Here is a 53,088-nt window from a genome sequence, read left to right on the forward strand (position 1 = left end):
CCCTTCCGGACCACCACCGCCACCCCACCAGCAACAAGAGCCTGACATTGAACATCCCATTCCTTCAGCGCGGGCGGAACCATCATCCCCACAGCATAAAGAAAAACCGCCCCCCACAGGAGGCGGCAAAGCACACGAACGACAGACTCAGGGCATACTGGCAGGCAACCCCGCCGTCGACGCGAGCACCATCTTGCTCCCGTTGAACTGATACGAAACGCCATTGGCAGACGTGACATACCCGTACGTGCCGTTCGCCGTCTGATACACCTGACAGGCCGTCACGCTGGTCGGGAAGGGCGCCGTCGAACCGTTCGTCTTTGCGGTATTGCAATCGGTACTCGTGCTGTCGGCAATCGGTGTTCCATTCACACGACTGGACTCCGCGCCTGTGATGGCGACCTGCAGATAACTCTGCGCCGCCTGACTGTTGGCCGCCTTCCTGGCATTCAGGAGATTCGGGATGAGTGTCGCCGCCAGAATCCCGATGATGGCGATGACAATGAGAAGCTCAATGAGCGTGAAACCCTGTGTGTTCTGCATGCTAGACGACCTCTTTTGGTCTTGATAATTTGGTTCTGTTCGCTAAAACGATGCCAGCCAGGATAAAATATAGTGGTGTGACTGTAGGTACATAGAACCAAGCGAGGAGGTAAATGGCATATGGAAGTAGGCAGGCAGTTATAAGCCAGAAATCACCGCTGGTGCGATAGATTTTCCATGACAAGGAAAAAATAATAACCAAGAATAGCGATAATCCTGTGAAACCATGGCTGTAAAGCTCATCCATAATAATATTATGGGCACGGTGATACAGGATCGAGCCTGTTGAATGGATGTTCTTCTCATCGTCATCAACATAGTATGTGAATCCACCATATGAAACTTGAGCATCTGGAGAAAGATTCAATTCATAACGGAACAGATTTCGTGCATCATCTGGACTAAGATGTTCAAAAACCTGATACGCGAACGTTTCGTCACCCCATCCGAAGAACGGACGTTCAAGGGCAGCGTTCCATGCAGATTTCCACAGAAGCTTGCGCGCCTTTAATGTGTAGGCGGAGCCGTAATCCTTGAAAACGGGTGGTGTGAGTCCGATCATCTGACTGGTCAACGTCACGACGCGTGGCACAGCAAAAATTCCAACCGTGAAAGCTGCGAACACTATCAGCGGGAGCTGCCAACGACCGCGCTTCCCATCAGTTGCCAGCCACAATAGTAAGCCAACCCCTACGCCTAAAGTCGCAGCAGACGTCGTCGCCAGACTGAGACCGAGCAGGGAAGACGTCAGCCAGAGCCAGAACCATCTGTCCTTCACACGATTTCTATAAAAATATACGGGCGCCAGAGACATGATGGCGAACCATCCGCCCAGGTGCTGTCTGTGTCCGACAGTTGCTGCCGGGAAAATCATGTGATCCGAATGGATCCAAGTCCAGAGAGGCCTGAAACCTATCGCCTCTAAGAGAGCTATTATTGCCATAGCGCCGGTAGTAAAAGCTAGAGATCGAATAAGCCAATTCATCTCGATTGCAGAAAGATAGAGGATCGCCGTAATGTAACAAAGAATGAGAAACAGGCTACCGACCTGTAAGTCGTTGCTGCCTAACCATGCATATCCTGGCATAAACGATTGCGCTGAAGAGACGACTATCCATAGAAAATAAGAAATAACTAGCCAGACAATCCTGGATAATCTAAGGATCTTAAAATAACTCACTAGCGGCACACCTTGACTGTTTAAGCTAATTTTCCACAGGCTAACTAACAAGACAAAGCCGAGCAAAAGATAAAATTTTGGCGAATAAACATTATTTTGAATTCTTCCCTGGGAAAACGGCAGGAAGAAAAAACTTAAGACAGGGATGAAACTGGCGAGCAAGAACTGAAAGGCCTTCATGACGTCCTTTTATAGCAGCTAAACAAAAACGCCCCGCGAAAACGGGGCGTCTGCTGACGTAGTGAGATCAGGGAAGGCTGGGGAGCTGAGCGTCAGCGCCGGAAACCACGGTGCTGCCGTTGAACTTGTAGAAGTTGCCGTTGCTGCTCTTGACGACGCCCACAGTGCCGTTGGCGCTCTGGTTGATGAGGCAGGTGGTGTCAACGCTGGAGGGCAGAGATCCACCGAGGATTTTCGCGTCGGTGCAGGCGGTCCCGCTTGCGGTGTTCACCAGGCTCGTGTCGCCGTTGGCACGGGTGCTTTCGGCGGCGGTCACGGCGTTGCGGAGGTAGCTCTGCGCGGCGGTGTTGTTGGCGGCCTTGCGGGCGTTCAGCAGGTTGGGGATGAGCACCGCGGCGAGGATGCCGATGATGGCGATGACGATGAGGAGCTCGATGAGGGTGAAGCCCTGGGTGCGCTTGTTGTTCTTCATGTGTTCTCCTGGGTGGCGTTCCGGATAGGGATTGGATGACCGGATTGCCGTTTTATGGCGTGCAGCTCGGCCTTCTGGCCTTGCCTGCTGAGATCAGGGTACATGGGGTGTTCTTACACGCTTCTTACGTTTTCTCAGAATGTGCGTGGGTTGGGTTTGGAGTGTGGCGTACGGTTTTTGGCGTGTGGGTGGCGTTTTGCCGGGTGCGTGGGGTGTCGAAAGACTTGCGTGTGGGGGTTGCGTTGCCCCCGGGCGGGGGGAGTGCTACACTGCGCTCCGCATTGCTGGCGTAACGCAGCGGCGACTCTCGAACCTGGTCAGGGCCGGAAGGCAGCAGCCATAAGGGATGATCGTCGGGTGCCGTTGCTCACCGGCAATGCTTTTTCATGTCGGTGCGGTGCGGGTAGGCGTGGCGTGCGGCGTGCCGCTATATTCGGGCGCAGATGGCGAGACGTTCTTCCCGTGCCGGCAAGCGACCTGATCCTGAGCCGATCCGGGCGACGAGCATGTGGCGTGTCGATCAGGTGTTCCTGGCGCGCAGCGGGATGCGGACGGAAGTGATTTCGAGTCTCGTGAACGATCATGGGGGGCTGCGGAACCTGTCGGTGGTCGCGCCGACGGAGGACCCGCGTGAGGCGGTGCGGCATGCGGCGCGTTTCGTGGCGGGGAAGGGGAACGTGTCGAGCGCGCGGAATGCGCGGGTGCGCTGGGCGCGGGAGCAGGCGGCGACGGAGCAGGACAGTCTGGTGCGGGATCTGGCGCTGGAGGACGAGTTCCTGGATGCGTTCGAGGAGACGTTGCAGGAGATCCGCGACCGACTGCGCTGACGGGTTTTCCTGGGCCTTTCCGGTGTCAGTCGCCTGCGAGGGCGGCGCGTGACGGGCGGGGTGCGAGGGCGGCGCTGAGGAGCGGCAGGAGGGCGCAGGCGGCGCAGAAGGCGCTGAGCGGCGCGAAGCCGTACCGGGCGATGACGGCCCCGCCGATGAGGGTGCCGGCGCCCGCGGCGAGGTATCCGAGGGCGTCCACTTGGCCCTGCACGCCCGCGTAGGCGGTGAGGGCCTTGCTGCCGGCGACGTAGCAGAGGTTCCAGCCGAGGCCGAGCACGAACATGCTGACGGGCAGCCACGCGCCGGTCAGGAGGGCGGTGAGGGACGCGGCCGCGAGAAGTGCGGCGCCCGTCACGTACCCGAAGCGGCTGCCGAGCCGGTCGAGGAGCGGGCCGGTGAGCCAGCCGAAGCCGAACATTCCGGCGACGTGCAGCGTGATGAGGCCCGCGACGTGCGTGTGGTCCATGCCCATGTGGTGGGCGCGCAGCGGCGTGAGGCTCATCAGGGTGACCATCAGGCCCTGTGCGGTCGCGACGGCCAGGGCGGGCCAGCGGACGGCGTCGTCGGACAGGCGGGCGGGGCGCACGGCGGGGCGGGTGGGTGTGGTGCCGGTCGTGGTTCCGCCGGTGGGGGCGAGGGGTCGCCAGAAGAGGGTGAGGGCCGCGCCGAGCAGCAGGAACGCGCCCGCGAGGAGCCAGCCGACGAGGTCGCTGCTGCTGCCGAGCCGCGCGGCGAGGACCGCGAGCGGGCCGGACAGCGCGCCGCTCGCGGCGGACCCGAGCACGGACGCGAGCATCATGACGCCCATCACGCCCGCCTGCAGGCCCTCGGGGACGCTCTCGGCGACCGCGTAGCGCGCCTGCTGGTACCCGCCCTGCGCCGCGCCGATCAGGGCCGCGCCGAGCAGGAAGACCGGCACGTTCCCGGCCCGTCCGCCCAGGAAGCCGACGACCGCGCCGAGCGTGCCGAGCAGGTACGCGCTCACGAGGCCTGCCCGGCGTCCCACGCGGAGCATCATCAGGCCGAACAGGCCCGCTGACGCGGCGGCCGCGAGCGTGACGAGCGTGCTGGGCAGGCCCGCGAGCGCCTCGTGACCCAGGCCCGCGATCACGAGCGACGCGAGGACGGTGCTGGCCGTGGTGGCCCCGGTGGCGAGCGCCTGCGCCAGGAACAGCAGGACGAGGCCCCTGGATGGCCGGAAGGAAGTCATGCGGGCATTATGGAGCGTCGCCCGCACCCGCAGCACGCGACTGCTCTACGCTGGCGGGCATGACGGACGCGTGGCTGCGGCAGGCGGGGGCGAGGGTGCGCTTCGGGTGGGGCGAGGCGGGCCTGCGCGCCCTCGGGCCGGGCTGCGCGGCGGTCGTGATCGTGGACGTGCTGTCCTTCAGTACCGCGGTGGACGTGGCGCTCGGGCGCGGCGCGGTCGTCCTCCCGTACCGCTGGCGGGACGAGCGCGCCGCGCGGTTCGCGCGGGAGCAGGGGGCGCTCCTCGCGAGTCACGTCCGCCGGTTCACGGACGGCCTCTCGCTGTCGCCCGCGTCGCTCGCCGCGCTGCCTGCGGGCACGCGGCTGGTGCTGCCCTCCCCGAACGGCGGGACGCTCTCCGCCGCCGCGCAGGACGTGACGGGAGCGCAGGTGTTCACGGCCTGCCTGCGCAACGCGGGGGCCGTCGCGGCGCACGTGGCGCGCCTGCCGGGGCCGCTGCTGGTGCTGGCGGCCGGTGAGCGCTGGCCGGACGGCATGCTGCGTCCCGCGCTGGAGGACGAGTGGGGTGCGGGCGCCGTGATCGCCGCGCTGCCCGGCCCGCACTCGCCGGAAGCGGAGGCGGCCGCGCACGCCTACCGGCACGTGCAGGACCGCCTGCCGGACGCGCTGGGCCGCTGCACGTCCGGCCTGGAGCTCGCGCAGCGCGGCTTCGCGGCCGACCTCGCACTCGCCGCCCGGCCGGGCGTGAGTCGCGCCGTGCCGCGCCTGGACGGCCCCGCGTACCGCGACGCGTCCACGCCCGGCCCCTGACCCCGACCCGCGGTGGAGCGTGGCGGGGGCGGTCGGCGCTAGAATCCCCGGCATGACCCGCGTTTTCTCAGGCATCCAACCGACCGGCGAGCCGCACATCGGCAACTACTTCGGAGCGATGCGCAACTACGTCCGGCTCGGCGAGCAGTACGGTCAGGACGCCATCTACTGCATCGTGGACCTGCACGCGCCCACCAACCCCCTCGCGTACGATCCCGCCACCCTCGCGCGCCTCACCTTCGACATGGCGCTCGCCAACATGAGTGTCGGCCTCGACCCGGAAAAGGTCGTGTTCTTCGTGCAGTCGCAGGTGCGCGAGCACAGCGAGCTCGGCTGGATCTTCACGCTGCAGACGCCCGTCGGCGAGCTGGAACGCATGACGCAGTACAAGGACAAGGCCGGGAAGCTGGAGAGCATCCCCGCCGGACTCCTGATGTACCCGGTGCTGCAGGCGGCCGACATCCTGCTGTACAAGGCCGACACCGTCCCCGTCGGCGAGGACCAGGTGCAGCACATCGAGCTGACGCGCGAGATCGCCCGGCGCTTCAACCACACGCACGGCCAGACCTTCCCCGAACCGAAGGCCGTGCTGGAGAAGGACGCGCTGCGCGTGCCCGGCATGGACGGCCAGGGCAAGATGAGCAAGAGCAAGGGCGATACCAGCACCATGGGCGTGCTGGAGAGCATGGACAGCATCTGGGGCAAGCTGCGGACCTCGCCGACCGATCCGGCCCGCGTGCGCCGCACCGACCCTGGCAACCCGGACGTGTGCCTCGTCTTCGATTACCACAAGCTGTTCTCGGACGATACGACGCTGCTGGAGGTCGCGGACGGCTGCCGCACCGCCGGGATCGGCTGCATCGACTGCAAGAAGCGCCTCATGACCGGCATCGAGCGGGAACTGACGCCCATTCAGGCGCGTGCCAGCGAACTGCGGGCGCGTCCCGACGACGTGCTGGGCGGGCTCGCGCACGGTGCGGAACGCGCGCGAGCCATCGCGGCGCCCGTGATGGACGAGGTGCGCAGCAAGATGGGGTTCCTGGGCGCGTCCCCGTCGCAGGAGCACTGAGGCCGTGACGGCCGTGCCGGAAGCGGCCGCCCCCCCGGCACCGGCCGTGCCCGCCCACGCCGGAGGCCCACTGCCGGACGGGTGGGCCTTCACGGTTCGCCTGGACGGGTACGCGGGCGACCTCGCGGGCCTCGCGTCACGCCTGCGCGCCGGGACGCTCCCACCTGCCGCGGTGCCGCTCCTGCAGCTCACGCGCGACCTGCTCGCGTGGGTGGAGCGGTTCACGGCAGACGCGCCCGGCACCTCGGCGGACGTGCACGTCGAACTGCTGCCCGCCCTGGCGGGCGTGATCGCCCTCAAGGCCCGGCTGCTGCTCCCGCAGCCGGAAGCGCCGGACGACCCGGACCCCGGCGACGACTGGACGCACGACGATCCCGTGCTGGAAGGCGTGCAGGCCCTCCAGCACCTCGACGAGCTGGTGCAGCTGCTCGCCGGGCGGCGACAGGCGCGGCAGGGCCTCATTCCCGCCGCGCGCCTCGACCTGAACCTCCCGCGCCGCGCCGCACGCGCGAGCGGACCTCAGGGCCTCGCGCGACTCGTGAAAGCCGCCAGGAACGCCGTGCGCGACGTGCAGGTCCCGCTGCTGTCCGTGGAGCGCCTGACGCTGCAGGACGCGCTCGGCGCGCTGCGCGCCTTCGTGGGTCGCCTGCGCGTCTTCCGGTTCGGCGCGGTGCCCGCCCAGGACTGGGCGGAACGCAGCACGTACTTCGCGGCGCTGCTGGAAGGCGTCAAGGCCGGGGACTTCGTGGTGGAGCAGCTGGAAACGTACGGAGACATCGTGGTCGCGCGGACCGACGTGGCCGCCGCGCACCTCGCCGCGCACCCGCCCGGCCTCCCGGACGCCTGACCGGGAAGGTCAGCAGGGGCCATCTGTCCGGGGATCATCCGGCTGGGGATCATCCGGTTCTGAGCTGAACTTTTGGAGTTCGGCCGAGCGATCAACAACCTATCAGCTGTCCAGCACCTCGATGCCCGCGTCGCGCACCCGCTGCGCCGCGCCCTGCTGACCCTCACCCACCACGCGGATCACGAACCGGCGGCGACCGTCCTCACCGCCCGCCGTGGCGACACTGATGATGTTGCTCGGCAGGAGCGCCTGCACGGCCCGCGCGAGACTGCCCGGCACGTCCGGCATCTCCAGCGTGAGCCGCACACCGCCCTCCCGCAGGCCCAGGATCTCCGTGAAGGCGCGCAGCACGTCACTGACGGTCACCATGCCCGTCAGGCGCCCCGCGTCGTTCAGGACCGGCAGGCCGCCCACCCGGTGCTCCTGCATCCGCAGGGCCGCGTCCTCCATGTCCTCGTTCTCGCTGGCCGTCACGACGGGACGCGCCATCATCTCCGCCACTGTCAGTTTCGACAGCAGGTAATTCAGTTCCCACACGCTGAGGGTGGTGGCCTTGCTGGGCATGGCGTCCTTCAGGTCCTTGCTGGTCGTGATGCCGATCAGGCGCCCGCCCTCCACCACCGGCAGGCGACGGAACCCGTGATCGTTCAGGAGCTTCAGCGCGTCCAGCACCGGCGTGTCCGGCGACACCGAGATCGGGTCGCGCGTCATCCACTCTCCGACCCTCACGCCGCGCCCCGCATGCCCGCAGGGCACCCGCCGCATCCCGGCCCCGTCACTCCCGGCTCACTCGCTCTGGACATGCCGTCAGTGTACCGGAACGCTGACGGACCGCTGACGCGGCCTTTCACGAAGCTCAACATGACGCGTGCTAGCGTGCCTCTCATGAACGTCAAGATGCTCGCTCCCGTTGCCATCGTCGCGGCCCTGGGTTTCGGTACCCTCGCCCCCCACGCCCAGACCCCCGCGCAGAAGATCGGCTTCGTGGACGTCTCCAAAGTCCTGCAGGCTCACCCCAAGAACGCCGACGTGATCGCCCTCAAGAACAAGGCCAACACTGAACTCGGCGCACTCGACAAGCAGATCAAGGACATCCAGGCCAAGGGCGCGAACGCCACCGCCGCCGAGAAGGACCAGGCGACGCAGCTCGTCACGACCATCAACGCCAAGGCGAAGGACTACAACGACCAGCTCGCCAAGGTCGTCGCGCCCATCGAGACGGCCGTGGACGCCGCCGTGTCCAGCACCGCCAAGGCACAGGGCTTCGCCGTCGTGATGGACAAGGCCCAGGCGGCCAGCAACGGCCTCGTCATCTACGCCGACAACAGCACCGACCTGACCGACTCGGTCCTCAAGAACCTCAAGCCCTGAACGGCCTGCAGGCCCGGCACGGTGGCGGCCCCGACTCCAGGGGCCGCCACCGCCTTGAAGGCCAGCGCCGCATGAAAGGAGTGCAGATGCTCAACCCCTCCACCCGCCGAATCGCGCTGCTCGCGCCGCTGGCCCTGCTCACCCTGCAGCCGCACGCGCAGCAGTCCAAGACCAAGGTCGGCATCGTGAACGTGCAGACCGTCGTGTCCGCCATCCCCAGCGGCAGCGGCTTCGTGACGCTCAGCCGCAAGGCCGACGCGGACCTGCAGGCGCAGGCCAGGAACGTTCAGGCGCTCCAGGCCAAAGCCAGCGCGCGCGGCGCGACCACCGCCAGCAAGAACGCGTACACGGCCGCCGTCAAGAAGTACCAGACGGCCACGCAGACGTACCAGAAGCAGCTCGCCGCCGCCTTCGCACCGCTCGCCACGCGCGTCAACACCGCCGTCGCGTCCGTCGCCAGGGCGAACGGCTACAGCGTGGTCCTCGACCAGCGTGCCGCGCACGGCCTCGTCATCTACGCCGACCCCAGGAGCACAGACCTGACCGCCGCCGTCACCGCCAGGGTCAAGGCCGGGAAGTAACCCTACCGGGAAGCGCAGAGGGGGGCCAGCCGTTCGTCGGCTGGCCCCTTCCTGCTGCCGTGGCTGTCTGGTCAGTCGTGGGCGACGCTGCCGTCCACGCCGTGACCGGTGTACGCGCGGAACTGCATCGCTTCGAACGCCGCTTCCTCGTCCGGGCGGCGGTTGCGTGCGCCGACCATGCTGCCCAGGAACGCGAACAGGAATCCGGCGGGAATGCTGACGATGCCGGGATTCTCGAGCGGGAACAGGGCGTTCGCCTGCACGAGGTGCCGCGCGGCGGGCTTCACGTCCGGTGCGTCGACCTTCATGATGTTGGGGCTCACGGCGATCAGCAGCAGGCACGTGAGGATGCCGCCCACGATGCCCCAGATGGCGCCCGTGGCGTTGAAGCGCCGCCAGAACAGCGTGAGCAGGATGACCGGCAGGTTCGCGCTCGCCGCGACCGCGAAGGCCAGCGCGACCAGGAACGCGACGTTGAAGCTCTGCGCGAGGTACCCGAGGAAGCACGCGACGACGCCGATGGTGACGGTGGCGATGCGCGCCACGCGGACCTGCTCGTCGCTGCTGGCCTCCCCGCGGCGCATCACGCCGTTGTAGATGTCATGCGCGAAACTGGTGCTGGCCGTGATCGTGAGGCCTGCCACGACTGCCAGGATGGTCGCGAAGGCGACGGCGCTGATGAATGCCAGGAACAGCTGTCCGCCCAGGAACTCCGCGAGGAGCGGCGCGGCCATGTTGCCGGCCTTGTTGGCCGCCTCGATGGCGGTCTTGCCGACGAGGACGTTCGCGGCGTTGCCGAGCAGACTCGTCATGACGTAGAACGCCCCGATGATGCCCATGGCCCACACGACGCTCTTGCGGGCGTCCTGGGCGGTCGGCACGGTGTAGAAGCGCACGAGGATGTGCGGGAGGCCCGCCGTGCCGAGCACGAGCGCCATTCCCAGGCTGATCAGGTCGATGGGGTTCTTGTACTTCACGCCCGCCCCGAGGAATTCCGCGCCGTTCCTCGCCTCGACCTGTCCGAGCAGGTCCGAGAAGCTCCACCCGAAGCGGTTCAGGATCAGGACGCTCATGATGACGGTGCCGATCATCAGCAGGACGGCCTTCACGATCTGCACCCAGGTGGTGGCGAGCATCCCGCCGAACACCACGTACGTGATCATGAGGACGCCCACCAGCGGGATGCTCAGTTCGGGCTTCAGGACGCCGCCGGACAGCAGCGTGATGAGGCTGCCCGCGCCGACCACCTGCGCGATCATGTAGAAGGCGCTGATGACGAGGGTGGACACGGCGGCGTACGTGCGGACGCGCGGGTCCCTGAGACGGTACACGAGCATGTCGGCGAGCGTGTACTTGCCGAGGTTCCGGAGCGGTTCGGCCACCACGAACAGCACCGTCAGGTACGCGACGAACCACCCGACGCTGTACATGAAGCCGTCGTAGCCGTTCAGGGCGATGAGGCCCGTGATGCCGAGGAAGGACGCGGCGCTCATGTAGTCCCCGGCGATGGCGACGCCGTTCTGCCATGCGGTGATGCGGCCGCCCGCGACGTAGAAGTCGCTGGCGCTGCGGGTGCTGCTGCTCGCCCAGTACGTGATGCCGAGCGTGATGAGCACGATGACGGCTGCGATGAGCAGCGTCACGCGCGCGCCCCGGCGTTGGCGCTAGCCTGCGCGGCGAGACGGTCGAAGCCGCGGACACGCACCATGTACACGGCGGCCATCACCCAGCCCATGACGAACTCCATGAAGGCCATCACGTACCCGAACGTCACGTTCCCGAACACCTTGCTGGCCATGAGGGGCTTGTTGTACCCGGCCAGGACGGGCAGCAGGAAGTACAGCACCAGGAAGAGGACGGTCATGCTGACCGTGAAGCGGTTGCGTTCCGCGACCAGACGCCGGAACGCGTCGTCCTGCCGACCGTAGGGTTGAGCCTGCTGCATGGGACCTCCTGAACGTCGCCCGGAGGCAGTCGGGGGACCCCGGTGGTCCGTGCCGCTGCGCGTTCTGGTTGTGGGTTCAGAATCAGTGTAGGATCACGCCTGCCCCTGAGCAAGCGTTCATCTGGACGCAGTTCAGGATTCCTGTCACACGCTTCGGAACACACCGGCCAGCCTTTCGAATGCAAGGCGGCCCGGGCGGGCACGTACCCCGTGCCATGCTGAAGGCATGAACGACGATCTCCCCGCCCGCGAGGCCATCTTCGGCGCGCAGCACGACCGCATCTTCGACCGCCTGACGGGCCTCGACCCGGATCTCGCCACGTACATCCGCGACTTCGCGTACGACACCGTGTACGAACGCCCCGGGCTCGACCTGAAGACCAAGGAACTCCTCGCTTGCACGCTGCTGCTGTCGCTCGGCAGTCCCGACGAGCTCCGCACGCACCTGCGCGGCGCGATGCGCGCGGGCGCGACCGAACAGGAGGTCCGCGAGACCCTGCTGTTCGCCGCGCCCTTCGTCGGCTTTCCGCGCGTGGTGGCGGCCTTCGCGCAGCTGCGCGCCCTGCTGCACCCCCGCCCCGGGTCCTGAAGACAGGTGGGTGCAGCACAGGAGCGGCGCACCCGGCAGATGGGTGCGCCGCTCCTCAGGTCAGGGCCCCGGTTACTTTTCGAGATCCGTGCGGTCCGGCGTGGCGGGCACGTCCTTCTGCGAATCCAGCGCCGCCTGACCGTGCTCGTCCGGCTTCACGGCGAGCGGGTCGATGACGGGCGTCTCGGTGCTCACGCTGCCGAGCAGGATGCCCAGCACGCCCGACGCGCGCGCCTGCTCCACCGCGCGGTGCGTGATGATCTCCCCGATGTTCAGGATCACCTGATCCTGCGGGTCCAGCACCACGCGGTTCACGGGCCGACCCACCGCGTCCTCGATGCGGCGCTCCTCGACCTCGTCCGTGGCGCGGTCACGCGTCTCCGCGATCCACGACCGCGCGCGCTCCAGCAGGCCCGCCGCGCCCTCCTTCACGTTCTGCGCGCCGCTCGCGAGCCGTTCGGACGCCACCGCCACGCCGCTCTCGGCAGGCGCGCCGCCGTTCACGGCCGCGGCGAGGTCCGCCTCGCGTCCCAGCGACCGGGCGCGTTCCAGCAGTGTCAGCGTCACGATCTGGCCCTGCGCGGCCACGAAGGTCCGGTTCGGGCCGTACACGTCGCGCTGCACGCGCCGACCCAGCAGCGCTTCGGGCGCGTCCGCCGTGCCCGACGGCAGGCGCGACGTGACGGCCTCACGCACGCCCTGCAGGCCCTCCTGCACGCTGCCGCCCGTCGCGGCGGCCACCAGTGCGCCCAGCACGCCCTTGTCCTCGGCGATGCCCGCGTGCACCGCGCTGATCGTCTCGCCTCTGGGCACGATCACGAGTCCGTCGGGGGACTGCACGTCGCTGCCCGCCGTGCGGCCCACCACGTACTCCTTCTGGCGCTCGCGCGTCGCGGTTCCGATGTTCTCCAGGCCGCCCTGCACGTTCTCGCGGGCGCTGCCGTACAGCTCCTGCATGGCCCCGCCGCCCGCCGCGGCCGTCAGCGAGCCGAGCAGGCCCAGGCGTTCCGCCTCGTCTGCCTGCGCGGCCGTGATGACGTCGCCCGCGCGCACCACCGTCACGGCGGGCGTGTCGCCTTCCGCGTCCGTCGTCACGTCACTGGCGGCCGTCTTGCCGACCACGAAGGTCTTCTGCCGTTCGCGGGTGGCCTGCGCCACGTTCCCGGCGGCCTCCTTCACGTTGTCGGCCACCGTTCCGGCCGCGGCCTTGACGCTGTCGGCGGCGCTGCCGAAGGCACCCTGCAGGCCGCCCGCCTCCTGCTCCTCCATCGCGTGCGCCACCTCGGGCGGCACGATGGCGGCCTCCGCGCCGATCGTGACGCTTTCCGGGGCGGGCACGAAGGTCCGGCCGGAACTCAGGTCACTGAACAGGCCGCCCGTCGCCTCGTAGCCCACCACGCGGCCGCTGATCTCGTCGAAGAACACGTCCGCGATCCGGCCGAGCGCCTTGCCGTCCGTGGTGAGCAGGTTCAGGCCCGCGAGGCCCGTCTTGCTGTTCATCGCTTCCGTCAGGACGGGGTCGTCCTTGGCACTCACCACGTCGGCGGCACTGCCGACCATGATGGCGTCCTCACCGACGCTGCGGACGTTCCCGAAGGGAATCACGCGCGCCGAGTGGAACCAGCCGCCCTCGTCGATCAGGAGGGCCAGCACGTGGTTGCCCTGCTCGTCGAAGATCAGGTCGCGTACACTGTCGAGCCGTTCGCCGCCGTCCAGCGTGACGATGCGGCGGCCGATCACTTCCTTGCCTTTCAACATAACCTGCTCCTTGGTCGTTGTGTCGGACCTGCGCGGTCCGCGTGGGGTCCTGCGTGGGGTACGTGCGGCTCAGCCCGCGCGGCTCAGAAGCCGAGGTTGAGCATGCCGTTCGGTTTCAGGTACAGGAAGTACGCCAGCAGTGCCAGCACGATCAGCACCACGACGACGATCAGGATGCCTGCGCCGCCACCTCCGCCCTTGCCATTCAGTCGGGTCATCTTGCCTCCTCCCGCAGTGTAGTGAGGGGGCATGGGCGCGCCGCTGAGAAATCCCGGGGGGGACTTGGGGCAGCCTTGCCTCAATCTTGATCTGACGCTCGTGAACCGGGGGGACGCCTTCGCCCTCCCGTCCAGACGAGTGCAGGGAGGGCGTGGGCGCGCCCGCTAGACTGCGCGCGTGAATGCCCGCGTGAACGACGACGGCACCGGCGGCAGCGGCCTGCCCGGCCTCTCCAGGGACGCCCTGCCGGGACGCCCGCCCCTCCGTGACCTGCCGCTCACGGTGCTGGTCGGCGTGACCGGCGTCGGCAAGAGCACCGCGCTCGCCGCGCTGGGCGACGTGCGCGTCCTGCCGGACCGGCGCGAGGTGACGGACGCCGTCATGATCGCGGCCCTCGCCGGTCGGCCCGTCACGGACCGCGAGGAACGCTTCGCGCTCACCGCCCGCTACCGCGAGACGCACCCCGGCGGGATGGCGCAGGCGCTCGGGTCGCTGCACGCCGACCCGGCCGTATGGCCGCTCCCGCTGGTGTTCGACGGGCTGCGCGGGCAGGACGAGGTGCAGTACGCCGCCGCGCACTTCCCGGCGTGGCGTTTCGTGTCGCTGCACGCGCCGGACCCGCTGCGCGTGCGCCGCCTGCTGGGCCGCGCCGACCGCTTCGACCGGGTGAGCGCCACCGGCCCGGACGGCACGCCGGACCTCCGCTCGGCCCTCGCCCTGCTGAACGGCGTGCGGGACGTGTTCACGCCCGCCGAACTGGACGCGCTGGCCGCCCTGACGGACGAGGGGCACGCCCCGGACGACGTGCTCGCCAAGACGCGCATCGTGGTCAGCGAGCGCCGCAACTACGACCCGCAGGCGGCCCGCGCCGTGCTGGCCGCCCTGCCCGCCGACCGGCAGATCGACCTGGACACCTCCGTGCTCGGCCCGGACGAGGTCGCGGCCCGCGTGCGCGCGTGGACGGCGCAGCGGTGAGCGCCCACGTCACGCGCCTGGAAGGCGTTCCGTACCGGTTGCCGCTGCACGGCACGCTCGCCTGGGGCAAGGGTTCCAGCCTCAGCGTGGCCGAGCACGTCATCGTGCGCGTGCACCTCAGCGACGGCACGGTGGGGGAGGCCGAAGCGCCGCCGCGCCCCACCATCTACGGCGAGACGACCGCCAGCGTCCTCGGGATCCTGCAGCACCTGCAGCCCGCTCTGACCGGCGTGGACATCACCGACACCGCCCGCCTGGACGCCGCGCGCGGCAGCGTCGTCAACAACCACACGGCGCGCGGCGCGCTCGACATGGCCCTGCACGACGCCCGCGCCCGCAGCGCCGGACGTTCCCTGTTCAGCGACCTGCTCGGCCCGCAGAAGCGCGTGCGGCCCAGCTTCATCCTGGGCATCGCCACGCGCGCCGAGATGCTGGACGAGGCGCGCCGCGTGGTGCAGGCCGGAGTGCGCGTCCTGAAGGTCAAGGTGGGCCGCGACCACGCCCAGGACCTCCTGCTGATCCGCGAACTGCGCGCCGAGTACGGCGACAGCGTGCAGCTGTACGCCGACAGCAACGAGACGCTCACCCCGCAGCTCGCGCCGGACGCGCTGAGCGCCATGCGGGACGCCGGACTCACGTACGTGGAGGAACCGCTCCCCGTGCGCCTGCTGCGCGAACGGGCCGAGCTGCGCGCCCGCCGTATCCTGCCGGTGGTGGGGGACGACAGCTGCTTCACGCCCGCCGACCTGGAGCGCGAACTGGCCTTCGGGACCATCGATATCCTGAACATCAAGACGGCCCGCAACGGCTTCACGGACAGCCTCGCCATGCTGGCGCGCGCGCGCGAGGCGGGGCTGGGCGTCATGATCGGCTCGCAGGCCAGCACCGGCCTGGGCACCGTGCACGCGGCCCTGATGGCGTCTCAGGCAGGCGTGACGGAACCGTCCGAGCTGAGCTTCGTGCTGAAGGTGCAGGACGACCTGCTGACCGGCCCCATCACCTTCCGGGACGGGTGGCTGGACGTGGCCGCGCTGAGCGGGCTGCGGGTGGACGACGCGAAACTCCGCCGGTACCGGCTCGACTGAACCCGGAGGCCTGTCACCCGGCGCGGGCCGGAGCAGGGGAGGGAGCCATTCACACGCGGTCCGTTCACTTCCCGGACCGCCTGTGGTGCCTTTTCGTTCCACCCGGACCGAACCCGCATGTACCGCGGGATTCCACCGGAACCCGGATCAGGCGGTGCGGTTGTGGCCGTGCAGGAGGGTGTGCAGCAGCATCGCGAAGATGCCGGTGGCGAGCAGGAACAGCAGGATCAGCAGTTCCGGACGGGGCTCCTGGCGGTAGCCGTACGCGCCGAGCAGGTGGAACAGGATCAGGGTGAGGAGCAGCGCGGGGCGGCGCTCGGGGCGGTTCAGGTAGGCCCAGCTGCCGCCGAGGAAGGCGAAGAGCAGCGGGAGACTCAGGGCGCTCAGCATGTCCACGTCCCGAGTCTGACGCACCTTCATGAAGATTCCTTCATGGGGTAGGGCGCGACTGAATCGTTCCAGTCGCGGCCAGAACGGGATACAGTGGCCCCGAACCTCACCTGCCGGAGACGCCCATGCCCACCCCCGACCCACCCGAACCCGCACACCCCGCCGCCCCCCCAGCCGACCCGGGACCGCCGGGCCACCTGCTGCCCGAACCCGCCGCGCGCCGCACCATGCGACTCTCCATCCTCGAAGGCAGCTTCGCCACGGTCTTCATCAACTGGACGTCCGGCAGCGTCCTCACCGGCTACGCCCTGCACCTCGGCGCGACCCCCACCGCCCTCGGCCTGATCGCCAGCGTCCCCCTGCTCGGACAGGCCGTCAGCCCGCTTGCCGCGTGGCTCGTCGGCCGCCGCGGCCGCCGCAAGGGCGTCGCCGTCGCCACCGCCCTCATCGGCCGCGGCCTGTGGCTCCTCGCCGCCGCCCTCCCGCTGCTCCCCGTTCCCGACGAGGCCCGAAGTGCCCTGCTCGTCGCGATCGTCGCGCTGAGCAGCCTCTTCATCGCCGCGAACGGCGCCCTCTGGACCGCCTGGATGGGCGACGTCGTCCCCTGGAAGGAACGCGGCCGGTACTTCGGCCTGCGGACCGGCGTGCTCGGCATCGTCGGCACCGCCGCCAACCTCGCCGCAGGCGCTTGGCTCGACCGCGTGCAGGCCCCCCTCAGCTTCCAGGCGGTCCTGCTGACGGCCGTCACGTCCGGCCTCGTCGCGGCCGCCATCCTCACCCGCCACGACGAACCGCCGCTCGGCAGCGCCCGGCTCGCCATGCGCTCCACCTTCTCGCTCCCCATGAGCGACCCCACCTTCCGGCGACTCCTGCTGTTCGCCGTGTACTGGTCCTTCGCGGTCATGGTGTCCTCGCCGTTCGTGCTCCCGTACTTCCTGAACCACCTGCACATGACGTACGTGCAGGTCGCCGTATGGAGCGCCATCAGCGCCGTCAGCGCCCTGGTGCTCGCCCCCACCTGGGGACGGCTCGCGGACCGCGTCGGCAACCGGCCCGTGCTGGCCGTCAGCACCTTCCTCGCCGGGACGCTCCTGCCGCTCACGTGGATGCTCGCCGCGCCGGGCCACCTGTGGCCCATCTGGCTGAGCGGCGTGGTGGACGCCCTCGTGTGGAGCGCCATCAACCCCGGCATCTTCAACCTCAGCCTCGCCACCACGCCCCGCGAGAACCGCGCGGCCTTCATCGCCGTGTTCAGCGCCCTGACCGGCGTGGCCGGATTTCTGGGCGGCCTCGTGTCCGGCCCGCTCCTCGACCTGTACCGCGCCCTGAGCCCCGCCGCGACCGGCTGGACGGCGTACCACACGCTCTTCACGACCAGCGCCGTGCTGCGGATGCTCGCGTGGACACTGCTGCGCCGCGTGCCCGAGGACGGCGCGTGGCGCACCCGCGAGCTGCTCAGCCGCCACCTGCGCCGCCTGACGCTCCCGCGCCCCCCGCTGCGCTGGCCCGCCAGACGACGCTGACCCCCGCCCCGGAGGTGCGTGGCGGTCAGGGTTTGCGCGTCACGGATGCGTACGCCTGCGTCGGCACGCCCGCCGCGTCCACCGTGAAGGCCCGCAGCGTCAACGCGTCCCGCGTGAACGACATCCAGAAGAAGCCCGGCGTGTTCATCGCCTGAAACTCGCTCGGCGTGCGGCCCGGTCCCGGCCCCGTCACCTCGCCCGCCGCGCCCGACACGATCAGGCGCGTGCCCGGACACGCCGCGTTGTCCGCCGGGAACACCTGCAGCGTGTGATCGTGCCCCGCCGCGATCACGTCCGCCCGCCCGCACGCCGCGTCACGGTACAGCGCCCGCACCGGCTCGCCGCCCGCCCACGGCAGCAGCCGCCCGTACGTGTACGACCCGGCACTCCCGTGCAGACCGTTGTTCAGCAGCGGGTGATGCCCCACCACCACGTTCCAGCGCGCCGCGCTGCCCGCCAGCGCCCCCCGCAGCCAGTCGCGCTGGGCGCGCTCGAACGGCCCGCCCGGCCGGAACACCGGATCGCGGTTCGGGAGGTACGACGCGAGCGGCGACGTGTCCACCACGAACACCTGCAGCAGGTCCGCCCACGCCGCCCGGTAGAAGTGCGCAGGCATCACCCACTGCGGGTCCAGCCGCGCGTACCCCAGTTCGCTCTCCAGCCCCGCCGGGTCCGCCCCGTCCCCGCCCTGCACCCACGACTCGTCGTGATTCCCGGCCGCCATCAGGAACGGCACGCCGATCTCGCCGTACAGCGCCGCGAACCGATCCCGGAACAGCGGCGACCGCGCGTCCGGCGGGGCCTTCGGGTAGAAGTTGTCCCCCATCCCGAGCCCCAGGTCGCAGCCCAGGTCCCGGCACATGGCCCGCATGGCGCGCGCCACCGCGTCCTGCACCGCCCCGCCCTTCCCCTGATCCCCCATCACGATCACCCGCACCGTGTCCGCCCCCGCCGGGGCAGGCAACGTGAGCGCCACGTCCGGAAAGACGCGCGTGGTCGTCGAGGCAGGCGCGCACGCCGCGAGCAGCAGAGGCAGAAGCAGCAGGGAACGCATACCCCGATCATACGGATTCGGGGGACGCCCGTTCACGGCCCGGCCATCCCCCGAATGAAACGCAGCGCAGCAGGCCCCGGATCAGACGCCCGTGGCAGCCACCGCGCCCAGCAGTGCCAGCGGGGCCGTCTCGGCCCGCAGGATGCGCGGCCCGAGCGTCACGGACACGAAACCCGACGCGGTCAGCGCCGCCACCTCCGCATCCGAGAACCCGCCCTCCGGGCCGCTCACGAACGTCACGGGCGCACTCCAGTCGAGCGAGTCCGTAACGCGCGCCGCGCTCCCCGGGTGCGCCAGGAACCCCTGCCCGTCCAGCACGAGTTTCGACACCGGGATGGGGGCCAGCACGTCCGGCGTCACGGCCCGCCGCGACTGCTTGCTCGCCTCGGCCGCCACGCGCCGCAGCCGCACCAGCTTCGCGTCCCCGATCTCCGGCACGTCCGCGTACCGCGTCTGCAGCAGCTGCACGCGCGCCACCCCGAGTTCCGTCGCGGCGCGCACCACGTCACTCAGCTTGTCTCCCTTCAGCAGCGCGACGGCCAGCGTGACCGGCTGCGGCGTCTCGCGGTCGTTCTCGACGCGTTCGCCCAGCTCCAGCATCGCGCCGCCCTCGTCCAGCCGGATCACGGTCGCGCGCGCCTCGCCGCCCTCCCCGTCGAACACCTGCACCTGAGCGCCCACCCGCAGCCGCAGCACCCGCAGGTGCTGACTTTCCTGCGGGTCGAGCGGCATCACGCGCGCCAGCGCCGGGACCTTCACGCGGTGCACGGCTCAGCGCCCGGCGTTGCGGGCCGTCACGAGCGCCCACTCGCCGTCCAGCCGCTCCACCACGTCCGTGAAGCCCTCACGGTCCAGCGCGTCCCGCACGAGCGGCAGCTTCGACTCCAGAATGCCCGTCAGCACGAGCGGCCCACCCGGCACGAGCGCCTCACGGTAATCACCGGCCAGCAGGTCGTGCAGTTCGGCGTACAGGTTCGCGACCAGCACCCCGTACCGGTCCTCGTCCTCGAAGGCCTCCCCGTCCAGCGTCCCCTCACGGAAGTCCAGCTGGCCACCCTGAGGTCCCGTCAGGCCGTCCTCGCCGCGCGTGAAGCCGTTCAGCTCCGCGTTCTCGAACGCGACCGGGATGGTGAGCGGATCGATATCCACGCCAAGCGCGCTCTCCGCGCCCAGCAGGCTCGCCGCCATCGCCAGCACGCCCGAACCCGTCCCCACGTCCAGCACGCGCTCGCCGCGCAACTCCAGCACGCTGAGCGCCTCGATCGCCATGCGCGTCGTCGCGTGATGCCCCGTCCCGAACGCCATGCCCGGCTCGATGATCAGCGTCAGCTGCCCCTGCGGCACGTCCTGCACCAGCCACGACGGCACGACCGTCACGCGGCCCGCCTGCACCGGCTTCAGGCCCAGCTTCCAGTCCGCCTGCCAGTCCCGGTCCGGCTCGTCCACCCACTCGCCGCCCGCGAGGCCCGGCACGTCGTCCAGCGGGACGCGCCCGTCGAAGTACGCGCGCAGGAACCCCTGACGTTCCTCCAGGCCGCCCGCGCCCGCGTCCCACAGCGCGGCGGTGAGTTCTTCGTTGTCCAGCGATCCAGGCACACGGTAAACCAGCATGAGCGCAGTGTACCGGGCGAGGGCCCGACCGGATGCCCCGGCCCGCACGCTGAATAGCCCACCCGTCCCGGCCACGCGGAACGGGACGCTACACTGCACCCCATGAAACTCGCCATCGTAGGCGTCGGCAAGCTGGGCCTGTCACTGCTGGAAGGCATCCTGAAACGCGGCGTGCTCCCCCCGTCCGAGATCGGCCTGATGGACGCCAACACCACCCGCGCCGCGCAGCTCGCCGAGAAGTACGGCACGCAGCACCTCAAAGGCAACCAGCTGAACGGCGCGGGCCGCGTCCTCGTGAGCGTCCAGCCGCGCGTGTTCCCCGAGATCGCCGAGTGGCTCGCGCAGCCCTCCACCGGGTACATCAGCACCATGGCGGGCGTCAGCACCGCGACCCTCACGCGCCGCCTCGGCACGAAACGCGTCGTGCGCGTCATGCCGAACCTCGCCGCCACCATCGGCCGCGCCCAGACGGCCATCACCGCGCCCAGGGAAGCGCAGGACGCGGGCGACCTCGACTTCGCGCGCAGCCTGTTCGGCGCGGTCGGCGAGGTATACGAACTGCCCGAACATCTCTTCAACGCCTTCACCGGCATGAGCGCCTCCGGACCCGCCTACCTCGCGGTGGTCGCCGAAGCGCTCGCGGACGGCGGCGTCCGCATGGGCCTCCCGCGCGCCCTCGCGCAGGAACTCGCCGCGCGCCTCCTGAGCGCCAGCGGCGAACTGCTGCTGCAGCGCGCCCACCCCGGCATGCTGAAAGACGAGGTCGCCAGCCCCGGCGGCACCACCATCGCGGGCCTCGAAGCGCTGGAACAGGCGGGCGTCCGTGGTGGCCTCATCGCCGCCGTGGTCGCCGCCACCCGCAGAGGCACCGAACTCGGCCACGACCAGGAATGACCCGGACCCCACCCGGAACGCCGGACGCGCCCGTCGATTTCGGGCGCGTCCGGCGTTCCCCGGGTGTGAGTTCTTCGTGCGGCGTCAGGTGAGGCGGGCGTCTATGATGGCGTGATGCGCCGTTCTCCTGCCGCCCTGCTGCCGCTCCTGTGTTTCCTCGCCGTGCCTGCGGGGGCCGACAGTTACTTCCCGAACACGACGGGACTGTCGTGGCGGTACTCGAACGGCGAGGTGCAGTCCGCCGGGAAGCCCCGCGTGCTGCGCGGCGTGAGCGTGATCCCGGTCGGGCACAGCGTGTACGGGAAGCTGGTGTCGGAAGACTACCTGGAGTACACGGCGGCGGGCGTGTTCCTGCGGGGCGTGCAGTCGGGCGGGCGGCTGAACTGGTACTCGCCGCCGCTGCAGGTGTACCCGGCCGCGCCGCTCGTGCCGGGCCAGGTGTGGACGTCCGTCACGTCCGGCGGCCTGAAACTTAGTGGCCGCGTGGTGGGCACGCAGGCCCTGCGGACGCAGTCGGGGAGCTACAACGCGTTCGTGGTGCGCAGCGAGGTGACGGCCGGCGGGACAGGGCCGGGCGTGCAGGCGTCCAGCACGCAGTACGCGTACTTCGTGCCGGGCCTGGGCGTCGTGCGTTACCAGACGGCGGACGGCAGCACGGTCGACCTGCTGAAGTGACACGCCCGGACAGGTTCCCGCTTCAGGAGGGGAACCGTCCGGGCGGTGCAGGCGGTCAGAAGCTGCTGCTGCCGCCGACGCGCACGCCCTGGTAGTACGCGTAGGACGCCGCGTAGCACGCGGGGCGCTTCAGGAAGCTCTTGGCGGCGCAGATGCCGTCCATGTTGGCGTGGAAGACCTCGTCGGTGGTCTTGCGGTTGGCGTCCGTGCGCTCGTAGACCTTCAGGTTGCGGTACCCGAAGTCGTGGACGTTGCAGGCGGGCCGGAAGTCCTCCCGGTAGCCCAGGCCGAGCCCGTCGGGCGCGCTGCAGCCGTCACGGGTCCAGTCGAGGCCGGGGTAGGGGAGGGCCGTGACGCTGTACCGGGCGTACTGCGCGTCGTAGTTGGGGACGCTGCCCCACCCGACGCTCTTGACGTACGCGAGGCGGTCGCCGTCCAGGCTCAGGCCGGTCAGGGTGGGCACGGCGACGGTGGGGGCCTGTGCGGCGCGCTCGCCGTACGCGACCTGCAGGGCCGCGAGGAGGCCCGGGTCGTCGCCGTAGCGGGCGAGGATGGCCTGGCTGCCCGCGTCCTGCAGTTCGGGGCGGGCGGCGTACCCGGCGGCGTCCTGCGCGGCGGGCGTGGCCTGCTGACCGCACGCGGCGAGAAGGGTGGCGAGAATCAGGGCGCTGAGGGTCTTCTGCATGTCGTCCTCCGGGGTCCGGTGCGGTGTGGGCGGCGTTCCGTCCGCGTCCGGGCGTGACCGGGAGCGGCGGGCATGGGCAGGGCTGCAGGTCCCGTGACGGTCACGGGATCCGCGTGAATTGTCAGACGCTTCACTCTACTGCCCCCGGCAGTGTCGCGGGAGACCGTCAATGCCGGGTCAGGTGCGGATATTCCGCCCCCGCCTGCCCGCCGGGAACTCGGGTCAGTCCTTGAGGTTCTTCTTCTTGCGTCGCCCGTAGCTGAGGAGGTCCACGTACATGCGGGACCGGTACCCGACGCCCTTCCAGAAGCCGCGCTTCTCTTCCTTCATGACCTGTGCGAGGTTCGGGAGTTCCACGTAATCCCAGCGGACGCCGCCCGCCTTGAGCGCGTCGGTGATGGCGGGTTCCGGCCAGCGTTCCTGCCCGAGGCGCGGCACGTGCAGCAGCCACGCGCGCCTGCACGCGCGCTGCCCGGACAGGTGCGGCGTGAGCTTGTTGCCGAGGTCCGTCATGAGGCCGCCCCCCTCGAAGATGCCGATGCTCATGTCGAGCCGCCCCGCGAGGACCGGGGCGAGCAGGATGTTCAGGTGCTCGAGTGTCAGGCCGATCAGGTCCGCGTCCAGCATCACGACGTACTCGGCGTCCGTGGCGTTCAGGGCGGCATGCAGCGCGGCACCCTTGCCGCCGTTGGGGTTCAGTTCCACGACGTGCGCGCCCGCGTCCCGAGCGACCTGCGCCGTCCGGTCGCTGCTGCCGTCCGACGCGACGACCACGTCCGGCGTGAGCTGCAGGGCCGCCCGCACCACCTGTGCGACGGTCTGTTCTTCGTTGTAGGCGGGGATGACGACCGCGATCTTGGCTGGGGTCATGGCTGGTGGGTCAGAACCGGGGGTCCGGCGGGAGATGTGAGGCCCGGCGGGCCCGTCCGTGCGAACTATAGCGGCTGACAGGCCCCCGCCGCACGGGTCCCGCCCCCATCACCGTCAGTGCGCCACCGTCAGAAGAAGCGGCTCAGGTCGCGTACCACCACGAACAGGGACAGCAGCATCACCAGGCCGAACCCGGCGGTCGTCACGGCACTCTCCTGCCGGAACGTGAGGGGCCGCCCGCGCAGCACGCCGACCAGCACGAGCAGGATGCGCCCGCCGTCCAGGCCCGGGATGGGCAGCAGGTTGAAGAACCCCAGCGACAGGTTGATGGTCGCGCCGATCAGCACGAGCGCCCACCCGCCGAGCTTCGCGGCCTCCGACACCACCTGCCCTGTCCCGACCGGCCCGACCACGCCCTGATCCTGACTGAGGTTCAGGGTGAAGAACCGCGCGAACAGGTTCCCGAAGGCCTTCAGCACGGACGGGACCGCCTGCACGATGGTGCGGCCCGACTCGGCCAGCGCGCCCGGCAGCCCGACGCGCTGCACCTTCACGTCCGCGCCGTACGCGATGCCGAGCCGCGCCCGCTGACCGTTCACGGTGGGCGTCCAGTCGAACCGGATGTCCTGCACCTTCCCGGCGCGCTCCACCGTGAAGGTGTGCGGCCCGGCCACCGTCAGGGCACGCTGCACGCGCGTCCAGCCGCCCACCTGTTCGCCCTTCACCGTCTCCTGCACCGGCAGCGCCTGCCCGTCGATGGCGGTCACCACGTCCCCCGACCGGAACCCGAGGCTCTGCGCGCGCGAGTCCGGCACCACGCTGCTGATCACGGCCCGGTTCGCGCGGAGCGACTGCACGCCGTTCGCCCAGAAGTTCCCGCCCAGCAGCAGGAACGCCAGCAGCAGGTTCATGACGGGACCGGCCAGCAGGATCGCCACCTTGCCCCAGGCGGGCAGCAGCGCGTACCCGTGCTTCGCGCTGTCCATGCGGCCGTCCTCCAGGGTGTCGGGCGCCATGCCGTCGATCTCCACGTACCCGCCGATGGGCAGCAGCGACACCCGCCACTCCGTGCCGCGCCACTGCCTGCGCGCCAGCACCGGACCCATCCCCACGCTGAAGCTGTTGACCTTCACGCCCTGCAGTTTCGCGCCCCAGTAGTGCGCGAGTTCGTGCATGAACGTCGCCAGCGCGATGATCACGAGCGTCCACACGATGCCCTGCGGCGTCAGCGCCTGCGCGATCGCCTGGAAGAAATTCACGCGCGCACCCCCGCCGCGATCAGCTCATGCGTCCGGGCGCGCGCCCACGCGTCCGCGTCCCGGATGGCGTCCCAGCCGAGCGCCTGCTGCGGCACCTCGTCCAGCACGCCCTCGATCACGCGCGCGATGCCGGGGAAATCCAGGCGGCCCGCCAGGAACGCGTCCACCGCCACCTCGTCCGCCGCGTTCAGGGCGGTGGGAGCCACGCCGCCCAACTCGCCCGCACGGTACGCCTGCGCCAGCGCCGGGAAGCGCTGCAGGTCCGGCTCGCGGAACTCCAGCGTGCCCAGCAGCGGCCAGCCCAGGTGCCCCGCCACTTCCGGCCCGCGCCGCACCGTGCCCGGCTGCCCCGGCGCCTGCATCCCGGTGGGCGCGGCGTCCAGCGCGTACGCGATCGCGAGCCGCATGTCCGTCGGCCCGAGGTTCGCCTTCAGCGACCCGTCCCGGAAGCGGATGAGGGCGTGCACGATGCTCTGCGGATGCACCGTCACCCGCACCCGCGACAGCGGCACGCCGTACAGGCTGGCGCACTCCAGCACCTCCAGCCCCTTGTTCAGCAGGGTGGCGCTGTCGATGCTGATCTTGCGGCCCATGTCCCAGTTCGGGTGCTTCAGGGCCTGCGCGGGCGTCACGCCGCCCAGGTCGGCCGGACCGTCCCGGAACGGCCCGCCGGACGCCGTCAGGATCAGTTCCGCCACGTCCTCCACACGCTCACCCACCAGGCACTGATAGATGCCCGTGTGCTCCGAATCGACCGGCACGACGCGCCCCCCGCCCACCTGCGCCGCCTCCCAGATCAGCAGGCCCGCCGTCACCATCGCCTCCTTCGTGGCGAGCGCCACGCTGCGCCCCGCCTGCAGCGCCGCACGCGTCGGCTCCAGCCCGATCAGGCCACTCATGGCGTTCACGGTCACGTCGGCCGGCAGGACCGCGATCTCGGACGTGTCCGAAACGACGCGCACGCCACTCAGGCGCGCCCGCGCGTCCGCCAGCACCTCCGGCGCGACACTCACCACCTCCGGACGGAACTCCCGCACCTGCGCGTCCAGCAGGTCGAGATTCCGTCCGGCGGCGAGGGCCGCCACCGTATAGCCGCGCTCGCGGGCCACGTCGAGGGTCTGCGTGCCGATGGAACCGGTCGAACCGAGCAGGGTGAGGCGCATCTGACCTCCAGTCTGCCGCACGTTGATGAGCCGCGCTGGAAGAGAACCCACGGTGACGCCCCCCGGTGTGCTTCCATGAAGGCATGAACGAGCACCCCCTGCAGGGCACCATCACGGACGTCGTGCCGCTCGGCCACCGCCTCCTGCTCAGCGTGCGCGGTCTGGGCGGCCGGCCCGCCCTGCCCACCGACGCGCAGGTCATCCAGACCGGCGAGCGCCTGCGCCTCCTCGACCAGCCGCACAGCCCCACCCTGTGGCTGCACGGCGAAGTGACGCTCCTGGCCGAACCGCACGGCGAAACGAACTGGCGCACCTGGACGGGCAAGACCCTCGCCGTGGCCGAGGTCGAGGAACCCTAGGCGGTCAGTCCGAGCGCCTGACCCGCATACACTGGGCCTCTTCGCGTCCAGCACTGGCCGGGGAACTGGTGGTCGTCAGCCCCTTCAGCGTGGGCAGCGCGTAACGGGTGGTCGTCACCGTCCGGCGCTTCTGCTGTCCCTGCATGTCGAAGAGTTGATCCTGCGCGGCCACGCACAGGTTGCCGCGGTCCAGCCACAGCCGCGTGATGACAGACACAGACTGCGTCACGCCGGGCTCGATCAGGGGGGGCGCAGGGGTGGCGACCCGTACGCCGCCCGACAGGTTCCACCGCCGCACCGTGTTCGTGCCCGCGCCGATCAGGGAGCGGCCATCGGCAGACCACAGCAGACGCAGGACGCTGCTGTTCTTCAGGGTGATGGTCGGCAACCCGGGGCGTGCCAGATGCACCTCGCAGAACCTGAAGCCGGGGGGTTCGTAACAGAAGCGCACGGCGGCCGCGTCGCCCCGGGGTGAGACCAGGGTGTCCTGCACGAGCCACGGGAAGTCCGGATGGCCCGCACTGTCGGCGGGTCCGGTGACGGTGACGCGTTCTCCACTCTTGAAGACGATCACGGCTGCCGGGGGTGGCGGGAGCGTGACGGCGGCCAGCAGCAGGGCGAGCATGCCACATGCTGGACGTTCCGTCTGACCCCGGGATGACCGCAGGCCGGGGAACCTTCATTCAGGCTCCCCGGCTCGCGGCTATGGATGGGTGGGCGTGTGGCCCGTGTTCAGTCGTGGGCACCGGCGAACTGCTGCGCTTCGGTGCTGCCCTTGAGGGCGGTGGTGCTGCTCTGTCCGCCGCCGGCGGCGGTGGCGACGAGGTCGAAGTACCCGGTGCCGACCTCGCGCTGGTGCTTGACGGCGGTGAAGCCGCGTTCCTGGGCGGCGAACTCGCGTTCCTGCAGTTCCACGAAGGCCGTCATCTGGTTGCGGGCGTAGCCGTACGCGAGGTCGAACATGCTCATGTTCAGGCTGTGGAATCCGGCGAGCGTGATGAACTGGAACTTGTAGCCCATCTTGCCGAGTTCCACCTGGTACCTGGCGATGGTGTCGTCGTCGAGGTTCTTCTTCCAGTTGAAGCTGGGGCTGCAGTTGTACGCGAGGAGCTTGCCGGGGAACCTGGCGTGCACGGCTTCCGCGAATCTGCGGGCGTCTTCGAGGTTCGGGACGCTGGTCTCGCACCAGATGACGTCGGCGTAGGGGGCGTAGGCGAGGGCGCGGCTGATGGCCTGTTCGATGCCGGGCCTGACGTAGTAGAAGCCTTCGGGGGTGCGTTCGCCGGTGGTGAAGGGGCGGTCGTTGTCGTCGATGTCGCTGGTGAGGAGGTTGGCGGCGTCGGCGTCGGTGCGGGCGATCAGGACGGTGGGGACGCCGCTGACGTCGGCGGCGAGGCGCGCGGCGTTCAGGGTGCGGATGAACTGGCTGGTGGGCACGAGGACCTTCCCGCCGAGGTGACCGCACTTCTTCTCGCTGGCGAGCTGATCCTCGAAGTGCACGCCTGCCGCTCCGGCCTCGATCATGGCTTTCATCAGTTCGAAGGCGTTGAGGGGGCCGCCGAAGCCCGCCTCGGCGTCCGCGACGATCGGCGCGAAGTAGTCGATGCTGACGTCGCCTTCGCTGGTGGCGATCTGGTCGGCGCGGCGCAGGGTGTTGTTGATGCGTTTGACGACGTCGGGGACGGACGAGGCGGGGTAGAGGCTCTGGTCGGGGTACATCTGCCCGGCGTTGTTGGCGTCGCCGGCGACCTGCCAGCCGGACAGGTAGATGGCTTTCAGTCCGGCCTTGACCTGCTGCATCGCCTGGTTGCCGGTGAGGGCGCCGAGGGCGTTCACGAAGGGTTCTTCCTTCATGAGGCGCCAGAGTTTCTGCGAGCCGTGCTTGGCGAGGGTGTGTTCGATCATGAGGCTGCCGCGCAGCTGGATGACGTCGTCGGCGCTGTAGTTGCGGCGGATGCCCTGCCAGCGTTCCTCGGTCTTCCAGGTCTTTTCGAGGATTTCGGCGTTGGTGCGGGGGGTGGGGGTCATGGTGGTGCCTCCTGTGCGTGTGGGTTGGGGGGTGCCGCTTGGCTTGACCTCATGGTGTCACCGCGCTCCTGCCGGACTGGTGTTGTAAATCGTGGAGGTCTGGAGTCCATGCGGCTACAGGTACACCGGTTTACCGGTTTAATTGCATCTGGGTAAACCACTTGGCGCAAACGGCACCGCCCCCACTCCACCAACTCCGTTCAGACCGGCTGGCCGCCCGCCACGCCCAGCGCGTCCCGCAGCCGGAGCGCCTGCACGTTCAGGCCCGGGAACAGCGCGGCCGCCGCCGCCTCCCCGCCGTCCAGACGCTCCAGCAGCATCCCCACCTCACGCCACACCTGCCCCTGGAACGCCCGCAGCGGCGCCTCGCCCGCCGCGTCCCGCAGCCACGCCAGCGTCCCCCCCAGGCTCCCGCTCCCGCCCTCCAGCAGCAGGCAGCGGGCCTCCAGCGTCAGCAGCAGCGCGTGCAGGCCCGGGTCCGGCTCCTGCGCCTCACCCAGTCCCGACGCCACGCGCCGCAGCAGCGCGTGCCCACGGTTCACCTCGTGCAGCGCGGCCCCCACCCCGCCTCCGCGCAGGTGCGCGTCGGCCAGCGTGGCGCGCGCCTGCGCCTCCGCGTACGGGTGATCCGTCATCCTGAGCGCCCGCCGCGCGAACGCCTCGGCCCGCGCCGGGTCCGGGTCCGCCAGCGCCCGTGACAGCAGGATGTCGAAGGTCAGCACCTGCTCCCGGTCCAGCCCGCCCGACACCGCCGACAGCAGCGCGTCCAGCACGCGCCGCGCCTGCACCAGATCCGCGTGGTCCTCCTGCACGCCCCCGAACGGCTGCTGGTACGGGCGTCCCGCGCCGCGCGTCAGGTACGCCAGCGCCACCCGGTACTGCGTGCGCCGCTCCCGGTACGCGGCCTCCGCGTGCCGCTGCCCCGGCTCGCCCAGCAGCTGCAGCGCGCTCGCCGCGACGCGCAGCGCCTCGTCCGGCCGGAACAGCGACAGCAGCACCGGCACGCTCTCCGACTCCAGCCGCGCCCGCAGCACCGGGTCCGCGTCGCCCGCCTGCGCCGTCGCCCGCCGCGACCACACGAGCGCCTCCTGCGCCCTCCCCAGCCGCCGCAATGCCGTCGCCACGCGCGCCTGCACCCGCGCCTGCTCCTCCGGCGCGCCCTGCTCCTGCGTCAGCCGCTCCGCCGCGTCCAGCAGGCGCTCCAGCGCCGCCGCCGGTTGCCCCAGCCGCAGGCGCAGGTCCCCTTCCTGGTACCGGGCGCGGGCCGACAGCAGCGGGTGACTGGCGGGCACGTTGCCCAGCTCCCGCATCGCTTCCGCCCAGCGGCCCGCGTCCTTCGCGATCAGGCCGCGCCACAGGGCCGCGCGCGCCGGGTTGCCGAGCGCGCCGCCCTCCCGAGCGCGCGGGTCCGCCGCGAGCCGCGTCGCCCGGTCCAGATCGCCGCGCCAGCGGGCCAGGGCCGCGCCCACCAGCAGCGCGTCCGCCTGCGCGCCCTGCAGCCAGCGGTCCGGCCCGGCGGCGCTCAGGGGCCGCTGCACCTCCGCGTGCGACAGTTGCGCCTCGGCCGCCTCGAAGTTCCCGCTGTCCACGCTGCTCTCCGCCAGCTTCACGCGCGCCCACGCCCGCACCGCCTCGCGCGGCGAATCCAGCAGCGCGAACAGCGCGTCACGCGCCTGCGGGTGCCCGTACGCGCCGAGCATCGCGTGGTGACTCACCACGGCCCGCGCGAGCGACTCGCGCTCCTCGCCGCGCGCCTGCCCCCGCGCCTGCACCCACAGCAGCGGCGCGTGCCCCAGGCCGCCCGGGTGCGCGTCCAGCCAGCGCGCCACGTCTGCCCAGCGGTCCAGGCGCGCCAGGGCGTTCAGTGGCACGCTGACCGCGTCCGCCGTCCCTGCGTCCGTCCTGACCGTGCCCGGCAGGGTCGCCGCGAGCCGCGTCAGGGCCGCGCGGCGCTCGGCGTCCGGCAGGAGCGGCCGCGCAGCGTCCAGCAGTGCGCCCGACAGCGGGCGCGGGTGCGCGGCGTCCGACTCGTCCAGCAGGGCACGCACGTGTGCGGGCAGCAGGTCGAGCCGCTGCCCGAGCGCCGCCTCCAGCAGCGGCCCCGGCAGCCGCGCCCCGCCCTGCCCGGCACTCACGGTGTCCTGCACGGCACTCAGGGCCGCCAGCAGCCGCACCGCCGCCGGGTCCGACAGCACGCGCTCCAGCGTGTCCTGCCCGGCCTCGCCGCCACTCCCGGCGTTGCGGGCCGCCGCGAGCAGCGTCAGCCGGTCGAGGTTGCGGCCCGTCTGCCGCACCAGTTCGTCCGCGCGGGCCGCCGGGACGCCCAGCTGCGCCATCAGGTACCGCCGCGCCTCGGCAGGCGTGGGCGCCGTCAGGCGAATGTGATCGCCCGGCAGGTCCGGCGGGAGCGCCGACTCGTCCTCGGCGGCCAGCAGCACGTTCAGGCGCTCCGGCGCGAGGCGGTACAGCTGCTCCGCCGCCCACGCCGTCAGCGACACCGTCGCGCCGTCCGCCGCGCGCGGCGGCGAGACCCCGAACTGCCCGTCCGGCAGCACCCGCAGCAGCAGCACCGACCCGTCAGGCAGGCCCTCCAGCAGTGCCCGCGCGGCCCGTGCCTGCCCTTCCGCCTGCACCGCGAACGGCTGCGAACGCTGCACCTGCAGGTCCGGGAAGAGCGGCAGCAGGTCCCCGCCCAGCGTCAGGCGGTGCACGCCCGGCGCCGGGTCCAGCTGCGCGATGGCGCGCTCCAGGTGCGTGCTGAGCAGCGTCTTGCCCGCCCCGGCCGGGCCGCTCACCACCAGTCTCGCCGCGTGCCCGCCCCCTGCGGCGGCCCGCACCGCGCCCAGGAACTGTCGGTACGCGCGCCGCTTCGAGCGGCCCAGCAGTTCCAGTTCCGCGGGAAGCGGCTGCCGCACGCTGACCGGCAGGGGAGGCACGCGCTGCCCGACGCCCGCCGCGAGTTCCGACAGCACGCCGTGCAGCGCCCGCTTGTCCTGCGGCGTCCCGATGTCGCGGTACACGATGTTCCGCACGCTGCTCGGGCTCGCGCCGCGCGCACGCATCGCCTCCTCCAGCCAGCGCAGGCTGCCGCGCACGCCCCACGCCTCCCGCGTGCGCGGCAGCTGCTGCCGCAGCGTCTGCAAGGTCGCCTGCCAGTCCATACTGGAACGCTATCAGGTGCGGCGCTCCCCGGCGCGCCCGGCGCCCGCTCGCCCCCTGCCCTCCAGCCGCCGGACCCTGCAACTCTGCCGGGAACGCCGGGCGCGGGCCGGACCGCTTCATCAGATGCGCTTCAGCAAGTTCGCTATACTCGGTTCAGCCTTTTACAGTTCACGCCCCGACCCGCATCGCCTGTCGCGTTCCTGCCCCATACTGCTGACCTGCACCACACCGTCCGTCCACCGCCCCACACGCGCCACGGCCCACCCGGCCCGCGCTGACCCCACACCGCCGCCCCGGAGGCCCCCATGCGTACCCTGATCCTCACCGCCCTGCTCGCCACCACCACCGCCCTCGCCGCCACCGCCCAGGACGCCAGCAACACCCTCGACAGGGGCAACTGGCAGGACGCCGCCAGCCTCGGCGCGTCCCTCGACAGCGCCGACGGGTACACCATCGCCGCGAAGGCCACCACGCTCGGCGCCAGCGTCAGCCCCGACTCCGCCAAGGCCGCCCTCCTCAAGAAGGCGCAGAGCTACGCCAACCAGGCCATCAAACTCAACCCCAACAGCGCCAGCGCGTACTTCGAACTCGCGCGCGCCGACGGCCGCCTCGCGCAGTACACCGGCATCCTCGAAAGCCTCGGGCTTGCCGGGGAGATCAAGAAGGCCCTCGTGAAGGCCATCGACCTCGACCCCAAATTCGACGAGGCGTACGTCGCGCTCGGCCTGTGGAACGCCGAACTGGCCGCCAAGGGCGGCGGCGCGTCCTTCATCACCGGCGCGCGCGGCGACCAGGTCATCCCGAACTTCGAGAAGGCCATCGCCATCGCGCCCACCACCATCGCGCACCGCCTGGAGTACGCGAACTCCCTGCTGCTCCTGAACCGCAACAGCAACCGCAGCGCCGCCATCGCGCAGCTGCAGAAGGCCGTCAGCCTCACCCCCGTCACGTACTGGGACAAGCAGGACCTCGCCGCCGCGCAGAAGAAACTCGACGCGCTGCGCTGAACCTCGGTGTGCCGGGGCAGCCTCACCCGCGCGGGGGGGCTGCCCCTCGCCGTTCACGGGGCGCGCCCGCCCCGTCCCCTGCCCTGCAGCGCGGGCATTCACCGGCAGCCGTGAGCGGGGAGGAGGGTCAGGGCAGGGACAGGCAGCGCAGCGCGCCCGGCAGCACCCGAACCGTCAGCTGCCGCTGCGCCCCCGCCAGCTCACCGTCCAGATGCGTCTGCATCGGCCGCTCCCACGAGAGCCGCACCTCACGCCCCCGCGCCTCACGCACGGCCGGATGCGTCAGGTGCGTGCCGCGCAGCACGCGCCCCATCAGCGGCAGCAGCGCCACGCGCGACAGGTTCCCGCCCAGCACCACGTTCAGCTGCCCGTCGCGCGGGTCGGCGCCCGGCGCGATCCGGAAACCGCCCCCGTACCGCTCGCTGTTCATGACGGCCACCAGACACGACGCGCCACGGTACAGCACCTCGCCGTCCACCTCCACCGTGAGCGGCCCGGACTCCAGCTGCCGCAGGCCGCGCAGCGCCGCCCACAGGTAGCGCGGGAAGCCGCCCAGCGGCACGCCCAGCAGCCGTGCGGGCGCGCGGTGCAGCAGGTCCGCCACCTGCGCGTCGTACCCCATGCCCAGGCCGTTCAGGAGCAGCACCGGCGGCCGGTCGTCCAGCCGCACCTCCATCAGATCCAGCCGACCCTCCGGACGCGACAGCCGGTCGAGTGCCGAGTCCAGATCGCCGGGCCTGAGGCCCAGACTGCCCGCCAGATCGTTGCCGCTTCCCAGCGGCACCAGCCCCAGCGCCCGCCCGGACCGCACCAGCTCCGGCAGCAGCAGCGACGCCGTGCCGTCCCCGCCCACCGCGAGCGCCGCCTGCCCCGCCGGACGGGCCGCGAGCGCCGCGCACGCCTCCCGAGCCGACCCGGCATGCAGCAGCTCGAACGCCAGGCCGCGCGCATTCAGGGCCGCCTCCAGACGCGGCCACGTCCGGCCCGCCAGGCCCCGCCCCGCCGCCGGATTCAGCACCACCGCCAGCGGTAACCCCGCCGCGGACGGACCGGTGGAAGGCACGGAAGGGCGAACGTCAGGAGCGTCAGGGGAGCCGGTCACGGTCCCAGCAGCGTAGCGCAGCCGCCGCCCCACGTTCCCGCACTCCGGCCGCTCAGCACCCCGTCACGCCGTCCCGGTACACTGCAGGGGTGCGCCGACCCGTGCTGTGCCTGCTGCTCCTCGCCCCACTGCTCGGCGGGTGCCGCTACACGTTCCTGCCGCTCGTCCCGCCGCCCGCCCAGATCACCCTGCCCACCCGCATCGTGACCGCCACCCTGCGCCGCGAGGGGGACGACCTGATCGTGACCGCCGCGCTCAGCGGACAGTTCCGGGCCGGATACCTGAGCGTCGTGTGGTACCGCGACGACACCGAACAGGGCCGCGACAGCGTGTACCTCGACGTCGCCCAGCGCAGCGCCGAGTTCCGCCTCGCCGCGCCACAGAAAGGCAGCTACCGCGCCCTCCTCAGCCACGACGGCGTGCTGCTCCGGCAGGTGGAACTCCTCGAGAACGGCGACCTGTAAGACGGATTTGATCCGATTTCAGGGATGCTGTGAACAGCAAAGGCATCCCCTGCAGGACGCCTGCCCGCTTCCCTCTCCTCAAAACCGTACGTTTTGGCGCCCTTATCGCTCGGCTGAACTCCAGCAGTTCAGCCGAGCGATAAGACGGATCCCGGGTGGTTCAGGGCCCGCATCAAACACCCGTGGAACGCAGCCGGGCCGGTCAGTGACATCACTGCTGACCGGCCCGGCCGGGGAGCGCCGGGTCAGGCCGTGTGGATGGCCGCGCCGGTCCTGGCCTGCACGTCTTCCAGCGTCACGTCCGGCGCGAGCTCCACCAGCCGGAATCCGTGCGGCGTCACGTCCAGCACGCACAGTTCCGTGATGACGCGGCTCACGACGCCCGCCCCCGTGAGCGGCAGGTCGCAGCGCGCCAGGAGTTTCGGCGTGCCGTCCTTCGCGGCGTGCTCCATCAGCACCACGACGCGCTGCACGCCCGCCACGAGGTCCATCGCGCCGCCCATGCCTTTCACCATCTTGCCGGGAATCATCCAGTTGGCGAGGTCGCCGTTCTCGGCCACCTGCATCGCGCCCAGAATGGCGAGGTTCACGTGCCCGCCGCGGATCATGCCGAAGCTGTCGGCACTGCTGAAGAAGCTCGCGCCCGGCAGGGCCGTCACCGTCTGCTTGCCCGCATTGATGAGGTCGCTGTCCAGTTCGTCCTCGGTCGGGAACGGTCCGATGCCCAGCAGGCCGTTCTCGGACTGCAGCATGACGTCCATTCCGTCCGGGATGTAGTTCGCCACGAGGGTCGGCATGCCGATCCCCAGGTTCACGTACATTCCGTCCTGCAGTTCCTGCGCCGCGCGGGCCGCCATCTGTTCACGTGTCCAGCTCACGCGTCACCTCCGTTGTCCGCCGTGCGGACCGTGCGCTTCTCGATCAGTTTGCGCGGCTCGGGGTCGTGCACGATCCGCTGCACGAAGATGCCGGGCGTGTGCACGTGGTCCGGGTCGAGTTCGCCGACCTCCACGAGGTGCTCCACCTCCGCGACCGTCACGCAGCCCGCCGTGGCGACGAGCGGGTTGAAGTTCCGCGCGGTCTTGCGGTACACGAGGTTCCCGGCCCGGTCGCCCTTCCAGGCCTTCACGAGCGCCACGTCTGCCATGATCCCGCGCTCCAGGATGTACGTCTGCCCGTCGAAGTCGTGGTGTTCCTTGCCCTCGGCGATCAGGGTGCCGACGCCCGTCCGGGTGTAGAAGCCGGGAATGCCCGCCCCGCCAGCCCGGAGGCGCTCGGCCAGCGTGCCCTGCGGCGTGAACTCCAGCTCCAGCTCGCCCGCCAGGTACTGCCGCGCGAACTCGGCGTTCTCACCGACGTACGACGAGATCATCTTGCGGATCTGGCGGGTCTGCAGCAGTTCCCACAGCGCGAACCCGTCCGCGCCCGCGTTGTTGCTCGCCACGGTCAGGTCGCGCACGCCGCTGTCCCGCAGCGCCAGGATCAGGGTTTCGGGCACGCCGCACAGCCCGAAGCCGCCCACGGCGAGGGTCATGCCGTCCCGTACGACGCCGGACAGTGCCGCCTCGGCACTCTCGAACACTTTGTTCATGCCCCACAGCATACCGGGCCGTTCCCGTCCTCACGGCGTGCGTGGCGTTCCCGTGCGGGTACTCCGGTCACGGTCCGGTCAGGAGGCGCTGGGACGGGCGAGCGGCGGCCCGCTCACTGCCGGGCCGCCGCTCGGGCGGAACGGGCCGCTCCACCCGCCTGAACTCCAGAAGTCCAGCTCATTCTGGGATCAGTTGCTGTTCCATACCACCGAGCCGAGCGCGTCGGGCCGCAGCAGGTACAGCAGCTCGTGCGCGGGCCGCTGCAGCACGTGCGACAGGTTCACGAGCGCCTGCAGGCTGGGCGTGTACGGGAGGCCCATCGCGTCGTGACCCTCCAGCAGCGACTCGACCATGAAGCGGCTCAGGTCGGCCTCCTGCGCGAATTCCTCGGGGGTTCGGCACCCCAGCTCCTGCATCCGGGCGTGGATGAGGGGCGCGAGGGGCGCTGCAGTGTGGTGCGTCGCGGTCATGTCTTCATCATGCGCACCGGACTCTGACAGGGGTCTTGCAGAATCGTCAGGTGGTCTTCATGTCTTCACGCAGCCAGCGGGCCGCGTCGAGCGCGTGGTACGTCATGATGGCGTCCGCGCCCGCCCGACGGAACGCGATCATCGTTTCCAGCACGGTGCGGCGCTCGTCCAGCATGCCCGCCTGCACGGCGGCCTTCACCATCGCGTACTCGCCCGAGACGTTGTACGCCACGAGCGGCAGGTCGAAGGCGTCGCGCACCACGCGAATCACGTCCAGGTACGGGAGGCCCGGCTTGACCATCAGGTAGTCCGCGCCCTGCTCCGCGTCGAGCCTCGCCTCGCGCAGCGCCTCACGGTACCCGCCCGCCGGGTCCATCTGGTAGCTGCCCCGGTCCCCGAAGCTCGGCGTGCTGCCCGCCGCGTCCCGGAACGGCCCGTAATATCCGCTCGCGTACTTCACGGCGTAACTCATGACGGGCACGTGCCCGTACCCGGCTTCGTCGAGCGCCGAGCGGATCGCGGCCACCTGCCCGTCCATCATGGCGGACGGCGCGACGATGTCCGCGCCCGCCCGCGCCTGCGACACGGCCGTGCGTGCCAGCAGTTCCAGTGCCGCGTCGTTATCGACCGTGACCTCGCCGCCCACCTCGCACAGCGGCCCGCAGTGCCCGTGGTCGGTGTATTCGCACAGGCAGGTGTCCGCGATGACGGTCATGCCGGGGTGCGCGTCCTTGATGGCCCTCGTCGCCACCTGAATGATGCCGCCCTCGTCGTACGCCTGCGAGCCGTGCGCGTCCTTGTGGCCTGGAATGCCGAACAGCACGAGGCTCTGCACGCCCAGCGCGAGCGCCTCGCCCGCCAGCCGCACGGCGCCCTCCACGCTGTGCCGCGACACACCCGGCATGGTCGCGATGGGCACCTCGTGCGCTTCCTCGTGCACGAACACCGGGTAGATGAACTGCGCGGCGGACAGCGACACCTCGCGCGTCAGGGCGCGCAGGGCGGGCGTGCGGCGGGTGCGGCGCGGACGGTCGGTCAGACCCGCGTCGCGGGCGGGGCGGGCTGGAGGCGTGACGGTCATGGCCTGAGCCTAACCCCGCCGGGCCGGGACAAATGAGGCGCGTTCCGGACTCCGCTCGCGGGTCGGGTGGGTGGCCGTGGGAGCGGCAGGCTGCCGACAGCAGAAGGGCCGGTCATGACGACCGGCCCTTCTGCTGAACGGGAACCCGCAGGTCAGTTCTTGCTGCTCGCCTCGCCGGGCTTGCTGTCCGGCTGGACGGGCGGCGTGGCCTGCGCGGGAGCGCCCGGAGCGACCGCCGCGCCCGCCGCGCTGCCCGTCGCCTGCGAGGGCTTCGGGCTGGGCGCCTGCGTCGCCGTCTCCGGCTCGATGCGTTCCAGCCAGACGCTGCCGACCACGTCGCGCACGTTCGTGCCCGCCGCGTGCAGCGCGTCCGCCGCTTCCGGGCTGAAGCTGCGCACGAACTTCAGGATGCCGTGACGCACCTTCGGGAAGCGCGCCAGCACCACGCCGCCGCCCACCAGCGCGCCCACCGTCACGAGGACGCTCACGCCGGGCCGCGCCTGCGGCTGGCCCTTCACGCGGCGGGACACCTGATCCGCGCTGCGGGCGAGGGCCTTCTCGGCCTTACGGAGTTTCTTGGCGGAGACCTTCTCCAGCCTGCGTCCGCGCACGCTGATCTCGTGCGACAGTTCCTTCTGAACCTTGAGTGCCTGCTTGCGGCCCTCCTTCACTTTCTGGGCCACCATCTTGCCACTCTCCTTGCGGACCTGCACTGCACGGTCCTGAACTTCTTCCTGCACGTCCGCCAGTTTACTCTGCGCGGCCCCGAGCAGGTTCGCGGCCTGACGTCCGCCCGTCTCGCGCAGGTCCGACACGCTGCCCAGCAGGTTCGCGGCGACCTTCCCGCCACGTTCGCCCGCCAGGGCCGCGACCTTGCCGCCCTGCTCGCCTGCCAGCGCCAGCGCGCTGCCGCCCTGCTCGGCCAGCGTTCCCGCGAGGGCGCTGCCCTTCTCGGCCGCCACCTGCGCGAGGCTGCTGCCCCGCTCGGCCGCGACGTGCGCGAGTTCCGTGCCGCGCTCGGCGGCCACCTGGGCCAGTTCCGTGCCCTTCTCGGCCGCGACCTGCGCGAGCTGCTGCGCGCGGGCACTCACGTCCTGCACGCCCGACTGCACCTGACGGCTCGCCTCACGCACCAGCGGACGCACGGTGTCGTCCAGCAGGGCGTGCGCACTGCCGGACGCGCTGTGAACGGCGTCCAGCACCTTCTGGCGGGTGGCGGGGTTGGCGATCACGGCGCTCACGCCGCCGAGCAGCAGCAGGCTGCGCTTGGAAATCCCTCGGGTCTGAATGGTCATGTGGCTCCTTTGGCGATCGCTTCCGGCACGCGCCGGAACGCGACTCAATGCCGCATTCTCATGCAGGGGCTTGAGAAGTGGGTGGGGTTGTCTTTGCACGTTGCTTAGAAAGAAGGTGACCGGGCACGGCCCGCCTTCATGCGGGTCTCGCTGCGGCTCCACGCCCGGGCGGCAGGTGCACCGGACCCCCTTCCACCTCTCCCAGACCGTGCCCGTCCCCACCCGCCTCGCTCGGCTGAACCCCTGGGGGCAGCGCCGTCCGGGATCAGGTGCGGAAGATCACCTGTTCCCGCCCGAAGGACCGCAGCGCCAGCAGCACCAGCGCGACCGTCACGAGCAGGTTCACGCCCGCCGCCAGCAGCGCCATCGGGACGCTCAGCGAGCCTTTCACGACGTCCAGGATCACGACCATCGCGTTCACGAGCGGAATGGCGTACAGGCCCGCGCTGCGCCCGATGAAGTCTGCGAACTGCAGGCCCACCGCCGGAATCACGATCAGCAGCGACACCGGCGTGATGTACGTCTGCGCCTCCCGGAAGCTGCGCGCGAAGATGCTGACCGCGATCAGCAGCGCGCTGAGCAGCAGGGCCGCCGACAGCGCCATCAGCACCAGCACGCCCAGACTGCCCGCGCTGACGTTCAGCTGCCCACCCAGGGTGCTGCTCACGCGCGACACCTGCGACTTCAGGAACAGGGTCGCGACCGGTCCGGACAGCAGCAGGCCCAGCAGGCCGAACGCGGCGGACGTGAGGGCCGTGCACGTCGTGGCGAGCAGCTTCCCGACCACCACCTCGGCCCGCCGGACGGGGGAGACGAGCAGCACCTCCAGCGTCCCGCGTTCCTTCTCGCCCGCCGTGCTGTCGATGGCGGTGGCCGTGCCGCCCGCCAGGATGAACTGCAGCAGGAACATCGGGATGATGAACGCCAGCTGCCCGCTCGCCGCTTCCTGCGGCCTGCTGGCGTCGTGTTCCTGCACCGTGACGGGCGTGAGGTACGTGTCCGGCAGGCCGCGCGCGCGCAGGTCGGCGCGCACGAGGTCGCCGTTGTACGCTTCCAGCGCGGCGCGCAGTTTCGAGATGACGCCCGACTCGGCCTTCAGGTTCCCGAGCCGCGCGTACAGGTCCACCCGCCCGCTCCCGGCGCCCGCCCGGGTCGGCAGCGGCGAGGGGACGCTCAGGACGGCCTGCACCGTGCCGTCCTGCACGGCGCGCACGGCGTCCGTGACGGGCAGCAGCTGCACGCCGCGCTCCCGGCCACGGTCGAGCGTCAGGGTGCGGCGCAGCGCGTCGGGCAGCGTGCCGATCACGCCGACCTTCTGCCGGTCCTCGCCCTGCCCGCTGAACGCGCGGTTCAGGAGCAGCGGGAACCCCACCGTGAACAGCGGAATGAGCAGCAGCGGCATCAGGACGCTGCTCGTGAGGGTACGGCGGTCCCGCACGGTGCTCAGGAGTTCCTTGCGGGCCACCATCCACACGAACGCCCACCGCAGGGGACGCAGGGCCGTCACGCGCTCCTCCCCGCGCGGCTGAGTGCGCGCTCCTGCATCAGCGCGAAGAACGCGCGCTCCAAGCTCGGCTGACCCGTCCGGGCGAGCAGGCCCGGCACGGTGTCGACCGTGAGCAGTTCGCCGCGCTCCAGCACCGCCACCCGGTCGCACACTTCCTCCACCTCGCTCATGACGTGCGTGCTGTACACCACCAGCCGGTTCTCCTGCCGGTACGCCTTCACGAAGTCCAACAGGGCGCGCCGCGCGAGCACGTCCAGCCCGGACGCCGCCTCGTCCAGCACGAGGACCGGCGGGTCGTGGATGACGGCGCGCGCGATCACGATCTTCTGCCGCATGCCGGTGCTGTAGCTCCCGGCGCGCGTGTCGAGCGTGCCGCTCAGGTCGAGGTCCGCGTCGAGCGCCGCGATGCGGGCGTCTGCCTGTGCGCGCGTCATGCCGTACAGGCCCGCGAAGTACCGCAGCGTCTCGCGGCCCGTCAGGCGGTCGTACAGGCCCATGCCGCCGTTCACCACGCCGATCAGTGCGCGCACGCGTTCCGGTTCGCGCGTCACGTCGTGCCCGGCGAGGCGCGCGTGCCCCGCGTCGGGGTGCAGCAGCGTGGCGATCACGCGCAGCAGCGTCGTCTTGCCCGCTCCGTTCGGGCCGAGCAGGCCGAACACCTCGCCCGCGTGCGCTTCGAAACTCACGCCGGACAGTGCCCGGAACGCACCGTACGTCTTGCCGAGGTCCTGCACCTGCAGCGCCGCTTCCGGGCTGGCCGTGCGCCGCGTGGGCGCGTCATGGGGTGTGGTCATCACTGATCCTCCGGGTCCGGAAAGAAGAGGTCCTCGATGGGCCGCGCGAGGAGGCGCGACAGGCGGAAGGCGAGCGGCAGGCTCGGATCGTACTTTCCGGTCTCCAGGGCGTTCACGGTCTGGCGCGACACGTCCAGGCGCTCGGCGAGGTCCGCCTGCGTCCAGCCGAGCGCGCCGCGCAGGTCACGGATGGCGTTGCGCACCTCAGGTCCGCTCCCGGCGCAGCCACAGCCACGTCACCCAGCTGCTCGCCCAGCCGACCAGGAAGATGCCCGACAGCACGCCCAGCAGCGCGGGAGCGGACGGGGCGGCCTGCATCCATGCGGTCCACGCGCCGAGCAGCAGCAGCGCCGTGAGCGTCACGATGCCTGCCACGCCGTACGCGGCGAGGAGCTGCGTGCGGCCGTACTCGTCGAGCACCACGTACTGCCGCCAGCTCATCCACGCGAACAGCGGCGCGAGGAGGAGCGTCACCAGCGCGTACGCCTGCCAGAACGTCACGGCGCGCGTCGCGGTCAGGGCGATCAGGAGGATCAGCAGGCCCACACCGAGCAGCGAGTCGAGCGTCCGGAAGCGGCGCAGCCTGCGGTCGCGGCTGACCTCCCGGCCCCTCACGGGCTTTTCCCGCGTTCGTGCAGGGCCGTCATGCGGCGTCCTTCGCGCGGGGCTCGCGCCACCACTGCACGGCCGCCGTGACGTACAGCAGCGCGGCGAGGGCCGTGGCGAAGGCGGGGAGCGCGTGGGTGAATGGTCCGGCGTGCGGGTGGGCGGCGGCGGGGGCGAGCAGGGTCAGGGTGACGGCGATGAGTGTGGTGGCGACGAGGACGGTGGCGCTCCAGTGCGTCTGGAACGGCTGTGCGGCGATCTGTGGCATGTCAAGCCTCCTTGACATGAGCTTAGGCCTGCCACCTCGTCATGTCAAGCGACCTTGTCACGCCCGGCCGCCGGAACGCCCCACCCCACCCGGACAGCATCGCCCACCCGCGCCCGCCCCCCGCACTATCCTGAACCCGTGCCCGACGCCCCCGCACCCCACGCCAGCGCACCGCAGACGGAAGCGCCGCGCCTCCTCGGCCAGCCGCGCCTCGCCGAGGTGAGCGCCTACCTGCGGCAGAACGAACCCCGCTGGCGCGCCCTCGGCATCACCCGCGTCGAACTGTTCGGCTCCGTCGCCCGCGACGACGCCGCCAACACCTCCGACGTGGACCTCCTCGTCACCTTCGCGCACCCCGCCGGCCTCCTCGACCAGGTGCGCGCCGTGCACCTCTTCGAAGCGCTCCTCGGGCGCCGCACCGACGTCCTCACGCACGGTGCCCTCAAGCCCGGCCTGAAAGCGGCCGTCCAGCGCGACGCCCGCGACATCAGCGCCCCCACCCCCCAGGACACCACAACCCAGGACGCCCCGAGCGACCCCGCCCGCAAACGCAGCCGCTGGCGCGTCCAGGACCTCCTCACCCTGCTCGACCGCCTCCAGACCCTCACCGCCCCCCACACCCTCCAGACATACCTGCACGCCCAGGACACCCAGGACGCCGCCGCCATGAACCTCCTGCGCCTCGGTGAAGGCACCAAGTTCATCCCCCAGGACCTGCAGGACGCCCACCCGGACGTCCCCTGGGACGAACTGCGCAGCGTCCGCAACCTCATCGCGCACGACTACTTCGGCCTCGACCCGCACCTCGTCTGGCACACCCTCACCCGCGACCTGCCCGCCCTGCGCCCCCACCTCCAGGCCCTCCACGACACCCTCCCGGAAGACGCGTGACCCTGCACCTCGCCCAGTTCAACTACGGCGTCCTGCGCGTCCCCGAAACCCACCCGGACGCCCGCGACTTCAGGGACGCCCTCGCGCCCATCAACGCCCTCGCCGCCCGCAGCCCCGGCTTCGTGTGGCAGCTGCCCGACGAGGACTGCGCAGCGTACTTCATGCCCGGCAGCACGCCCCTGATGATGGTCAACCTGAGCGTCTGGGAAGACGTCCGGAGCCTGCGGGACTTCACCCTGCACGGCCCGCACCTCGACTTCCTGAGACGCCGCCGCGAGTGGTTCGTGCGCCAGGACCGACCGCACTTCTGCATGTGGTGGGTGCAGGCCGGATACCGTCCCGGCCCCGACGAGGCCCGCGCCCGCCTGGAACACCTCCGCGTCCACGGCCCCACCCCCGCCGCCTTCACCTTCACGCCGTCCTACCCGCCGGAAGCGGTGGACCTCCCGGCCTCATCCCAGACGTAGGCGTCGGCCTCTATCTCCACGAGGTGCAACGGGTCGATCAGGCCACTCACCTGCACCATGCTGCAGGCAGGCCGCACCTCACCGAACACCTCGCCGTGCGCCCGACCGACCGCCTCCCACTGCGAGATGTCCTTCACGTAGATGCGGGTACGGACCACGTGCCGCAACTCCGCGCCCGCCTGCGCCAGCGCCCCGGCAATGATGCACAGGGCCGCCCGCGCCTGGGCTCCCGCATCACCGGGAAACAGGACCACGCCGTCCCGCGTGGCGGTGGTGCCCGCCACATGCACGTGCGGCCCCACCCTCACGGCCCGCGAGTACCCCACCACAGGTTCCCAGGGCGAAGTACCGGCGAAGTTGGTCCTGGCGTTCTGCTGGGTCATGGCTCAGCATAAGGTGTGACCACAGCCCCACCCACAGGAACGCCGGACGCACCCGCCACCCTCACCGGCCCACTCACCGGCCCACTCACCGGCATCGTCGAGTGGCGACAGGGCGAAACCCGGCGCCACATCTGGCGGGACGGCCACCTCGTCCCGTACCGCACCGAACCGCTCCCCACCCCGGTCAACTACGGCTGCCTGCCCGGCACCCTCAACCCCGCCGACCACGCCGAAATCGACGCCGTATGGCTCGGCCCGCCCCTCCCCACCGGCCAGCACGTCACCGCGCCCCCCACCGGCCTGCTCCACCTGCAGGACGGCGACCACAAGGTCGTCTTCGGCCCCCTGCACGCCGCGCAGACCCTCCTCGACTGGTTCCCGCCCGAACGCGGCGCCCGCCTCCTGCCCGCCAGCGACGCCTGGGCGTGGCTGCACGCCCTCGGCGTGACCCCGGACCCACCAGCCCCTTCCTAAAGATCTCCTAAAGCCTGCCGGACAGCGCAGTGTGCGCCGACCCTGCCGGGGGGAGGCCGGTGTTGTTAGATTGGCCGCATGGAATACAGGAATCTCGGCAGGAGCGGTCTGAAGGTCAGCGAAGTGTCCCTGGGCGGCTGGGTGACGTTCGGGCAGAGCGTGAACGATCAGCAGATGGTGCGCGACATCGTCCTGAAGGCTTACGAGCAGGGCGTGAACTTCTTCGACCAGGCGGACATCTACGCCAAGGGCAAGAGCGAGCAGATGATGGGCGAGGTGCTGGGCGAACTGCCGCGCCACACGCTCGTGATCTCCAGCAAGGTGTACTGGCCGATGAGCGACGACGTGAACGACCGTGGACTGAGCCGCAAGCACGTCCTGGAGAGCATCGACAAGACCCTGAAGCGCCTGGGTACCGATTACCTCGACATCTATTTCGCGCACCGGTACGACGAGACCGTGCCGATGGAGGAGATCGTGATGGCGTTCGATCAGGTGGTGCGTTCCGGGCGTGCCATGTACTGGGGGACGAGCATGTGGCCCGCGGCGCGCATCGCGCAGGCGGTGGAGTTCGCGCGCGCGCACGGCCTGCACGCGCCCGTGACGGAGCAGCCGGAGTACAGCATGCTGCGCCGTGACCGGGTGGAGAAGGAGATCCTGCCGTACACCGAGCCCGCAGGGGTGGGTCTGGTGGTGTGGAGTCCGCTCGCGATGGGGCTCCTGACCGGCAAGTACGATGCGGGCACGAGCGAGGGTTCGCGCCTGAGCGAGAACGAGAGCTGGGGCAAGAACTTCCTGACGGAGGACAACATCCGCCGCGTGCGTGACCTGAAGCCCGTCGCGGATGAGCTGGGCATCACGCGCGCGCAGCTGGCCCTCGCGTGGATCCTGCGTCAGCCGGGCGTGAGCAGCGTCATCACCGGGGCGACCAAGGTGGGGCAGATCGAGGACACCGTGAAGGCGGCGGGCGTGAAGCTGAGCGCCGATCAGATCAGCCGTATCGACGAGATCCTGAAGTAAGACCCGTTCCGGTGGACGCCTCTCCGGAGGGGAATCCACCACGCAAGGCGGAGAGGGAAGAACCGGGTTCCGGGGCGTCCGGCACGGACCGGACGGCGTCCGGGGAACGCGGCGGCCGGGAGCGGCCACGGGGCGGGGCGGCGGTCAGCGGGGAGGGTGCGCTGGTGGCCGCCTCGCCCTGCACGAATGGCCCGGCAGGCATGAGGAGGCGCATGACACACAGCACGCAGGGGCCCGCCATTCTGACGGCGGGGTTACGGAAGGTGTACCGGGGGCACGCGGTGGTGCAGGGCCTGGACCTGCAGGTCGGGCCGGGCGAGGTGTTCGGGTTCCTGGGACCGAACGGGGCGGGGAAATCCACGACCGTCAAGATGCTGCTGGGGCTGGTGCTGCCCACGTCAGGACGCGTGGAGGTGCTGGGCGGGTCGCCGCAGGACCCGGAGGTGCGCCGCCGCCTGGGGTTCCTGCCGGAACAGTTCCGTTTTCAGACGTGGATGACCGCACAGGAATTTCTGCACTTTCACGGTCGGCTGGCGGGCCTGAAGGCCGACGAGTTGCGCGCCCGCATTCCGAAGGTGCTGGAGCAGGTGGGCCTGGGCGGCCGGGGCGGGGAGACGCTGAACGGGTACTCGAAGGGGATGCTGCAGCGCGCCGGGCTGGCACAGGCGATCCTGGCGCACCCGAACCTGGTGTTCCTGGACGAGCCGACCTCGGCCCTCGACCCGATCGGGCGGGTGGAGGTCCGGGAGATCATCTCGGGCCTGCGTTCGGAGGGCGTCGCGGTGTTCCTGAACTCGCACCTGCTGAGCGAGGTGGAGCAGGTGTGCGACCACGTCGCGTTCGTGAAGGCGGGCGAGGTGCTGCGGCAGGGGAGCCTGACCGGCCTGCTGGGCGGCGCGGTGCCGGTCGAGGTGCGCGTGGACCGCGTCACGCCGGACCTCCTCACGCGCCTGGGCGCGCTGGGGACGGTGGAGGCCCTGCCGGACGCGCACGGGCAGGCGGGCGTGCAGGTGACGCTCACGCGGGACGCGGACGTGCCGCTCATCGCGCAGGCGGTCTCCGCGCTCGGCCTGAACCTGTACGCGCTCACGCCGCACCGCCCGGACCTGGAGGGCCTGTTCCTGGAACTGATCGACACGCACGGCGAGGCCGCGCCCGGAGTGAACGCATGAGGAACGTCCTGCTGATCGCCGAACTCAGTCTGCGCGAGGCGCTCCGCAAGCGCCTGGTCCTGATCCTGCTCGTCCTCACGGCCCTGTTCGTGGGCTTCTACCTGTACGGCATTCTGCGCCTGCAGCACGCGCTGGACGACCGGGCCATCAGTGCCGGGCTCGACGTGCGGCCCGAGGGGGGACGCCGTGGCCTGACGGGCGCGTCCGTCGCGTTCTCCGCGATCTTCGGGATGTACCTCGTGTACTTCCTGGGCTCGCTGATGAGCGTGCTGAGCACCGTGGGCGCCGTGAGCGGCGACATCGAGTCGGGCGTCATGCAGAGCGTCGTGTCGCGGCCCGTCAGCCGGGGGCAGCTCGTGGTGGGCCGCTGGCTGGGCTTCAGCATCGTGAACGTGGCGTACGTGGCGCTCCTGTCGGCCGCGCTGCTGGTCGGCGTGCGCGTCATCACGGGCTTCACGTCGCCGCAGCCGTTCGCGGCGGTGGCGCTGGTGCTGGTGGCGGTGCTGCTGCTCACGTCGCTGACGGTGCTGGGCAGCACGGTGTTCAGCACGCTCTCGAACGGCATCGGGGTGTTCGTGCTGTACGGCCTGGGCTTCACGGGCGGCATCCTGAGCACCATCGGGCAGTTCGCGGCCACGCCGGTCCTCGTGACGCTCGGCAACCTCGCGAACACCCTCATGCCGTCCAACGCGCTGTGGCTCGGCGCGAGCTACCACCTGCAGCCGGACTACGTGCTGCGCCTGAACGAACTGGCGCGCGGCGCGAACCCGTTCATCAGCACCACGCCCATCTCGGCGGGCACGGTCGTGTGGGCGCTCGCGTACGCGCTGCTGGCCCTGGTGCTGGCCGTGCTGGCCTTCCGCAGGCGCGACCTGTAACGGCAACGGCGCAGGCGGGAACGGCAGGGCGGGCGTGACGAAGGTGTCACGCCCGCCCCTGTGTGCAGGTCCGGCGGATCAGTTCTGCGGTTCGCCCTCCACGTCTCCCGTGTCGTCGTGCGCGCGGCGGCGCTTCAGGACCAGCAGCAGCACGATCAGTGCGGCGGCCACGAGCAGGTACGGCAGCACCTGCGCCTGCATGTGCTCGAAGCTCTGCAGGATCTCCGGCCCGAAGCGCCACAGCAGCGTCTGCCACACGCCCACGTGCAGGACCGCGCCCAGCAGGCTGAACAGCAGGTACGCGCGCCACGGGTACGCGGACGCGCCCGCGTACAGCGTGACCGGCGTGCGCAGCGAACCCACCGTGCGGCTCACGATCACGGCGAGTCCCCCCCAGCGGCGCATGATGCCGGCCGTGCGGCGACTGCGGGCGACGCGCTGCCACCTCGCCGGGAGGCGCCGCAGGGCGGACGCGGCGAGCCGGTACCCGGCGAGACTGCCGAACCAGTTCCCGGCCACGCCCCACAGGATGGCCTCCAGCAGCGTCGTCTGGTGCGCGTGGATGCTCTCCGCGAGGGCCAGCATGGGCAGCACGCCGGGAATGCCGGGAATGCCCATGCCCTCCAGGAACATCATCAGGAACGTGGTCAGGTGCAGCCAGATCGGGCTGAGGCTGTCCAGCCAGGCAGTCATATCGCCCCATTGTGATGGACGAACGGCAGAGAGGCAAAGGCAGATGCGTCCCGCACCCCCGGAGCGGGCCGCCTGTCTCCTGTACCGCTCCTTAACCTGCCGGGTGCACCCTGAACCCATGAAGACGGGCGCGGGACGGGCAGGACACACGGCGTGGGGGCGGGCAGGGGGGGGCAGGGCGTGCCCGGTGGGGGGAAGGGGTGGTGTGCGCTGCGGTGGCGCGGCACAATGAACGCCATGCGCCTGCTCATCGTGGAGGACGACCCGCACATCGCCGACCTGCTGCTGGAGGGACTCGGTGAGGACGGGTACGCCTGCGACGTCGCGACGAGCGCCGCGCAGGGCACGTCCCTCGCGCGGCTCTTCCCGTACGCGCTGATCCTGCTGGACGTGATGCTGCCCGAAGGGCACGACGCGGGCTTCGTGATGGGCCGCGAACTGCGCGCCGAGGGCGTGCAGACGCCGATCCTGTACCTCACGGCGCGCAGCAACGTCGAGGAGCGCGTGACGGGCCTCGACGCGGGCGGCGACGATTACCTCGGGAAGCCCTTCGCGCTGCGGGAACTGCGGGCGCGCGTGCGTGCCCTGCTGCGCCGCAGCAGCGGCCTGTCCCGCAACGTGCTGCAACTCCCGCTCGGCTGGCAGATCGACCTCGCGGGCCGCACCGTGTCGCGGCCCCCCACCTGGGACGACGTGACCGCCGCGCCCACCCCGGAGAGCGTGCCGGTGCAGGCCGCACAGGCGGAACTGACGCGCCGCGAGTTCGCGCTGCTGGAACTGCTGGCCCTGCACCCGGGGCGGGCGTTCTCGCGGCAGGACATCATCGAGCGCCTGTGGTCCGGCGAGAGCGGCGTGGAACCGAAAGTCATCGACGTGTACGTGAGCACCGTGCGCCGCAAGACGGCCGAGGAACTCATCGACACGGTGCGCGGCCTCGGGTACCGGCTCGGCAAGATGGCGCATGAGTGGTAGGACGCCCGCCCCGTCCCGTGCCGCGCCGCTGGTCGCCCCGCCCGTCCGTGCCTGGAACCGGCTCAGCCTGCGCCTGAAACTCACGCTCGGGTACGCCCTGATCTTCTCGGTCAGCGTGCTGCTCGGCGCGCTGTGCGTGTACGTCCTGGCGCGCGGCTCGCTCACCAGCACCCTCGACACCACCCTGGAGGAGACGGCGGCCCTGGCGCGCGGCAACCTGCTGGGCAGCGGCATGGGGCTGCGCTTCACGGACGCGCTGCAGCCGCCGCCCGAACTGAGTATCGAACTCATCAGCCCGGACGGCCGCATCCTCGACGTGGCCGGGCAACCCGTCAGCACCGCCACCGCCCTCATGACGACGCCCGCGCGGCTCGGCACGTACACGTACCGGGACCGGCGCGTCCTGACGGTCGCCCTGCCGGACCAGCCGTTCCTGCTGCAGGTGTCCCGCGCGAGCGACACCCTCACGGCCCTCCTCGAGACGCTGGCGCGCGTCCTGCTGGCCGGGTCCGGCCTCATGATCGGCCTGGCGTGCCTCGCCGGGTACTACCTCGCGGACCGCGCCCTGAAACCCGTGGACGCCGTCGCCCGCACCGCCGACACCATCACCCGCAGCGGCAGTTACCGGGGCCGCGTGCCGCCCGCGCCCGGCTCGGACGAGATGGCGCGCCTGACCGGCACCGTGAACGGCATGCTCGACCACCTGGAGGCCACCATCGAGCGCGAGAAGTCCTTCGCGCGCACCGCAGCGCACGAACTCCGCACGCCGCTCACCGCGCTGCAGGGCCGACTGGAGCTCGCGCTGGAACGCCCGCGCGAGGCGGCCGACTACCGCCGCAGCCTGGAGATCATGCAGGGCCGCGTGGACGAACTGCTGTCCCTCGCGCAGGGCCTCCTGGCACTCGCAGAGACGGACCGGCCCGCCGCGCTGGAACTCATGAACCTCAGCACGCAGGCGGCCGAGGTGACGGGCGAACTGCACGACCTGTCGCAACGCCTCGGCAAGACCCTCGACTGGCGGCAGGCGACGCCGGAACCGCTCGCGCCGTGGGTGTGGGCCGAACCGCTCGGCGTGCGTCAGGTGCTGCGCAACCTGCTGGAGAACGCCCTGAAGTACGGCGGGAACCGCGTGGAGGTGCAGGTCACGCCGCACGCCTTCACCGTCTGGGACAGCGGGCACGGCCCGCAGCCGCAGGAATGGGCGCGGCTCGCGCGGCCCTTCGAGCGCGGCGCGGGCCTGCAGGGCGTCAGCGGCAGCGGCCTGGGCCTGCCGCTCGTGATGGCACTCGCCCAGCGCTGGGACGCGCGCGTCGAACCGCTCTGGGAGGAGGGCGGTTTCGGCGTGCGCCTCAGCTGGGACGCGCGCGACCCCGGCAACCTGAACTGAGCCGGTGTTGAGCTGAACACCAGGAGTTCAGCTCGGTCCGGGATCAGGTGTGCGCTTCGCGGACGCGGACGCTCTGCGCGGCGAGGTCCACGCCCGCGAGCTGCACGCGCAGTTCGGTGCCGAGCGGGGCGGGCGTGGTGAGCGTCACGTCGAGCGCCAGTTCCGGCAGCAGCAGCGTCGCCTGCGCCTGCCGCCGTTCCACGACGACCGCGCGGTACACGCGTTCCGGGTCGCGGGTCATGGCGACGAGGGTCCAGTGGCGGCGCGCCTCGCGTTCGGCGCTGCGTACGGTGGCGGACGCCATCTGCGATTCCGCGACGCGCGCGGCGATGTCCTTGCCGTTCAGGGCGTCTCGTTCCAGCACGGCGGCGCGCAGCTGCTGGTGCACCACGAGGTCCAGGTAGCGGCGCATGGGGCTGGTCGCCTGCGCGTACGCGTCGAGGCCCATGCCGCTGTGCGGCCCGAGCGCGGGCTGGAAGCGGGTGCGGGACAGCGTCTTGCGGCGCGCCCACTGGGCGGGCATGCTGTCGCCGGGCGGGGAGGAGCGGTGCGGTGGGTCCTGCGTGGCGAAGGGCAGCGCCAGTTCGAGGTCGTCCGCGAAGATCGCGGCGGCCCACCCGGCGAGCGTCATGCACTCCTGCACGATGAAGCGCGATTCGGACTTCTCGAGCGGCGCGATGCGGATGTCGCCCTGCTCGCTCACCTTGACCTGCACTTCCGGCAGGTCGATGCTCATCGCGCCTTCCGCTTCGCGCAGGGTGCGGCTGGCGCCCGCGAGGGTGTGCAGGCCCTGCAGCAGTTCGTCGCCCGCGTCGAGCTGCGCCTGCGCCTGCGCGTACGTGACGCGCGTGACGTGCAGGCGCGTGAGGTGCACGTCGACACTCTCGGCCTGCCCGTCCGGGTCGAAGTCGATGGCGATGCTGAGGGCGGGACTCTCGGCGTGGAGGCCCAGGCCGACCTGTTCCACGAGCGCGTCGGGCATCATGCCGATGGTGTGGGTGGGCAGGTACAGGGTCGAGCCGCGCCTGCGCGCTTCGAGGTCGAGGTCGCTGCCGGGCGTGACGAGGGCCGCGACGTCCGCGACGTGCACCCACAGGCGGCGCGTGCCGTCCGGCAGGGTCTCCAGGCTCAGGGCGTCGTCGGGGTCCCGGTTGCCCTCGTCGTCGATGGCGAGGGCCGTGAGGTGCGTCAGGTCGAGCCGGTCCTCGTGCGGCAGGGCGGGGACGGGCAGGGTGGGCGTGGCGAGGTCCACGCCGAGCCGTTCGGGGAAGGGGACGCGGGTGTCGTCCCAGAGGTTCAGGCGCAGCAGGAGGGCGTGCGCGGCCTGGGGCGTCTCGGGCTGACCGAGGTCGCGCATGGTGCGGGATTTGTCCTGTCGTCCCCGGGCCAGCAGTTCCACTTCGGTGCGCTGGGCGGGCGTGAGTTCGGGCTGTGACGTCATGCCGTTCAGGATAGAGCGTGCGGCCCACCGGGTCAGCGCGAGAGGATTGGAAAGTGTAACTTTCTATTCCCTGGAAATCAGGTGCGTATGGACGCCTGCAGCTGGCGGTTTAGGCCCTGGATACCGCCCGATTCTGCCCCTGTCATTCCTGAATAGAAACTCAAACTTGACATTCTATGATTTTTGGGTTTAGATAGGACCCAGGAGGCAGGACCATGACCACACCCGAACGCCCGGAGAAGGAACCCTTCGAGCTGCACGTGCAGCGCCTCGTCACCGAAGGCAAACTCACGCCCGAGGAAGCCGCCGAACTGCTCGCCCCGGCCCACCCCGAACCGCGATCCGTCAGCGCCGCGCAGCCCGGCACGCAGGGCGTCCAGCTCGCCAAGGCAGCGCCCGCCCCTTCCGGCGACACCCCGCCGGACCTGCGTCTCGACGTGGCCGGGTACGCCCTGCAGGTCCTGCACGACGCGTCCCTGACCGAACCGCGCCTCACCGCCACCCACGACGGCATCCTCAGCCTGCGCGCCACGCCGGACGGCTGGACCGTCGATCAGCGCAGCGGCACCCGCCTCCTCGGCCTGAAGGCCGTCCTCAGCCTGCCCTTCGCGCCCCGTCACGCCCGCGCCGAGGTGAGCGGCGGCAGCCTCAGCCTCCCCACCCTCAGCGGCACGGCCCGCCTGGAAGTCAGCGGCGGCAACGCCACGCTCGGCGGCGCGACCGAACTGCGCGCCGAGGTGAGCGGCGGCAACCTGACGTCCGGCGCCGTCACGGGCAGCGCCACCCTCGAAGTGAACGGCGGAAACCTCAGCGTGACCGGCACCACCGCCCTGCACGGCGAAGTCAACGGCGGGAACCTCCGCTGGGGCGGCCTTCTCACGGACGGCCATCACCGCCTCGAAGTGAACGGCGGGCAGGCCACCCTGACCCTCGACCCGGGCAGCGACCTGACCTTCGACGCCGACGTGACGCTGGGGAACGTCACCAGCAGCTTCCCCGTCCAGAAGACCGGCGGCATGATGCACGCCCACTACCACGGCACGCTCGGCAACGGCCGCGCCGTCCTGAGCTGCCAGGTCAACGCGGGCCAGGTCCGGCTGGTGACGACATGAGAGAGCAGATCAAACGCATCCTGGGCCTCGTCGTGGCGGGCAGGCTCACGCCCGCCGACGCGTCCGCCCTGCTCGCCGCCCTGCACCCCGGCCTCGCCCTGAGCGACGGAGCTGCCGAGCACCTGTTCGGCCTGCTCAGCAGCGAGGACTTCGGACCGGACCGCGTCACGAACATGCTGATGGTCCGCGTCGCCGAGCACGGCGCGCCGCCCCCGCCCCCGCCGCCCCGCCCGGGCGCCACCTTCCGCATCGGCGGGGAAAGCTACCCGCTCGACGATCTCGGCGAGACGATCGGCGCCCGCGTCGAGGAAGCCCTTGGCGGCCTGCTGGGCCGCAAGGCCCGCGCCCCGCAGCCCGGCACCATCCTGCGCATCGAGACCGAGGACGAGAACGGCGGCAGCTTCAACGCGAACCTCCCCCTCAGCCTCGCCATGCACGCCGAGCGCCTCATCCCGCCGCACGCCCTGGGGGCCCTGGAACGCAGCGGCCTGAGCATCGACGCCCTGAAACTGCTGCTGCAGGCGAACCCGCCCACCGGACCACTCCTCGAAGCCGAGGACGAACACGGCAACCGCGTCCAGCTCAGCATCCGCTGACCGCACCCCACCCGCACGCACCCTGCACGGCAGGGAAGAGGAGGACCCACATGAACGCGAACACCGCACCGTACTGGCAGGAC

General features: G+C 70.7%; 61 protein-coding genes and 1 other RNA gene (2 of these 62 only partly in view). 27 read left to right on the plus strand and 35 right to left on the minus strand.

What is annotated here, in order from left to right:
- The 4 genes from IEY33_RS09470 to IEY33_RS09485 form a co-directional block, all read right to left on the minus strand.
- Positions 1–83 carry the beginning of a DUF1802 family protein gene (locus IEY33_RS09470; protein WP_188962974.1) on the minus strand. The gene continues 466 nt to the left of window position 1, outside the view, so the window shows 83 of its 549 coding nt (coding positions 1–83); the start codon lies at positions 81–83; its stop codon lies off the left edge, out of view.
- A gap of 64 nt (positions 84–147) precedes the next feature.
- A complete protein-coding gene (locus IEY33_RS19245; protein WP_188962744.1) occupies positions 148–543 on the minus strand; it encodes a type II secretion system protein in 396 nt (131 codons plus the stop codon).
- Between the two features lies 1 nt (position 544).
- Entirely contained in the window at positions 545–1,903 is a 1,359-nt protein-coding gene (locus tag IEY33_RS09480; RefSeq protein WP_188962746.1) for an O-antigen ligase family protein, read from the minus strand.
- 67 nt (positions 1,904–1,970) lie between these two features.
- Positions 1,971–2,375, minus strand: coding sequence for a prepilin-type N-terminal cleavage/methylation domain-containing protein (locus IEY33_RS09485; RefSeq protein WP_188962749.1), 405 nt, complete (start codon positions 2,373–2,375; stop codon positions 1,971–1,973).
- Between the two features lie 281 nt (positions 2,376–2,656).
- Between IEY33_RS09485 and ffs the strand changes: the two genes are divergently transcribed.
- An RNA gene (ffs, locus tag IEY33_RS09490) (signal recognition particle sRNA small type) lies at positions 2,657–2,755 on the plus strand.
- 63 nt (positions 2,756–2,818) lie between these two features.
- Positions 2,819–3,202, plus strand: coding sequence for a hypothetical protein (locus tag IEY33_RS09495; RefSeq protein ID WP_188962751.1), 384 nt, complete (start codon positions 2,819–2,821; stop codon positions 3,200–3,202).
- A 25-nt stretch (positions 3,203–3,227) separates the two neighbouring features.
- Here the strand turns inward: IEY33_RS09495 and IEY33_RS09500 are convergent, their stop codons facing one another.
- Positions 3,228–4,412 carry an MFS transporter gene (locus tag IEY33_RS09500; protein ID WP_188962753.1) on the minus strand — a complete coding sequence of 395 codons (1,185 nt, stop codon included), beginning with the start codon at positions 4,410–4,412 and terminating at the stop codon, positions 3,228–3,230.
- A gap of 59 nt (positions 4,413–4,471) precedes the next feature.
- Between IEY33_RS09500 and IEY33_RS09505 the strand changes: the two genes are divergently transcribed.
- Genes IEY33_RS09505 through IEY33_RS09515 form a run of 3 tightly spaced genes read left to right on the plus strand, consistent with a single transcriptional unit; the run spans position 4,472 to position 7,137 of the window.
- Complete coding sequence (locus IEY33_RS09505; RefSeq protein WP_188962756.1) at positions 4,472–5,221, plus strand: 2-phosphosulfolactate phosphatase; 750 nt, start codon at positions 4,472–4,474, stop codon at positions 5,219–5,221.
- Between the two features lie 52 nt (positions 5,222–5,273).
- Positions 5,274–6,290, plus strand: coding sequence for a tryptophan--tRNA ligase (trpS, locus tag IEY33_RS09510; RefSeq protein WP_188962758.1), 1,017 nt, complete (start codon positions 5,274–5,276; stop codon positions 6,288–6,290).
- A gap of 4 nt (positions 6,291–6,294) precedes the next feature.
- Positions 6,295–7,137 carry a segregation/condensation protein A gene (locus IEY33_RS09515; protein WP_306415610.1) on the plus strand — a complete coding sequence of 281 codons (843 nt, stop codon included), beginning with the start codon at positions 6,295–6,297 and terminating at the stop codon, positions 7,135–7,137.
- 102 nt (positions 7,138–7,239) lie between these two features.
- On the opposite strand, the gene IEY33_RS09520 is transcribed toward IEY33_RS09515, so the two are convergent.
- Positions 7,240–7,866: a CBS and ACT domain-containing protein gene (locus IEY33_RS09520; RefSeq protein ID WP_188962760.1), complete on the minus strand. Its 627-nt coding sequence runs from the start codon at positions 7,864–7,866 to the stop codon at positions 7,240–7,242.
- Between the two features lie 156 nt (positions 7,867–8,022).
- Between IEY33_RS09520 and IEY33_RS09525 the strand changes: the two genes are divergently transcribed.
- Both IEY33_RS09525 and IEY33_RS09530 read left to right on the plus strand, forming a co-directional pair.
- A complete protein-coding gene (locus IEY33_RS09525; protein WP_188962763.1) occupies positions 8,023–8,508 on the plus strand; it encodes an OmpH/Skp family outer membrane protein in 486 nt (161 codons plus the stop codon).
- Between the two features lie 86 nt (positions 8,509–8,594).
- The gene (locus IEY33_RS09530; RefSeq protein WP_188962765.1) at positions 8,595–9,089 is read left to right on the plus strand and encodes an OmpH/Skp family outer membrane protein; all 495 of its coding nucleotides are present in this window, start codon (positions 8,595–8,597) and stop codon (positions 9,087–9,089) included.
- A gap of 71 nt (positions 9,090–9,160) precedes the next feature.
- Here the strand turns inward: IEY33_RS09530 and IEY33_RS09535 are convergent, their stop codons facing one another.
- Together IEY33_RS09535 and IEY33_RS09540 are read right to left on the minus strand one after the other, a co-directional pair.
- Complete coding sequence (locus tag IEY33_RS09535) at positions 9,161–10,732, minus strand: solute symporter family protein (RefSeq protein WP_188962767.1); 1,572 nt, start codon at positions 10,730–10,732, stop codon at positions 9,161–9,163.
- The gene (locus tag IEY33_RS09540; RefSeq protein ID WP_188962769.1) at positions 10,729–11,034 is read right to left on the minus strand and encodes a DUF485 domain-containing protein; all 306 of its coding nucleotides are present in this window, start codon (positions 11,032–11,034) and stop codon (positions 10,729–10,731) included. The genes IEY33_RS09535 and IEY33_RS09540 overlap by 4 nt, the downstream gene beginning before the upstream one ends.
- Before the next feature lie 226 nt (positions 11,035–11,260).
- Between IEY33_RS09540 and IEY33_RS09545 the strand changes: the two genes are divergently transcribed.
- Complete coding sequence (locus IEY33_RS09545; protein ID WP_188962772.1) at positions 11,261–11,623, plus strand: carboxymuconolactone decarboxylase family protein; 363 nt, start codon at positions 11,261–11,263, stop codon at positions 11,621–11,623.
- 72 nt (positions 11,624–11,695) lie between these two features.
- Here IEY33_RS09545 and IEY33_RS09550 read toward each other — a convergent pair whose 3' ends face one another.
- Both IEY33_RS09550 and IEY33_RS19465 read right to left on the minus strand, forming a co-directional pair.
- Positions 11,696–13,381: a PRC-barrel domain-containing protein gene (locus IEY33_RS09550; protein WP_188962775.1), complete on the minus strand. Its 1,686-nt coding sequence runs from the start codon at positions 13,379–13,381 to the stop codon at positions 11,696–11,698.
- A gap of 83 nt (positions 13,382–13,464) precedes the next feature.
- Positions 13,465–13,599 (minus strand): hypothetical protein, encoded by a 135-nt coding sequence (locus IEY33_RS19465; RefSeq protein WP_268238823.1) that lies wholly within the window; start codon positions 13,597–13,599, stop codon positions 13,465–13,467.
- 220 nt (positions 13,600–13,819) lie between these two features.
- On the opposite strand from IEY33_RS19465, the gene IEY33_RS19255 reads away from it, so the two are divergent.
- Positions 13,820–14,575 (plus strand): DEAD/DEAH box helicase family protein, encoded by a 756-nt coding sequence (locus tag IEY33_RS19255; protein ID WP_229670917.1) that lies wholly within the window; start codon positions 13,820–13,822, stop codon positions 14,573–14,575.
- Positions 14,572–15,660 (plus strand): enolase C-terminal domain-like protein, encoded by a 1,089-nt coding sequence (locus IEY33_RS09555; RefSeq protein WP_229670906.1) that lies wholly within the window; start codon positions 14,572–14,574, stop codon positions 15,658–15,660. Before IEY33_RS19255 ends, IEY33_RS09555 begins: the two co-directional genes overlap by 4 nt.
- Before the next feature lie 147 nt (positions 15,661–15,807).
- Here the strand turns inward: IEY33_RS09555 and IEY33_RS09560 are convergent, their stop codons facing one another.
- Positions 15,808–16,080, minus strand: coding sequence for a hypothetical protein (locus IEY33_RS09560; RefSeq protein ID WP_229670907.1), 273 nt, complete (start codon positions 16,078–16,080; stop codon positions 15,808–15,810).
- A gap of 95 nt (positions 16,081–16,175) precedes the next feature.
- Between IEY33_RS09560 and IEY33_RS09565 the strand changes: the two genes are divergently transcribed.
- Positions 16,176–17,573, plus strand: a complete 1,398-nt coding sequence (locus IEY33_RS09565) for an MFS transporter (protein ID WP_188962779.1) — start codon at positions 16,176–16,178, stop codon at positions 17,571–17,573.
- A 25-nt stretch (positions 17,574–17,598) separates the two neighbouring features.
- On the opposite strand, the gene IEY33_RS09570 is transcribed toward IEY33_RS09565, so the two are convergent.
- The 3 genes from IEY33_RS09570 to IEY33_RS09580 all read right to left on the minus strand — a co-directional run bounded on the left by IEY33_RS09570 (position 17,599) and on the right by IEY33_RS09580 (position 20,238).
- A complete protein-coding gene (locus tag IEY33_RS09570) occupies positions 17,599–18,627 on the minus strand; it encodes a metallophosphoesterase (RefSeq protein ID WP_188962781.1) in 1,029 nt (342 codons plus the stop codon).
- Between the two features lie 81 nt (positions 18,628–18,708).
- Positions 18,709–19,395 (minus strand): 16S rRNA (uracil(1498)-N(3))-methyltransferase, encoded by a 687-nt coding sequence (locus IEY33_RS09575; RefSeq protein ID WP_188962783.1) that lies wholly within the window; start codon positions 19,393–19,395, stop codon positions 18,709–18,711.
- A gap of 3 nt (positions 19,396–19,398) precedes the next feature.
- A complete protein-coding gene (locus IEY33_RS09580; RefSeq protein ID WP_188962786.1) occupies positions 19,399–20,238 on the minus strand; it encodes a 50S ribosomal protein L11 methyltransferase in 840 nt (279 codons plus the stop codon).
- A gap of 102 nt (positions 20,239–20,340) precedes the next feature.
- Here IEY33_RS09580 and proC point away from each other — a divergent pair, with 102 nt between their 5' ends.
- Together proC and IEY33_RS09590 are read left to right on the plus strand one after the other, a co-directional pair.
- Entirely contained in the window at positions 20,341–21,132 is a 792-nt protein-coding gene (gene proC, locus IEY33_RS09585) for a pyrroline-5-carboxylate reductase (RefSeq protein ID WP_188962788.1), read from the plus strand.
- A gap of 114 nt (positions 21,133–21,246) precedes the next feature.
- Positions 21,247–21,807, plus strand: a complete 561-nt coding sequence (locus tag IEY33_RS09590) for a hypothetical protein (protein WP_188962790.1) — start codon at positions 21,247–21,249, stop codon at positions 21,805–21,807.
- Positions 21,808–21,862: 55 nt separating this feature from the next.
- Here IEY33_RS09590 and IEY33_RS09595 read toward each other — a convergent pair whose 3' ends face one another.
- The 4 genes from IEY33_RS09595 to dxr form a co-directional block, all read right to left on the minus strand.
- Complete coding sequence (locus IEY33_RS09595) at positions 21,863–22,492, minus strand: phospholipase A2 (protein ID WP_188962792.1); 630 nt, start codon at positions 22,490–22,492, stop codon at positions 21,863–21,865.
- Between the two features lie 222 nt (positions 22,493–22,714).
- Positions 22,715–23,362 carry a glycosyltransferase family 2 protein gene (locus IEY33_RS09600; protein ID WP_188962793.1) on the minus strand — a complete coding sequence of 216 codons (648 nt, stop codon included), beginning with the start codon at positions 23,360–23,362 and terminating at the stop codon, positions 22,715–22,717.
- A gap of 128 nt (positions 23,363–23,490) precedes the next feature.
- Positions 23,491–24,621, minus strand: a complete 1,131-nt coding sequence (locus IEY33_RS09605) for a M50 family metallopeptidase (RefSeq protein ID WP_188962795.1) — start codon at positions 24,619–24,621, stop codon at positions 23,491–23,493.
- Entirely contained in the window at positions 24,618–25,784 is a 1,167-nt protein-coding gene (gene dxr, locus IEY33_RS09610; RefSeq protein WP_188962797.1) for a 1-deoxy-D-xylulose-5-phosphate reductoisomerase, read from the minus strand. Before dxr ends, IEY33_RS09605 begins: the two co-directional genes overlap by 4 nt.
- A gap of 83 nt (positions 25,785–25,867) precedes the next feature.
- On the opposite strand from dxr, the gene IEY33_RS09615 reads away from it, so the two are divergent.
- The gene (locus IEY33_RS09615) at positions 25,868–26,143 is read left to right on the plus strand and encodes a hypothetical protein (RefSeq protein ID WP_188962800.1); all 276 of its coding nucleotides are present in this window, start codon (positions 25,868–25,870) and stop codon (positions 26,141–26,143) included.
- Positions 26,144–26,147: 4 nt separating this feature from the next.
- Here IEY33_RS09615 and IEY33_RS09620 read toward each other — a convergent pair whose 3' ends face one another.
- From IEY33_RS09620 to IEY33_RS09630, 3 genes are all read right to left on the minus strand, one after another.
- Positions 26,148–26,768 carry a hypothetical protein gene (locus IEY33_RS09620; RefSeq protein WP_188962802.1) on the minus strand — a complete coding sequence of 207 codons (621 nt, stop codon included), beginning with the start codon at positions 26,766–26,768 and terminating at the stop codon, positions 26,148–26,150.
- A gap of 107 nt (positions 26,769–26,875) precedes the next feature.
- Positions 26,876–28,171 (minus strand): isocitrate lyase, encoded by a 1,296-nt coding sequence (aceA, locus tag IEY33_RS09625; RefSeq protein WP_188962805.1) that lies wholly within the window; start codon positions 28,169–28,171, stop codon positions 26,876–26,878.
- Positions 28,172–28,371: 200 nt separating this feature from the next.
- Positions 28,372–31,332, minus strand: a complete 2,961-nt coding sequence (locus IEY33_RS09630) for a tetratricopeptide repeat protein (protein WP_188962808.1) — start codon at positions 31,330–31,332, stop codon at positions 28,372–28,374.
- A 306-nt stretch (positions 31,333–31,638) separates the two neighbouring features.
- On the opposite strand from IEY33_RS09630, the gene IEY33_RS09635 reads away from it, so the two are divergent.
- Complete coding sequence (locus tag IEY33_RS09635) at positions 31,639–32,340, plus strand: tetratricopeptide repeat protein (RefSeq protein ID WP_188962811.1); 702 nt, start codon at positions 31,639–31,641, stop codon at positions 32,338–32,340.
- Positions 32,341–32,467: 127 nt separating this feature from the next.
- Here the strand turns inward: IEY33_RS09635 and IEY33_RS09640 are convergent, their stop codons facing one another.
- The gene (locus tag IEY33_RS09640) at positions 32,468–33,361 is read right to left on the minus strand and encodes a diacylglycerol/lipid kinase family protein (RefSeq protein ID WP_229670908.1); all 894 of its coding nucleotides are present in this window, start codon (positions 33,359–33,361) and stop codon (positions 32,468–32,470) included.
- Positions 33,362–33,531: 170 nt separating this feature from the next.
- On the opposite strand from IEY33_RS09640, the gene IEY33_RS09645 reads away from it, so the two are divergent.
- Entirely contained in the window at positions 33,532–33,906 is a 375-nt protein-coding gene (locus IEY33_RS09645) for a hypothetical protein (protein WP_188962816.1), read from the plus strand.
- Between the two features lie 245 nt (positions 33,907–34,151).
- On the opposite strand, the gene IEY33_RS09650 is transcribed toward IEY33_RS09645, so the two are convergent.
- The 10 genes from IEY33_RS09650 to IEY33_RS09695 form a co-directional block, all read right to left on the minus strand.
- Positions 34,152–34,784, minus strand: coding sequence for a CoA transferase subunit B (locus tag IEY33_RS09650; protein WP_188962818.1), 633 nt, complete (start codon positions 34,782–34,784; stop codon positions 34,152–34,154).
- Complete coding sequence (locus IEY33_RS09655; protein ID WP_188962820.1) at positions 34,781–35,497, minus strand: CoA transferase subunit A; 717 nt, start codon at positions 35,495–35,497, stop codon at positions 34,781–34,783. Before IEY33_RS09655 ends, IEY33_RS09650 begins: the two co-directional genes overlap by 4 nt.
- A gap of 189 nt (positions 35,498–35,686) precedes the next feature.
- Positions 35,687–35,968, minus strand: a complete 282-nt coding sequence (locus IEY33_RS09660; RefSeq protein WP_188962822.1) for a hypothetical protein — start codon at positions 35,966–35,968, stop codon at positions 35,687–35,689.
- A gap of 46 nt (positions 35,969–36,014) precedes the next feature.
- On the minus strand, positions 36,015–37,049 hold the full coding sequence (gene hemB, locus IEY33_RS09665; protein ID WP_188962825.1) for a porphobilinogen synthase: 1,035 nt from the start codon (positions 37,047–37,049) through the stop codon (positions 36,015–36,017).
- 152 nt (positions 37,050–37,201) lie between these two features.
- Positions 37,202–38,344: a hypothetical protein gene (locus IEY33_RS09670; RefSeq protein ID WP_188962827.1), complete on the minus strand. Its 1,143-nt coding sequence runs from the start codon at positions 38,342–38,344 to the stop codon at positions 37,202–37,204.
- 265 nt (positions 38,345–38,609) lie between these two features.
- Positions 38,610–39,851 (minus strand): ABC transporter permease, encoded by a 1,242-nt coding sequence (locus IEY33_RS09675; protein ID WP_306415611.1) that lies wholly within the window; start codon positions 39,849–39,851, stop codon positions 38,610–38,612.
- Positions 39,848–40,645 (minus strand): ABC transporter ATP-binding protein, encoded by a 798-nt coding sequence (locus IEY33_RS09680; protein WP_188962829.1) that lies wholly within the window; start codon positions 40,643–40,645, stop codon positions 39,848–39,850. The genes IEY33_RS09675 and IEY33_RS09680 overlap by 4 nt, the downstream gene beginning before the upstream one ends.
- Positions 40,645–40,848: a helix-turn-helix transcriptional regulator gene (locus IEY33_RS09685; RefSeq protein ID WP_188962832.1), complete on the minus strand. Its 204-nt coding sequence runs from the start codon at positions 40,846–40,848 to the stop codon at positions 40,645–40,647. The genes IEY33_RS09680 and IEY33_RS09685 overlap by 1 nt, the downstream gene beginning before the upstream one ends.
- 1 nt (position 40,849) lies before the next feature.
- Positions 40,850–41,260 (minus strand): hypothetical protein, encoded by a 411-nt coding sequence (locus tag IEY33_RS09690; protein ID WP_188962835.1) that lies wholly within the window; start codon positions 41,258–41,260, stop codon positions 40,850–40,852.
- 28 nt (positions 41,261–41,288) lie between these two features.
- Complete coding sequence (locus tag IEY33_RS09695; RefSeq protein ID WP_188962838.1) at positions 41,289–41,519, minus strand: hypothetical protein; 231 nt, start codon at positions 41,517–41,519, stop codon at positions 41,289–41,291.
- Positions 41,520–41,657: 138 nt separating this feature from the next.
- On the opposite strand from IEY33_RS09695, the gene IEY33_RS19470 reads away from it, so the two are divergent.
- Positions 41,658–42,410 (plus strand): HepT-like ribonuclease domain-containing protein, encoded by a 753-nt coding sequence (locus IEY33_RS19470; RefSeq protein WP_268238824.1) that lies wholly within the window; start codon positions 41,658–41,660, stop codon positions 42,408–42,410.
- Entirely contained in the window at positions 42,407–42,877 is a 471-nt protein-coding gene (locus IEY33_RS09705) for a DUF3291 domain-containing protein (RefSeq protein WP_188962840.1), read from the plus strand. Before IEY33_RS19470 ends, IEY33_RS09705 begins: the two co-directional genes overlap by 4 nt.
- Here IEY33_RS09705 and IEY33_RS09710 read toward each other — a convergent pair.
- The gene (locus IEY33_RS09710) at positions 42,832–43,260 is read right to left on the minus strand and encodes a RidA family protein (protein WP_188962842.1); all 429 of its coding nucleotides are present in this window, start codon (positions 43,258–43,260) and stop codon (positions 42,832–42,834) included. The two genes, IEY33_RS09705 and IEY33_RS09710, sit on opposite strands and share 46 nt — an antisense overlap.
- Before the next feature lie 15 nt (positions 43,261–43,275).
- Between IEY33_RS09710 and IEY33_RS09715 the strand changes: the two genes are divergently transcribed.
- The 4 genes from IEY33_RS09715 (at position 43,276) to IEY33_RS09730 (ending at position 46,804) form a co-directional block, all read left to right on the plus strand.
- Positions 43,276–43,734, plus strand: a complete 459-nt coding sequence (locus IEY33_RS09715) for an inorganic diphosphatase (protein WP_188962844.1) — start codon at positions 43,276–43,278, stop codon at positions 43,732–43,734.
- Positions 43,735–43,812: 78 nt separating this feature from the next.
- Positions 43,813–44,754, plus strand: coding sequence for an aldo/keto reductase family protein (locus IEY33_RS09720; protein WP_188962847.1), 942 nt, complete (start codon positions 43,813–43,815; stop codon positions 44,752–44,754).
- A 212-nt stretch (positions 44,755–44,966) separates the two neighbouring features.
- The gene (locus IEY33_RS09725) at positions 44,967–45,926 is read left to right on the plus strand and encodes an ABC transporter ATP-binding protein (protein ID WP_188962850.1); all 960 of its coding nucleotides are present in this window, start codon (positions 44,967–44,969) and stop codon (positions 45,924–45,926) included.
- On the plus strand, positions 45,923–46,804 hold the full coding sequence (locus tag IEY33_RS09730) for an ABC transporter permease (protein ID WP_188962852.1): 882 nt from the start codon (positions 45,923–45,925) through the stop codon (positions 46,802–46,804). Before IEY33_RS09725 ends, IEY33_RS09730 begins: the two co-directional genes overlap by 4 nt.
- Before the next feature lie 78 nt (positions 46,805–46,882).
- On the opposite strand, the gene IEY33_RS09735 is transcribed toward IEY33_RS09730, so the two are convergent.
- Entirely contained in the window at positions 46,883–47,497 is a 615-nt protein-coding gene (locus tag IEY33_RS09735; protein WP_188962855.1) for a DedA family protein, read from the minus strand.
- Between the two features lie 237 nt (positions 47,498–47,734).
- Here IEY33_RS09735 and IEY33_RS09740 point away from each other — a divergent pair, with 237 nt between their 5' ends.
- Together IEY33_RS09740 and IEY33_RS09745 are read left to right on the plus strand one after the other, a co-directional pair.
- Entirely contained in the window at positions 47,735–48,469 is a 735-nt protein-coding gene (locus IEY33_RS09740) for a response regulator transcription factor (protein WP_188962857.1), read from the plus strand.
- A complete protein-coding gene (locus IEY33_RS09745; protein WP_188962860.1) occupies positions 48,459–49,856 on the plus strand; it encodes a sensor histidine kinase in 1,398 nt (465 codons plus the stop codon). Before IEY33_RS09740 ends, IEY33_RS09745 begins: the two co-directional genes overlap by 11 nt.
- Before the next feature lie 43 nt (positions 49,857–49,899).
- Here IEY33_RS09745 and IEY33_RS09750 read toward each other — a convergent pair whose 3' ends face one another.
- The gene (locus tag IEY33_RS09750) at positions 49,900–51,297 is read right to left on the minus strand and encodes an RNB domain-containing ribonuclease (RefSeq protein WP_188962861.1); all 1,398 of its coding nucleotides are present in this window, start codon (positions 51,295–51,297) and stop codon (positions 49,900–49,902) included.
- A 215-nt stretch (positions 51,298–51,512) separates the two neighbouring features.
- Between IEY33_RS09750 and IEY33_RS09755 the strand changes: the two genes are divergently transcribed.
- The 3 genes in view from IEY33_RS09755 to IEY33_RS09765 are tightly spaced (at most 50 nt apart) and all read left to right on the plus strand, a layout consistent with a single transcriptional unit that may run on beyond the window.
- Entirely contained in the window at positions 51,513–52,409 is an 897-nt protein-coding gene (locus IEY33_RS09755; RefSeq protein ID WP_188962862.1) for a DUF4097 family beta strand repeat-containing protein, read from the plus strand.
- Entirely contained in the window at positions 52,406–53,005 is a 600-nt protein-coding gene (locus tag IEY33_RS09760) for a hypothetical protein (protein WP_188962863.1), read from the plus strand. Before IEY33_RS09755 ends, IEY33_RS09760 begins: the two co-directional genes overlap by 4 nt.
- A 50-nt stretch (positions 53,006–53,055) precedes the next feature.
- Positions 53,056–53,088 carry the 5' portion of a hypothetical protein gene (locus IEY33_RS09765; RefSeq protein WP_188962864.1) on the plus strand. It continues 180 nt past the right edge of the window, so 33 of the gene's 213 nt are visible here — the first part of the coding sequence; the start codon lies at positions 53,056–53,058; its stop codon lies beyond the right edge, outside the window.

Source organism: Deinococcus aquiradiocola (assembly GCF_014646915.1).
In the GTDB taxonomy this organism is placed as follows: domain Bacteria; phylum Deinococcota; class Deinococci; order Deinococcales; family Deinococcaceae; genus Deinococcus; species Deinococcus aquiradiocola.

What these genes read in the sequence shown, in the direction of transcription:
- IEY33_RS09655 (WP_188962820.1), bottom strand. Translation starts at nt 35,497, where the DNA reads ATGAACAAAGTGTTCGAGAGTGCCGAGGCGGCACTGTCCGGCGTCGTA.
- IEY33_RS09590 (WP_188962790.1), top strand. Translation starts at nt 21,247, where the DNA reads ATGCGCCGTTCTCCTGCCGCCCTGCTGCCGCTCCTGTGTTTCCTCGCC.
- IEY33_RS19465 (WP_268238823.1), bottom strand. Translation starts at nt 13,599, where the DNA reads ATGACCCGACTGAATGGCAAGGGCGGAGGTGGCGGCGCAGGCATCCTG.
- IEY33_RS09485 (WP_188962749.1), bottom strand. Translation starts at nt 2,375, where the DNA reads ATGAAGAACAACAAGCGCACCCAGGGCTTCACCCTCATCGAGCTCCTC.
- IEY33_RS09755 (WP_188962862.1), top strand. Translation starts at nt 51,513, where the DNA reads ATGACCACACCCGAACGCCCGGAGAAGGAACCCTTCGAGCTGCACGTG.
- IEY33_RS09530 (WP_188962765.1), top strand. Translation starts at nt 8,595, where the DNA reads ATGCTCAACCCCTCCACCCGCCGAATCGCGCTGCTCGCGCCGCTGGCC.
- IEY33_RS09615 (WP_188962800.1), top strand. Translation starts at nt 25,868, where the DNA reads ATGAACGAGCACCCCCTGCAGGGCACCATCACGGACGTCGTGCCGCTC.
- IEY33_RS09570 (WP_188962781.1), bottom strand. Translation starts at nt 18,627, where the DNA reads ATGCGTTCCCTGCTGCTTCTGCCTCTGCTGCTCGCGGCGTGCGCGCCT.
- hemB (WP_188962825.1), bottom strand. Translation starts at nt 37,049, where the DNA reads ATGACCGTCACGCCTCCAGCCCGCCCCGCCCGCGACGCGGGTCTGACC.
- IEY33_RS09620 (WP_188962802.1), bottom strand. Translation starts at nt 26,768, where the DNA reads ATGCTCGCCCTGCTGCTGGCCGCCGTCACGCTCCCGCCACCCCCGGCA.
- IEY33_RS09560 (WP_229670907.1), bottom strand. Translation starts at nt 16,080, where the DNA reads ATGAAGGTGCGTCAGACTCGGGACGTGGACATGCTGAGCGCCCTGAGT.
- IEY33_RS09495 (WP_188962751.1), top strand. Translation starts at nt 2,819, where the DNA reads ATGGCGAGACGTTCTTCCCGTGCCGGCAAGCGACCTGATCCTGAGCCG.
- IEY33_RS09745 (WP_188962860.1), top strand. Translation starts at nt 48,459, where the DNA reads ATGAGTGGTAGGACGCCCGCCCCGTCCCGTGCCGCGCCGCTGGTCGCC.
- IEY33_RS09680 (WP_188962829.1), bottom strand. Translation starts at nt 40,645, where the DNA reads ATGACCACACCCCATGACGCGCCCACGCGGCGCACGGCCAGCCCGGAA.
- IEY33_RS09670 (WP_188962827.1), bottom strand. Translation starts at nt 38,344, where the DNA reads ATGACCATTCAGACCCGAGGGATTTCCAAGCGCAGCCTGCTGCTGCTC.
- IEY33_RS09710 (WP_188962842.1), bottom strand. Translation starts at nt 43,260, where the DNA reads ATGACCCAGCAGAACGCCAGGACCAACTTCGCCGGTACTTCGCCCTGG.
- IEY33_RS19245 (WP_188962744.1), bottom strand. Translation starts at nt 543, where the DNA reads ATGCAGAACACACAGGGTTTCACGCTCATTGAGCTTCTCATTGTCATC.
- IEY33_RS09750 (WP_188962861.1), bottom strand. Translation starts at nt 51,297, where the DNA reads ATGACGTCACAGCCCGAACTCACGCCCGCCCAGCGCACCGAAGTGGAA.
- IEY33_RS09720 (WP_188962847.1), top strand. Translation starts at nt 43,813, where the DNA reads ATGGAATACAGGAATCTCGGCAGGAGCGGTCTGAAGGTCAGCGAAGTG.
- IEY33_RS09660 (WP_188962822.1), bottom strand. Translation starts at nt 35,968, where the DNA reads ATGACCGCGACGCACCACACTGCAGCGCCCCTCGCGCCCCTCATCCAC.
- IEY33_RS09730 (WP_188962852.1), top strand. Translation starts at nt 45,923, where the DNA reads ATGAGGAACGTCCTGCTGATCGCCGAACTCAGTCTGCGCGAGGCGCTC.
- IEY33_RS09760 (WP_188962863.1), top strand. Translation starts at nt 52,406, where the DNA reads ATGAGAGAGCAGATCAAACGCATCCTGGGCCTCGTCGTGGCGGGCAGG.
- IEY33_RS09600 (WP_188962793.1), bottom strand. Translation starts at nt 23,362, where the DNA reads ATGACCCCAGCCAAGATCGCGGTCGTCATCCCCGCCTACAACGAAGAA.
- proC (WP_188962788.1), top strand. Translation starts at nt 20,341, where the DNA reads ATGAAACTCGCCATCGTAGGCGTCGGCAAGCTGGGCCTGTCACTGCTG.
- IEY33_RS09545 (WP_188962772.1), top strand. Translation starts at nt 11,261, where the DNA reads ATGAACGACGATCTCCCCGCCCGCGAGGCCATCTTCGGCGCGCAGCAC.
- IEY33_RS09480 (WP_188962746.1), bottom strand. Translation starts at nt 1,903, where the DNA reads ATGAAGGCCTTTCAGTTCTTGCTCGCCAGTTTCATCCCTGTCTTAAGT.
- IEY33_RS09550 (WP_188962775.1), bottom strand. Translation starts at nt 13,381, where the DNA reads ATGTTGAAAGGCAAGGAAGTGATCGGCCGCCGCATCGTCACGCTGGAC.
- IEY33_RS09635 (WP_188962811.1), top strand. Translation starts at nt 31,639, where the DNA reads ATGCGTACCCTGATCCTCACCGCCCTGCTCGCCACCACCACCGCCCTC.
- IEY33_RS09735 (WP_188962855.1), bottom strand. Translation starts at nt 47,497, where the DNA reads ATGACTGCCTGGCTGGACAGCCTCAGCCCGATCTGGCTGCACCTGACC.
- IEY33_RS09725 (WP_188962850.1), top strand. Translation starts at nt 44,967, where the DNA reads ATGACACACAGCACGCAGGGGCCCGCCATTCTGACGGCGGGGTTACGG.
- IEY33_RS09740 (WP_188962857.1), top strand. Translation starts at nt 47,735, where the DNA reads ATGCGCCTGCTCATCGTGGAGGACGACCCGCACATCGCCGACCTGCTG.
- aceA (WP_188962805.1), bottom strand. Translation starts at nt 28,171, where the DNA reads ATGACCCCCACCCCCCGCACCAACGCCGAAATCCTCGAAAAGACCTGG.
- IEY33_RS09630 (WP_188962808.1), bottom strand. Translation starts at nt 31,332, where the DNA reads ATGGACTGGCAGGCGACCTTGCAGACGCTGCGGCAGCAGCTGCCGCGC.
- IEY33_RS09540 (WP_188962769.1), bottom strand. Translation starts at nt 11,034, where the DNA reads ATGCAGCAGGCTCAACCCTACGGTCGGCAGGACGACGCGTTCCGGCGT.
- trpS (WP_188962758.1), top strand. Translation starts at nt 5,274, where the DNA reads ATGACCCGCGTTTTCTCAGGCATCCAACCGACCGGCGAGCCGCACATC.
- IEY33_RS09565 (WP_188962779.1), top strand. Translation starts at nt 16,176, where the DNA reads ATGCCCACCCCCGACCCACCCGAACCCGCACACCCCGCCGCCCCCCCA.
- IEY33_RS09580 (WP_188962786.1), bottom strand. Translation starts at nt 20,238, where the DNA reads ATGCTGGTTTACCGTGTGCCTGGATCGCTGGACAACGAAGAACTCACC.
- IEY33_RS09505 (WP_188962756.1), top strand. Translation starts at nt 4,472, where the DNA reads ATGACGGACGCGTGGCTGCGGCAGGCGGGGGCGAGGGTGCGCTTCGGG.
- IEY33_RS09695 (WP_188962838.1), bottom strand. Translation starts at nt 41,519, where the DNA reads ATGCCACAGATCGCCGCACAGCCGTTCCAGACGCACTGGAGCGCCACC.
- IEY33_RS09525 (WP_188962763.1), top strand. Translation starts at nt 8,023, where the DNA reads ATGAACGTCAAGATGCTCGCTCCCGTTGCCATCGTCGCGGCCCTGGGT.
- dxr (WP_188962797.1), bottom strand. Translation starts at nt 25,784, where the DNA reads ATGCGCCTCACCCTGCTCGGTTCGACCGGTTCCATCGGCACGCAGACC.
- IEY33_RS09500 (WP_188962753.1), bottom strand. Translation starts at nt 4,412, where the DNA reads ATGACTTCCTTCCGGCCATCCAGGGGCCTCGTCCTGCTGTTCCTGGCG.
- IEY33_RS09595 (WP_188962792.1), bottom strand. Translation starts at nt 22,492, where the DNA reads ATGCAGAAGACCCTCAGCGCCCTGATTCTCGCCACCCTTCTCGCCGCG.